The organism is Kitasatospora sp. NPDC088742 (assembly GCF_055584905.1).
Genome location: NZ_JBVJLD010000021.1, coordinates 82,195 through 124,907, shown reverse-complemented (window position 1 = coordinate 124,907; position 42,713 = coordinate 82,195). Strand labels below are relative to the sequence as shown.

Annotated in this window: 38 protein-coding genes; 7 read left to right on the top strand and 31 right to left on the bottom strand. The window is 71.8% G+C overall.

Translation table 11 applies throughout. The features are described 5' to 3' along the window. Nucleotides 1-267: 267 nt before the first annotated feature. From fxsT to pdxH, 6 genes are all read right to left on the bottom strand, one after another. Nucleotides 268-4,284, bottom strand: coding sequence for an FxSxx-COOH system tetratricopeptide repeat protein (gene fxsT, locus ACZ6ZR_RS18640; protein WP_465643595.1), 4,017 nt, complete (start codon nucleotides 4,282-4,284; stop codon nucleotides 268-270). Continuing rightward, nucleotides 4,281-5,663 carry a TIR-like protein FxsC gene (locus tag ACZ6ZR_RS18635; protein ID WP_465643593.1) on the bottom strand — a complete coding sequence of 461 codons (1,383 nt, stop codon included), beginning with the start codon at nucleotides 5,661-5,663 and terminating at the stop codon, nucleotides 4,281-4,283. Before ACZ6ZR_RS18635 ends, fxsT begins: the two co-directional genes overlap by 4 nt. Before the next feature lie 107 nt (nucleotides 5,664-5,770). Beyond that, a complete protein-coding gene (locus ACZ6ZR_RS18630) occupies nucleotides 5,771-6,535 on the bottom strand; it encodes an AAC(3) family N-acetyltransferase (protein ID WP_465643591.1) in 765 nt (254 codons plus the stop codon). Continuing rightward, the gene (locus ACZ6ZR_RS18625; protein ID WP_465643589.1) at nucleotides 6,532-8,901 is read right to left on the bottom strand and encodes an FxsB family cyclophane-forming radical SAM/SPASM peptide maturase; all 2,370 of its coding nucleotides are present in this window, start codon (nucleotides 8,899-8,901) and stop codon (nucleotides 6,532-6,534) included. The genes ACZ6ZR_RS18630 and ACZ6ZR_RS18625 overlap by 4 nt, the downstream gene beginning before the upstream one ends. 27 nt (nucleotides 8,902-8,928) lie before the next feature. After that, nucleotides 8,929-9,111: a hypothetical protein gene (locus ACZ6ZR_RS18620; protein WP_465643587.1), complete on the bottom strand. Its 183-nt coding sequence runs from the start codon at nucleotides 9,109-9,111 to the stop codon at nucleotides 8,929-8,931. A gap of 181 nt (nucleotides 9,112-9,292) precedes the next feature. Then, complete coding sequence (pdxH, locus tag ACZ6ZR_RS18615; RefSeq protein WP_465643605.1) at nucleotides 9,293-9,916, bottom strand: pyridoxamine 5'-phosphate oxidase; 624 nt, start codon at nucleotides 9,914-9,916, stop codon at nucleotides 9,293-9,295. 405 nt (nucleotides 9,917-10,321) lie between these two features. Here pdxH and ACZ6ZR_RS18610 point away from each other — a divergent pair, with 405 nt between their 5' ends. Both ACZ6ZR_RS18610 and serC read left to right on the top strand, forming a co-directional pair. Beyond that, nucleotides 10,322-11,422 (top strand): citrate synthase 2, encoded by a 1,101-nt coding sequence (locus ACZ6ZR_RS18610; RefSeq protein WP_465643585.1) that lies wholly within the window; start codon nucleotides 10,322-10,324, stop codon nucleotides 11,420-11,422. 134 nt (nucleotides 11,423-11,556) lie between these two features. Beyond that, the gene (gene serC, locus ACZ6ZR_RS18605; RefSeq protein ID WP_465643583.1) at nucleotides 11,557-12,675 is read left to right on the top strand and encodes a phosphoserine transaminase; all 1,119 of its coding nucleotides are present in this window, start codon (nucleotides 11,557-11,559) and stop codon (nucleotides 12,673-12,675) included. Nucleotides 12,676-12,845: 170 nt separating this feature from the next. Here the strand turns inward: serC and ACZ6ZR_RS18600 are convergent, their stop codons facing one another. Further along, complete coding sequence (locus ACZ6ZR_RS18600) at nucleotides 12,846-13,778, bottom strand: helix-turn-helix transcriptional regulator (RefSeq protein ID WP_465643603.1); 933 nt, start codon at nucleotides 13,776-13,778, stop codon at nucleotides 12,846-12,848. Nucleotides 13,779-13,896: 118 nt separating this feature from the next. On the opposite strand from ACZ6ZR_RS18600, the gene ACZ6ZR_RS18595 reads away from it, so the two are divergent. Further along, nucleotides 13,897-15,648, top strand: coding sequence for a glycoside hydrolase family 35 protein (locus ACZ6ZR_RS18595; RefSeq protein WP_465643581.1), 1,752 nt, complete (start codon nucleotides 13,897-13,899; stop codon nucleotides 15,646-15,648). 142 nt (nucleotides 15,649-15,790) lie between these two features. Here ACZ6ZR_RS18595 and ACZ6ZR_RS18590 read toward each other — a convergent pair whose 3' ends face one another. Both ACZ6ZR_RS18590 and thpR read right to left on the bottom strand, forming a co-directional pair. Next, complete coding sequence (locus tag ACZ6ZR_RS18590; protein WP_465643579.1) at nucleotides 15,791-16,732, bottom strand: LysR family transcriptional regulator; 942 nt, start codon at nucleotides 16,730-16,732, stop codon at nucleotides 15,791-15,793. Nucleotides 16,733-16,774: 42 nt separating this feature from the next. Continuing rightward, nucleotides 16,775-17,365, bottom strand: coding sequence for an RNA 2',3'-cyclic phosphodiesterase (gene thpR / locus ACZ6ZR_RS18585; protein ID WP_465643577.1), 591 nt, complete (start codon nucleotides 17,363-17,365; stop codon nucleotides 16,775-16,777). 47 nt (nucleotides 17,366-17,412) lie between these two features. Between thpR and ACZ6ZR_RS18580 the strand changes: the two genes are divergently transcribed. Then, nucleotides 17,413-17,931, top strand: coding sequence for a GNAT family N-acetyltransferase (locus ACZ6ZR_RS18580; RefSeq protein WP_465643575.1), 519 nt, complete (start codon nucleotides 17,413-17,415; stop codon nucleotides 17,929-17,931). Nucleotides 17,932-17,949: 18 nt separating this feature from the next. Here ACZ6ZR_RS18580 and ACZ6ZR_RS18575 read toward each other — a convergent pair whose 3' ends face one another. Both ACZ6ZR_RS18575 and ACZ6ZR_RS18570 read right to left on the bottom strand, forming a co-directional pair. Then, entirely contained in the window at nucleotides 17,950-19,458 is a 1,509-nt protein-coding gene (locus tag ACZ6ZR_RS18575; protein ID WP_465643573.1) for an MFS transporter, read from the bottom strand. A 124-nt stretch (nucleotides 19,459-19,582) separates the two neighbouring features. After that, nucleotides 19,583-20,017 (bottom strand): MarR family winged helix-turn-helix transcriptional regulator, encoded by a 435-nt coding sequence (locus ACZ6ZR_RS18570; protein ID WP_465643571.1) that lies wholly within the window; start codon nucleotides 20,015-20,017, stop codon nucleotides 19,583-19,585. Nucleotides 20,018-20,203: 186 nt separating this feature from the next. On the opposite strand from ACZ6ZR_RS18570, the gene ACZ6ZR_RS18565 reads away from it, so the two are divergent. Beyond that, nucleotides 20,204-20,941 (top strand): MHYT domain-containing protein, encoded by a 738-nt coding sequence (locus ACZ6ZR_RS18565; RefSeq protein WP_465643569.1) that lies wholly within the window; start codon nucleotides 20,204-20,206, stop codon nucleotides 20,939-20,941. Nucleotides 20,942-21,098: 157 nt separating this feature from the next. Here the strand turns inward: ACZ6ZR_RS18565 and ACZ6ZR_RS18560 are convergent, their stop codons facing one another. The 18 genes from ACZ6ZR_RS18560 to ACZ6ZR_RS18475 form a co-directional block, all read right to left on the bottom strand. Further along, the gene (locus ACZ6ZR_RS18560) at nucleotides 21,099-22,784 is read right to left on the bottom strand and encodes a hydrogenase maturation protein (RefSeq protein ID WP_465643567.1); all 1,686 of its coding nucleotides are present in this window, start codon (nucleotides 22,782-22,784) and stop codon (nucleotides 21,099-21,101) included. A gap of 114 nt (nucleotides 22,785-22,898) precedes the next feature. Next, nucleotides 22,899-24,230 (bottom strand): cation:proton antiporter, encoded by a 1,332-nt coding sequence (locus tag ACZ6ZR_RS18555; protein WP_465643565.1) that lies wholly within the window; start codon nucleotides 24,228-24,230, stop codon nucleotides 22,899-22,901. A gap of 154 nt (nucleotides 24,231-24,384) precedes the next feature. Beyond that, nucleotides 24,385-25,647: a glycosyltransferase family 4 protein gene (locus tag ACZ6ZR_RS18550; RefSeq protein ID WP_465643563.1), complete on the bottom strand. Its 1,263-nt coding sequence runs from the start codon at nucleotides 25,645-25,647 to the stop codon at nucleotides 24,385-24,387. Then, nucleotides 25,644-26,813, bottom strand: a complete 1,170-nt coding sequence (locus ACZ6ZR_RS18545; RefSeq protein ID WP_465643561.1) for a PP2C family protein-serine/threonine phosphatase — start codon at nucleotides 26,811-26,813, stop codon at nucleotides 25,644-25,646. The genes ACZ6ZR_RS18550 and ACZ6ZR_RS18545 overlap by 4 nt, the downstream gene beginning before the upstream one ends. After that, a complete protein-coding gene (locus tag ACZ6ZR_RS18540; RefSeq protein WP_465643559.1) occupies nucleotides 26,758-27,345 on the bottom strand; it encodes an ATP-binding protein in 588 nt (195 codons plus the stop codon). Before ACZ6ZR_RS18540 ends, ACZ6ZR_RS18545 begins: the two co-directional genes overlap by 56 nt. 7 nt (nucleotides 27,346-27,352) lie before the next feature. Beyond that, nucleotides 27,353-27,673 (bottom strand): STAS domain-containing protein, encoded by a 321-nt coding sequence (locus tag ACZ6ZR_RS18535; protein WP_465643557.1) that lies wholly within the window; start codon nucleotides 27,671-27,673, stop codon nucleotides 27,353-27,355. Further along, the gene (locus tag ACZ6ZR_RS18530) at nucleotides 27,670-28,044 is read right to left on the bottom strand and encodes an STAS domain-containing protein (RefSeq protein ID WP_465643555.1); all 375 of its coding nucleotides are present in this window, start codon (nucleotides 28,042-28,044) and stop codon (nucleotides 27,670-27,672) included. Before ACZ6ZR_RS18530 ends, ACZ6ZR_RS18535 begins: the two co-directional genes overlap by 4 nt. Nucleotides 28,045-28,287: 243 nt before the next feature. Then, on the bottom strand, nucleotides 28,288-29,472 hold the full coding sequence (locus tag ACZ6ZR_RS18525) for a low temperature requirement protein A (RefSeq protein WP_465643553.1): 1,185 nt from the start codon (nucleotides 29,470-29,472) through the stop codon (nucleotides 28,288-28,290). Further along, complete coding sequence (locus tag ACZ6ZR_RS18520; protein WP_465643551.1) at nucleotides 29,469-30,524, bottom strand: aldo/keto reductase; 1,056 nt, start codon at nucleotides 30,522-30,524, stop codon at nucleotides 29,469-29,471. Before ACZ6ZR_RS18520 ends, ACZ6ZR_RS18525 begins: the two co-directional genes overlap by 4 nt. Before the next feature lie 40 nt (nucleotides 30,525-30,564). Further along, on the bottom strand, nucleotides 30,565-31,008 hold the full coding sequence (locus ACZ6ZR_RS18515) for a VOC family protein (RefSeq protein ID WP_465643549.1): 444 nt from the start codon (nucleotides 31,006-31,008) through the stop codon (nucleotides 30,565-30,567). Then, nucleotides 31,005-31,625, bottom strand: coding sequence for a DJ-1/PfpI family protein (locus ACZ6ZR_RS18510; RefSeq protein WP_465643547.1), 621 nt, complete (start codon nucleotides 31,623-31,625; stop codon nucleotides 31,005-31,007). The genes ACZ6ZR_RS18515 and ACZ6ZR_RS18510 overlap by 4 nt, the downstream gene beginning before the upstream one ends. After that, nucleotides 31,618-33,171, bottom strand: coding sequence for a GMC family oxidoreductase (locus ACZ6ZR_RS18505; RefSeq protein ID WP_465643545.1), 1,554 nt, complete (start codon nucleotides 33,169-33,171; stop codon nucleotides 31,618-31,620). Before ACZ6ZR_RS18505 ends, ACZ6ZR_RS18510 begins: the two co-directional genes overlap by 8 nt. Continuing rightward, nucleotides 33,168-33,572 (bottom strand): nuclear transport factor 2 family protein, encoded by a 405-nt coding sequence (locus ACZ6ZR_RS18500; protein ID WP_345283790.1) that lies wholly within the window; start codon nucleotides 33,570-33,572, stop codon nucleotides 33,168-33,170. Before ACZ6ZR_RS18500 ends, ACZ6ZR_RS18505 begins: the two co-directional genes overlap by 4 nt. Before the next feature lie 37 nt (nucleotides 33,573-33,609). Continuing rightward, the gene (locus ACZ6ZR_RS18495; protein ID WP_465643543.1) at nucleotides 33,610-34,062 is read right to left on the bottom strand and encodes a nuclear transport factor 2 family protein; all 453 of its coding nucleotides are present in this window, start codon (nucleotides 34,060-34,062) and stop codon (nucleotides 33,610-33,612) included. Between the two features lie 3 nt (nucleotides 34,063-34,065). Continuing rightward, complete coding sequence (locus tag ACZ6ZR_RS18490) at nucleotides 34,066-34,488, bottom strand: nuclear transport factor 2 family protein (protein WP_465643541.1); 423 nt, start codon at nucleotides 34,486-34,488, stop codon at nucleotides 34,066-34,068. A 52-nt stretch (nucleotides 34,489-34,540) separates the two neighbouring features. Next, a complete protein-coding gene (locus ACZ6ZR_RS18485) occupies nucleotides 34,541-34,972 on the bottom strand; it encodes a nuclear transport factor 2 family protein (RefSeq protein WP_345283784.1) in 432 nt (143 codons plus the stop codon). A 24-nt stretch (nucleotides 34,973-34,996) separates the two neighbouring features. Next, entirely contained in the window at nucleotides 34,997-36,637 is a 1,641-nt protein-coding gene (locus tag ACZ6ZR_RS18480; RefSeq protein WP_465643539.1) for a thiamine pyrophosphate-binding protein, read from the bottom strand. Nucleotides 36,638-36,647: 10 nt separating this feature from the next. Continuing rightward, nucleotides 36,648-37,475, bottom strand: a complete 828-nt coding sequence (locus ACZ6ZR_RS18475) for a type 1 glutamine amidotransferase domain-containing protein (RefSeq protein WP_465643537.1) — start codon at nucleotides 37,473-37,475, stop codon at nucleotides 36,648-36,650. Between the two features lie 232 nt (nucleotides 37,476-37,707). Here ACZ6ZR_RS18475 and glgB point away from each other — a divergent pair, with 232 nt between their 5' ends. Further along, nucleotides 37,708-39,612: a 1,4-alpha-glucan branching protein GlgB gene (gene glgB / locus ACZ6ZR_RS18470; RefSeq protein ID WP_465643535.1), complete on the top strand. Its 1,905-nt coding sequence runs from the start codon at nucleotides 37,708-37,710 to the stop codon at nucleotides 39,610-39,612. A gap of 148 nt (nucleotides 39,613-39,760) precedes the next feature. Beyond that, nucleotides 39,761-40,534 carry an SDR family NAD(P)-dependent oxidoreductase gene (locus tag ACZ6ZR_RS18465; RefSeq protein ID WP_465643533.1) on the top strand — a complete coding sequence of 258 codons (774 nt, stop codon included), beginning with the start codon at nucleotides 39,761-39,763 and terminating at the stop codon, nucleotides 40,532-40,534. A gap of 104 nt (nucleotides 40,535-40,638) precedes the next feature. On the opposite strand, the gene ACZ6ZR_RS18460 is transcribed toward ACZ6ZR_RS18465, so the two are convergent. Next, the gene (locus ACZ6ZR_RS18460) at nucleotides 40,639-40,995 is read right to left on the bottom strand and encodes an STAS domain-containing protein (RefSeq protein WP_465643531.1); all 357 of its coding nucleotides are present in this window, start codon (nucleotides 40,993-40,995) and stop codon (nucleotides 40,639-40,641) included. A gap of 29 nt (nucleotides 40,996-41,024) precedes the next feature. After that, a partial coding sequence (locus tag ACZ6ZR_RS18455; protein WP_465643529.1) for a glycogen debranching protein occupies nucleotides 41,025-42,713 on the bottom strand: 1,689 nt, incomplete at its 5' end.

The window sequence follows — 42,713 nt, the reverse complement described above, 5'->3', positions numbered from 1 at the left end:
GGGCCAGCCGCTCCACCACACCATCGACGAGCCGCCTGGTCACCAGTACCTGATCCATGCGGGGAGCCTATACGCGAGTGGCTGCGCCTCGGGGGCGCGAGGCTCTGCTGATGTGCGGCTCCGCCGCGGGGCGCGCAGGGGAACGGCAGCACGTGCAACTGGCTGACGTGCCCTCAGTTGCAGGTGAGCCGCCTTCCGTACTCGCGCCCACGCGGCGGAGCCGCACATCAGCAGAGCCTCGCGCCCCCAGTGGCGTAGCCACGTGCCTCAGACGGGCTGGGGTTCGAGGTCGCGGTTGATGCGCTTCCAGCCGCGGCAGGCGACGGTGTTGGGGTGCTCCTCGCCGAAGAGGCGCAGGAGTTCGGTGAGGGCGTGTTCGCGGAGTTCCGCGGCCTGGCCGGGGTTGGACTTGCGGAGGGTGACCGCCAGGTTCGACTCGCAGGCGATGGCGTCGGGGTGGCCGGGGCCGTAGCGGTTCACCAGGCCCGTGTAGGCGGCCCGTTCGAGTTCTTCGGCCTTGGCGGGCTGGCCGGCGTCGCCGTAGGCGTTGGCCAGGTTGATCATCGCGTTGAGGGTGTAGTGGTGGTCGGGCCCCAGCACGGCCCGCAGGGCGTCGACGGTGTGGCTGCCGCGGCGGATCGCGGCCTCGACGTCGCCGCTGCCGCGCAGGTAGATGCCGAGGTTGTTCTCGCAGGCCAGGGTGAAGGGGTGCTCGTCGCCGAAGAGCCGCTGGTGGCCCTCGTAGACGGCGGTGGCCAAGTCCCGCGCGGCCTCCTTGTCGCCGGAGGCGCTGTGGTCGGCGGCGAGGTTGAGGGCGCAGGCGAGCGTCTCGGCGGCCTCGGAGCCGTAGCGGTCGAGGTAGCGCTCGTAGGTCTGCATGGTGAGTTGGCGGGCCTCCCGCAGGTGGCCCTCGCGGCGCAGCGAGACCGCCAGCGACTTGGCGTTGCGCAGGTTCTCGGGGAGGTCGGGCTGGAGGACGTCGGCGAGCTCCTCGTTGACCTCCCGCAGGAGTTCGATGGAGCCCTTGTAGTCGCCGATCTCGCGCAGGTCGCGGGCGAGGTTGGACTTGCTGGAGAGGGTGTAGGGGTGGCGGGGGCCGAGGACGGCCTGGCGGCGGTCGAAGGTGTCCTGGTCGAGGTCGCGGGCGGCGGCGGAGTCGCCGACCAGGCGGTAGTCGATGGCGAGGTTGTTGGCGGCCGAGAGGGTGCGGGCGTTCTCCTCGCCGAAGAGTTCGCGGAACTGGCCGTAGGTCTCCAGGTCGAGGTCGAGCGCCTCCTGGAAGCGGCCCAGGGCGCGCAGGTCGGCGCCGAGCGAGCCGGCCGTCATCAGCGTGTAGGGGTTGTGCTCGCCGAGCAGCTGCTGCTGGCCGGCCAGGGTGCGCTCGTCGAGTGCGCGGGCGTCGGCGAAGTTGCCCTGCGAGCGCACCACGTTGGCGAGTTGGAAGTTGAGGCTGAGCACCTGGCGGCGCAGGTGGCGGGCCTCGGCCTCGTTGGCCTCGCCGGCCAGCCGGTTGGTCCAGGTCAGGTCGAGCTGTTCGGCCAGGGCGCGGGCGCGGTCGAGGTCACTGCGCTTCCAGAGGTAGCGGACGCGGTCGATCATCAGCTCGCGGGTCTCGCGCTCGTCGCAGTCCTGGGCCCGGGAGGGGGCCAGGTGCGGCCAGATCTTCTCGAAGCGGGGCCAGTTGGCGGGGTTGTCGGTGTCGCCGAGGACGGGGCGGGCGCCGACCAGGATGCGGTGCACCTCGTGCATCGCGGCCTCCCGGGAGGGGTCGTCCATCTCGGAGCGGACCACCGCCTGCACCAGCCGGTGCACCTGGAAGGAGTTGGAGCCGGCGTCGACCTTGGCCAGCGCGTACCGGCCGACGGCCTGGATCACCTTGCCGAGCATGAAGGTGTCGCTGAGGTCCTCGTCGTAGCGGACCAGGGAGCGGATCATCTGGTCGCTGTAGAAGAGGTCCATGGAGATCGGCTCGGGTGCCATGAAGGCGCAGAGCTGGAGCAGCCGCACCGCCGCGGGGGACTGTTCGCGCAGGCGGGCGATGGAGACGTTCCAGGTGGCGCCGACGGGGGTGGGGTAGTCGGCGGGGCGGCCGACGGCCAGGGCGCGGGTGGCCTCCTGGTGGAGCTGGGCGACGTAGGTGTCGACGGGAGTGCGGGTGGTGTCGAGCCAGGCGGCGGCGACCTCGACGGCCAGCGGGAGGTCGCCGACGGCCTCGGCGACCCGGTCGGCGTCGGCCCTCGACAGGCCGCGGGTGCGGCGGGTGAGGTGTTCGATGGACTCGCCCCGGGTGAAGACGTCGACGCCGAGCACGCCGGCCTGGCCGGACCAGGCCTGGTTGCGCGAGGTGACCAGGACGTGGCCGGAGCCGCCGGGGAAGAAGCGGCGGATCTCCGAGGGTTCGTCGGCGTTGTCGAAGATCAGCAGCCAGCGGGGGGTGGGGGTGCCCTTGCGCAGGGCCTCCCGGGCCGCCTCGGCGGCCTCGTTGACGGAGTCGCCGACCCGCAGGCCGAGGCGGTTGGCGAGTTCGGCCAGGGCGGTGGGGATCAGCTCGGTCTGCTCGGCGTCGATCCACCAGACCAGGTCGTAGTGGGACATGTAGCGGTGGGCGTACTCCAGGGCCAGCTGGGTCTTGCCGACACCGCCGAGGCCGTAGAGGGTCTGCGGGGTGGGCAGCACCACCATCGGGCCGCCGACCAGACTGTCCCTCAGCTCCTCCAGCACCCGGGCCCGGCCGGTGAAGGACGGGTTGCGCTGCGGCACCGACCAGTAGGCGGGCTTGGTGCCGGGGAAGCGCGGGATGACCACCTCGGGGTCGGCCTCGGTCTCGGCCCGGCCGAGGGCGCGGAGCAGGATGGCGGCGGCCTGGGTCTCGTCGCGGCCGACCAGGTCGATCGGGTTGCGGCCGCTGAACGGGGCGGTGAGGCGGACGTCGCCGACCCGGACGGGGACGATCTGACGGCGTGTCCCGGAGGGGTCGAAACCGCCCATCGAGTCCCACAGCGCCCGGGCCTGAGGGGCCCTCAGGTAGCCGGCCGAGAGCACCGCGACGGTGCGGTAGGCGGTGTCGATGCCGCGCTCGGTCTCCAGCCGGGAGTCGGCCCCGGCGCCGATGTCCCGGGGGACCACCCGGAAGCCGGCGCTCTCCAGGACGGCGGCGATCCAGTCGGCCCAGATCCGGTCCTCGGGGACGAAGGAGAGGTAGAGGTCGGCGGGGGCGGTCGGGCGGCGCCGGGTGTAGGCGTCCACCCAGTGCAGCCGGACCTCCTCGTCGATCGGCGGCAGCGAGGTGATCCGGCCCCGGGTGAGCACGGTGGTGAGCCGCTCGCAGGCGGCCAGCATCGAGGTGGGGGTGCCGGGTTGGTCGCCGAAGGTGGCCAGGATCTCCTCGTAGGCGTAGAACGGCCGGTACGGGATCTCCACCGAGCCCCAGTAGTGCGAGAGGTCCTCGTCGGCCAGCCCCTCGGGCAGCCCGGCGAAGCGCAGCCGGGCCAGCGCGCGGCCGGCGTCCGCCTTCTCCTTCTCGCCCTCGTCGATCCGCATCGGCACCGGCAGGATGCGGATGCCGCGCTCCCGGTAGCGGTCGTTGATGTGCTGGGCGATCTTGGAGGCGCCCTCGATGCTCTGGTCGCTGAGGGTGAAGCAGACCACCAGGTCGTCCGGCATCTGCACGGTGCAGATCTCGGCGATGTCGGACAGGCCGGTGCGGCTGTCGATCAGCACGTAGTCGTAGCGGCGGCTCATGTCGCGCTTGAGCGCGTCGAAGAACTGGCCGCCGTCGAAGCGGTCGTAGAAGAGGTCCCAGTCGAGCCGGCCGACCACCTCGGAGTAGTCCCGGTTCAGCTGCCCGGCGGAGAGGAAGTCCAGGCTGCCGCCGGCCGGGAAGCCGGGCCAGGAGAGCGAGAGCACGTGCGGGTGCACCCGGGCGAAGTCCCGGTGCCAGCCCGGCGGGTGCTCGATCTCGCGGAGCGCCTCCTCGCGGTAGTCGGTGATCAGGTCCATCATCCCGGTGGTGCCGGCCAGCGCGCCCTGGTCCAGGAAGGGGCGGAAGAACTTGGCCAGGCCGGGTGCCTCCAGGTCCCAGTCCACGGTGAGCACCCGGAAGCCGTTGGCGGCCAGGATCCAGGCGGTGTTGGCCAGCGCCATGGTGCGGCCGGTGCCGCCCTTGTAGGAGTAGAAGGTCACCACCCGGCCCTGGCGGTCCTCGCCGCCGGCGGGCCGGGCCTCGTCGGCCGGCGCGGCGGCCTGGCCGGGCAGTCGGAGCTTCCTGGTCGGGTTGTCGGTCATCGGTGTCCTCCCCCGAAGCGGCCCGGCAGGGGCCCCTCCTCCTCGTCGTCCGGCGGCTCGTCGTGCGGGTCGTACGAAGGTCTTCCCCGGTCCCTGGGCGGGTCCTGGTCGAAGGCCTCCCTCAGGCGGGGGCGGAAGCGGCCCGAATCCCGTTGCTGCCCGGGCGGGTTGACCTCTGCGGCGGTGCGGTCCTCGAAGGCGTACTTGGCGCGCATCACCGCGCGCGGCAGCGCCTCCTCGAAGTCGGCCAGCGAGCCCAGCTCGCCGGAGCCGTCCCGGAAGCTGGGCTTGGCCTCCCGGCGCTTGTAGCGCAGGGTACGGGCGCTCAGCTCGGTCAGCGGCTGGTCCTCGGCGACGCAGTCCGGGTCATCGGCGTTCCAGGGCTCCAGCACGCTGACCCAGGGCGGGTTGAGCTGGTCGAAGCGGGCGACCGCCTGCCGGCGCTCGTCGTCCTTGAGCGCCCAGCGGTCCAGCAGCACCAGGCCCGGCGCGTTCGGCGGGGCGCCGGAGAGCAGCTCGGCCTCGTCCTCCTCGAACTCGTGCACCGTCGGCTCGAAGCCCAACTGCCGTGCCACCCTTGCCGCGTGCTCGGCCACCGGACGGGAGGAGGCGGGCTGGTACGGGTGCCAGTCCTGCCGCCGGGTGCCGTAGTAGTCCGGATTGCGCCCCTCGGGGAGCTCGGACTGCGCGTAGGAGTAGACCGAGATCCGCAGCTGCTTGGTGCGCGGCATCGGGAAGGCGCTCGGCTGGGCGTTGAAGTCCAGCGCCCGGCCGGGCGGTATGACGGTGTTCTCGGCCACTTCGACGATCCGCCGGGCCAGCCGGAAGACGGCCAGCTCGTAGGCCTTGCGGAAGTACCCGAGCCGCATCAGCGCGTAGAGCCCCTCGTCCTCGTACTCCCGGCCGAACCCCCGGTGGTTGAACTGGAGTTGGCGGGCCACCTCGGGGAGCTGACGGTCGCTCATCGGCACCCAGAGCACCGGCACGATGCCGCTGGTGCGCTCGGAGGTCTGCCGGGCCGGGAAGACCGGGCGCTGGGTGAAGGAGTGCCACTCCTGGCCGCAGGCCAGGCTGGAGAAGTAGCGCGGCGAGTAGAGCGGGACGAAGACCCGGCAGGTGGCCAGCTCCTGGGAGAGCCGCTTGGCCCAGAGCTGGCCCTGGTGCATGGACTGGTCCATGAAGCCGGGCGGGCGGGCGGAGCGGTAGTCGGTCAGGGCCAGCACCGCCTCGCAGAGGTCCTCGTAGAGCTGGCTGACCCACTGGTTCGGATCACCGGCGCCCTTGGTCCTGGCCCGCGGCACGTGGGCGTAGCTCAGGAAGAAGTACGGTCGCTCCCGCTCCGTCCCCTCGTCCCAACCACCAGATTCCTCGTCGTACACACGCGCCTCCCCCGAGACATCCGGTGTGTTCTCTCTCCCAGGTGTGCCGTTCCCCCACAGAGGGACTTCAGTGTAGGAAGGGCTGGTTCTCCAATGGAATAGGGCCGTCAGCCGCGCAGGTGCCGGTCGGCCACCGCCACGCCGTCGGCGATGTCCATCAGGAAGCTGTCCGCCGCGCCCAGCGGGCCCCTGACCAGGCTCGGCATCCGCTCCAACGCGCCGGTCATGCCCGGGAAGTGTTCGTCCCTCAGGTGCACCGCCTCGAAGGAGGTCCAGTTCCCGTCGGGCAGGACGCAGCCGTAGGTCTGCAGCGGGGGGTCGGGTTGGAGGTACTCGGCCAGGTGCAGCGCGGTGCAGCACCAGACCGGGACGCCGATCAGCAGCGCCCTGGCCCGCCAGTCGCGCAGCTTGCCGACCGGGGAGCCCTCGCCCAGGTGGCTGGTCAGGGGGTGATCCGCCGTCAGTTCGACGGCCCGGCGGCCGAGGGCGGCGAAGGAGGTCTGCGGGTGGTGGCTGCGGACGGCGCCGGGGGCCAGCCGGACCACCTCGGAGAAGTGACCCAGGATGCGGGAGGTGGGGGTGGTGTCGGGGTTGAAGGGGGGGCGCGTGCGCCAGTAGGTCTGCTTCTGCTCCTCCGTCATGCCCAGGGTGGGGGCGAGCGCCAGCCGGGAGGTGTTGGAGTTCTCCGGGGTCGCGGTGTAGACGACCAGGGTGCCGCTCTCGCCGAGCACCGCGAGCAGCGCCTTGAGCAGCGCCTCGGGGCCGCCGTCCAGCTCGCCGAGCGAGCGGAGCGAGGACTGCACCAGCAGGGTCTCGCCCTCCTCGACGCCGAGCTCCCGCAGGCCCCGCTCCAGCTCCGCCGCCCCGGTCACCCGACGGCCGCCGCCCGCTCGGCGGCGGCCAGTTCGGCGGCCCGGCCGACCTCCACCGCGAGCCAGGGCTCCACGGTGGCCCGCATCCCGTCCGCGAACCGCAGCCCGAGCGCGGTCAGCGAGCCGGAGCCGGCCAGCGTCTCCACCGCCCGGGCGGTGTGCCCGCGCCAGGTGGCCAGCTGCACCCGGGCGTGGTCGGCCGCCTCGCTGGCCAGGCCGTCGTAGGCGCGCACCCGGGTGCCCCAGTACGCCGTCACCGCGAGGTGGGCGTAGGTGCCCTGGAGCAGGCCCTCCAGCGGGCGCGGGTCGGGCCGCCAGGGGGCGTGGTAGAGCCGGTCGTCGGCCGGGTCGTACAGCTCGTGGAAGTCCAGCACCGCGCCCAGCTTGACGTGCTGGAACTCGTGGGCGAGCAGCAGCGCCAGGGTCGGGGCGGTGGCCGGGCGGGCGATGCCGACCGCGCCGAAGGCCTGCCGGGCGGCCGCGCTGACGTCCCGTCCGTCCGGGCCGGGCCGCAGTGGGGTGACGGTGCGGAGCCCGGCAGCCAGACCGGCCGCGTACTCCGGCAGGTCCCGCCGGAGCAGCTCCCAGGACTCCCGCAACGCGCCCGTCCAGCCCAGCAGTTCGGCCTCGGCCAGCCGCTCGGCCACCGGCCACTGGTGGGCGTCCCGCTGCGGGTCGGTGTCCTCCAGGGCGAGCGCCGGACCGCCGGGCAGCTCCACCCGGCGCACCGGCTGCCAGGCGGCGCCGCCGGGGGCGTCCCAGCCGACCGTCACCCCGCGCACCGTGAAGCCCTCGGCGGTCCCGTGCAGCACCGCCTCACCCGCGCCGTCCACCCGCAGCCGGCCGAGCGTCGGCAGGTGCACCGCGCCGCCGCGCACCGGCACCGGGAGTTCGAACTCCCGCCCGGCCCGCAGCGCGGCCGCCGCCGCCAGCTCGGCCAGGCCGCCGAGGTCGGCGCCGGGCTCGCGCTCCAGGCAGCGCACCGCCCAGGCCCGGGCGTACGGGTGGGCCAGCACCGCGTCCAGCGCCTGCGGTGCGGTGCCGTCCAACTCGGCCAGCAGCGCCCAGGGTTGGGGTGCTCCGGCGGAGAGGGCGGCCAGCATCCTTCTGGTCAGGCCGAGTTGGGCGGCGGCCAGCGCGCGGACGGTGTCGGCGCTGCCGAGGCCCTCCGCCAGCTCGTCCAACTGGGCCTCGGTCAGCGGCCGTTCGGCCGGGCCGGGCTGAGCGGGGACGGTACCCACGGGGGTGATCCGGTCCCGGATGGTGGTGATCAGCTTCATCAGGTCCCCGCAGAAGACGGAGGGGTTGTCGAATCCGTGGCCGGTCCGGTAGCGGTGGGCGTACAGACCACCACCGCAGGAGCGGACCACGGGGCAGGCCCGGCACTGCTCGCTCAGCCCGGCCAGACCGGACTGACGCTCCGCCATGCCCGGGTGCGCGGCCACCTGGTCCAGGGTGTGCGCGAAGACGTCGAACCCGGTCTCGGGGGCGCCGTCGAAGGCGGTCTTCAGGCTGTCGGCCTGCTCCAGCGTGCCGTCGGTCTCCACCACCACCAGGTCGGCCGGGTCCAGGCCGAGCGACTCGGTCAGGCTGGAGCGGCCGCGCAGGGTGCGGTACACCGAGTCGAAGACCCGGACCGGCACCGGGCGGCCGTGCGCCGTCCAGCGCTCGTGGATGGCCAGCAGCCAGTCCGCGTACGGGGTCGGGCCGAGCTCCTCCGGACGCTCCGGCGGCTGGTCCCAGGTGGCGTGCGGGAGCAGGAAGTCGATCCGGGGCGGGGCGAGTTCGACCAGCGCGTCGTAGACCGCGGCCGGGTCGTTGCGCACGTCGACGGTGCAGAGCAGCCCGGCGTAGAGGTGCCGGTAGGCGGGGCGGCGGAGCAGCTCGACGGCGGCCAGCACCTTGGCGTGGCTGCTGCGGCCGTCGGCGAAGCGGCGGTGCCGGTCGTTGGCCGCGCGGTCCCCGTCCAGCGAGACGCCGACCTTGATGCCGAGCTCGTCGAAGAGCTCGCAGAACTCCTCGGTCAGCCGCACCGCGTTGGTGTGGATGCGCAGGTCCAGCACGCACTCCGGCGGCAGCGCGGCGCGCAGCAGTTCGGCCGCCCTGCGCAGCACGGCGGGGCCCGCGAGCAGCGGCTCCCCGCCGTGCAGCACCACGTGGACGGCCGTCAGCCGGTGGGCCCGGGCGTGCTCCCCGATCCGGGCCGCCGCGGCGGCCAGCACGGACTCCGAGACGGTGCGCGGCTTGCCACGCCAGCTGGTGTCGGCGTGCTCGTACACGTAGCAGTGGTCACAGGCCAGGTCACACCGGCTGTGCACCTTGAGGACGAACTGCGTGAACGGGACCTGCGGCGGGGCGGGGAGCATGACCGGGCTCCGGCTGTGCGGTGACCGTCAGATGGAGGAGTTGAAGGCCGCCACGGCGACCTGGCCGCTGTCCGCGCCGGGCAGCGCCCGGTGCAGGTCGGCGGTGAGACGGTCGGTGCCCAGGGCAGCGAGGTCGGAGAGCGAGGCCCGTGGGGCGGTCTCCTCGACCGAGTCGCGGTCAGCAGGCCGGATGGCGAGTGCGGTGACCATTGCAGTCTCGTTTCTGCGCATGAAACGCGGGGGAAGCGGGGAAACCCGCGGGGGCGGGCCCACCCGATTACCGCCAAGTGAAGCAGGAGGATACCCCTGCGCACCGCGCAAATGGCCAGAAATCCATCAGTTCCAGCGAGTTGTGACTACTGCGATTGACGTAGGGTCAGCATGCGCACCATCAGGGGCAGAGCCGCTCCACCCGCCAGCCGCCCGGCTCGGCCACGTAGCGCAGCCGGTCGTGCAGCCGGTTCTCCCGCCCCTGCCAGAACTCGACCGTCTCCGGCACCACCCGGTACCCGCCCCAGAACGGCGGCACCGGCACCCCCTCGCCCTCCGGGTAGCGCCGCTCCAGCTCGGCGTAGCGCCGCTCCAGCACCTCCCGGCTGCTCACCGGACTGGACTGCTCACTGGCCCAGGCGCCCAGCTGCGACCCGTGCGGCCTGGTGCGGAAGTAGGCCGCCGTCTCGTCCCGGCCCACCTTCTCCACCCTTCCGCTGACGATGACCTGACGGGAGATCACGATCCACGGGAAGAGCAGCGAGGCCCACGGGTTGGCGGCCAGCTCGGTGCCCTTGCGGGAGCCGTAGTTGGTGAAGAAGACGAAGCCCCGGCGGTCGTACCCCTTGAGCAGCACCGTGCGCGAGCTCGGCCGCCCCTGCCCGTCGGCGGTGGAGAGCACCATCGCGTTCGGCTCCGGCACACCCGCCTCGTCGGCCTGCTGGAACCACTCGGTGAACTGGTCCACCGGGTCGGCCGCGAGCTGCTTCTCGCCCAGCCCCTCGTGCTGGTAATGCCGGCGCATCACGCTGGGGTCCGGCGCGGGCCGGGGCTCGGCCGGGGCTCCGGCGGTCGGCTTGGTCGGAGGGGTCGGGTGACGATCCGCGGTAGGCACGGCAACATCATCCCGTACGACAAGCGTCGGCCACCGCTACGTCCCGGCAAACCCGGGTGGGAGATAAGGTGTCTCGCCACCGCTCCGCCCCTGGTCGGTCGGAGTAACCTCCGGTTCCGTCCGGAAATGCCCAGAAGGTCCGTCAGCGCCGCCGGACCCGGCAGGAGCGTCCGCTGGGAACATCACCGTGGTGGTGTCTGGCGCAATGCACTCCGTGCCTGACACTCTGACACCGAGTGCCAATCCACCAACGGTCACCGGCGCGGCCGCCCCACCATCGGCGGCCCGTCCAACGGATCACTGAAGGAGCCGTCCATGTCCGACTTCGTACCCGGGCTCGAGGGAGTCGTCGCGTTCGAGAGCGAGATCGCCGAACCCGACCGGGAGGGCGGCGCACTCCGCTACCGCGGTGTGGACATCGACGAACTGGTCGGCAGCGTCTCGTTCGGCCACGTCTGGGGCCTGCTGGTGGACGGCAAGTTCAACCCCGGCCTGCCCGCCGCCGAGCCGTTCCCGATCCCGGTCCACTCCGGTGACATCCGGGTCGACGTGCAGTCCGCGCTCGCCATGCTCGCCCCGGTCTGGGGCCTCAAGCCGCTGCTCGACATCTCCGCCGAGCAGGCCCGCGACGACCTCGCCCGGGCCGCCGTGATGGCGCTCTCCTACGTGGCCCAGTCGGCCCGCGGCCAGGGCCTGCCGATGGTCCCGCAGAGCGAGATCGACAAGGCCGAGACCGTGGTCGAGCGCTTCATGATCCGCTGGCGCGGCGAGCCGGACCCGAAGCACGTCAAGGCGATCGACGCCTACTGGACCTCGGCCGCCGAGCACGGCATGAACGCCTCCACCTTCACCGCCCGGGTGATCGCCTCCACCGGCGCCGACGTGGCGGCCGCGCTCTCCGGCGCGGTCGGCGCGATGTCCGGCCCGCTGCACGGCGGCGCCCCGTCCCGCGTGCTCGGCATGATCGAGGAGATCGAGCGCACCGGCGACGCCAAGGCCTGGGTCAAGAACGCACTGGACAAGGGCGAGCGCCTGATGGGCTTCGGCCACCGCGTCTACCGCGCCGAGGACCCGCGCGCCCGCGTGCTGCGCCGCACCGCCAAGGAGCTCGGCGCCCCGCGCTACGAGATCGCCGAGGCGCTGGAGAAGGCCGCGCTGGAGGAGCTGCACAACCGCCGCCCCGACCGCGTGCTGGCCACCAACGTGGAGTTCTGGGCCGCCATCATGCTGGACTTCGCCGAGGTCCCGGCGCACATGTTCACCTCGATGTTCACCTGCGCCCGCACGGCCGGCTGGTCCGCGCACATCCTGGAGCAGAAGCGCACCGGCCGCCTGGTCCGCCCGGCCGCCCGCTACATCGGCCCCGGCCCGCGCAGCCCGCGCGAGGTCGAGGGCTTCGAGTCGATCGCGCACTGACCCGCAGTCACTCTTTCGAGCGGGTCCGGGGGTTCCCCCCGGGCCCGTTCCGTCCTGCTCCGAGCGCCGAAGATCACATCTCAGGGGGCGGACGACGGTGTCCGGCCGGTGAACACGGGCAGTAGGCTGCGGCCGTGGCTCAGATCCAGATCCCCGCTGACATCAAGCCCGCCGACGGTCGTTTCGGCTGCGGCCCTTCGAAGGTGCGGCCCGAGGCCCTGAAGGCCCTCGCCGACACCGGTACCTCCCTGCTCGGCACCTCCCACCGGCAGGCGCCGGTGAAGAACGTGGTGAAGCGCGTCCGCGAGGGCGTCTCCTCCCTGTTCTCCCTCCCCGAGGGCTACGAGGTCGTGCTGGGCAACGGCGGCTCCACCGCCTTCTGGGACATCGCCGCCTTCGGGCTGGTGCGCGAGAAGTCCCAGCACCTCAACTTCGGTGAGTTCTCCAGCAAGTTCGCGTCCTCCGTCAAGGCCGCGCCCTGGCTGGCCGACCCCTCGGTGATCAAGACCGAGCCGGGTACCCACCCGCTCCCGGTCGCCGAGGCCGGCGTGGACGTCTACGCGCTCACCCACAACGAGACCTCCACCGGCGTGGCGATGCCGATCGCCCGCCCCACGGGCGCGGACGCGGGCTCGCTGGTGCTGGTGGACGCGACCTCGGGCGCCGGCGGCCTGCCGGTGGACATCTCCGAGACCGACGTCTACTACTTCGCGCCGCAGAAGTCCTTCGCCTCCGAAGGCGGCCTCTGGCTGGCCACCTTCTCCCCGGCCGCCCTGGAGCGCGCCGCCGAGATCGCGGCCTCCGGCCGGTACATCCCGCCGTTCTTCGACCTGCCGACCGCGATCGACAACTCCTCGAAGGACCAGACCTACAACACCCCCTCGATCGCCACCCTCTTCCTGCTGGCCGACCAGCTGGAGTGGATCAACGGTCAGGGCGGTCTGGACTGGGCGACGGCCCGCACCGCCGACTCGGCCTCGCGGCTGTACGGCTGGGCCGAGAAGTCCTCCTTCGCCAACCCCTTCGTGGCCAAGGCCGAGGAGCGCTCGCAGGTCGTCGGCACCATCGACTTCGACGAGTCGATCGACGCCGCCGCGATCGCCAAGGTGCTCCGCGCCAACGGCATCGTGGACACCGAGCCGTACCGCAAGCTGGGCCGCAACCAGTTGCGGATCGCGATGTTCCCGGCGGTCGACCCGGCCGACGTCGAGGCGCTCACCGCCTGCGTCGACTACGTGGTCGAGAACCTCTAGCCCGACAGCTGGTACGACACCGCGAAGACCCCCGGGGCCCGGCCTCGGGGGTCTTCGCGTTCTCCTGCCTCAGCGCCGCAGCAGGGCGCTGACGATCACCACGGCCAGCAGCAGCGCCAGCGCGCCGCTCACGATTCGCATTCGGGTCTTGGGGTCCACGGTCATCGAGGTTACCCGGTGGCCGGCCCGGGCCGGCCGGTGGCCCGCCCCGCCTCCGCGCCGCCCCGCTCCGGGCCGTACAGGCCGGAGAGCTCCTCGGCCAGCTCCTCCCGGCCGACCTCGCGCAGCTGCCCGTCGCCCCGGTACTGCTGGGCCCGGAAGGCCGAGGGTGCCATCCCGACCCGGCGGGTGAAGATCCGGGTGAAGTAGGCCGGGTCCTGGTAGCCGACCCGGCGGGCCACCGCCGCGACCGGCAGGCCGCTGGCCGCGAGCAGCTGCTTGGCCTCGTTCAGACGGACCGTCAGCAGGTACTCCTTGGGCCCGACCGCGCCCACCGAGCGCACCGCGCGCCGTAGTTCGGCCACCGTCAGCCCGGCCCGGCGGGCGTGCTGGGCGATCGACAGCGGCAGGCAGGCGTCCCGCCGGAGCACCTCCAGCACCGGCTCCCCGGCCACGTCCACGTCGGCCCGGTGGCGGCGCAGCTCGACCAGCAGCTGGTGCACCCCGGCCGAGCTCTCCACGTCCACCAGCGGGCCGCCCCGGCGGCAGGCTGCGGCGATCCGGGACACCACCCGCTGGGCCGGCTCGGCGGTGGTCAGCGGGGTGATCCGCAGCTGCGGCAGCAGGCCCAGCTCGGCGTAGCCGGCCAGCCCGGCGCCGGTGAAGTCCACGAATGACTCCGACCAGCCCTCGGCGTCCGGCGCGTAGTGGTGCGGCTCACCGGGGCGCAGCCAGAGCACCGCAGGGGCGGTCACCCGGTGACGGGCGCCGTCCGGGCTCTCGTACCACCCCCGGCCACTGGTGATCACCACCGTCACCCAGTGGTCCAGGGTGCGCGGCCCGACGGTGGGCAGCACCCCGCGCTGCATGCCCACCCCGAGGCAGGCCAACCCGGTCGCCACCTGGGCCGGACCGGGCGTCAGGTACCACCACCACCGCTCCACCGTCACCTCCCCGACCGCCGCCGACTCCGACTCCGACTCCGACTCGCCACCGACAGTCCAACACACCCCCGGGGTTTGTCCATGGCCCCGACCTGCCCCTTTCCGGCAGGCTGGGGGCATGCTCACCTACGACTCCACCGGTTTCCGTCTCGACGGCAGTCCGCTCCGCATCCTCTCCGGCGCGGTGCACTACTTCCGCACCCGCCCCGAGCAGTGGCCGGCCCGGCTGGCCGCGCTGCGCGCGATGGGTCTGAACACGGTCGAGACGTACGTCCCGTGGAACCTGCACGAGCCCCGCCCGGGCGAGTACCAGCGCCTGGAGGAACTGCCCGCCTTCCTGGACGAGGCGGCCCGCCAGGGCCTGTGGGCGATCGTCCGCCCCGGCCCGTACATCTGCGCCGAGTGGGACAACGGCGGGCTGCCGGGCTGGCTGACCGCCCGGGTCGGCCGCCGGGCCCGCACCTCGGACCCGGAGTACCTGGCCGCCGTGGACCGCTTCTTCGACGCCCTGCTCCCGGCGGTGGTGGAGCGTCAGACCACCCGGGGCGGGAACGTCCTGATGGTCCAGGTGGAGAACGAGTACGGCTCCTACGGCAGCGACCACGCCTACCTGCGCCACCTCGCCGACGGCCTGCTGGCCCGGGGCTTCGAGGTCCCGCTGTTCACCTCGGACGGCCCCGAGGACCACATGCTCACCGGCGGCACCCTGCCGGGCGTGCTGGCCACGGTGAACTTCGGCTCCGACCCGGAGGGCGCCTTCGAGGTGCTGCACCGGCACCGCCCCGAGGACCCGCCGTTCTGCATGGAGTACTGGAACGGCTGGTTCGACCACTGGGGCAAGCCGCACCACAGCCGGGACGCGGCCGACGCCGCCGACACCCTGCGCCGCATCCTGGCCGCCGGAGGCTCCGTCAACCTCTACATGGCGCACGGCGGCACCAACTTCGGCACCGGCGCCGGCGCCAACCTCGCCGACCCGCCGTTCAACTCCACCGACTGGACCGACTCCCCGTACCAGCCCGTCACCACCTCCTACGACTACGACGCCCCGCTGGACGAGCGCGGCGCCCCCGCCGCCAAGTACGCCCTCTTCGCCGAGGTGCTGGCCGAGTTCGCCGCCGCCCACCCCGAGCAGGCCCGCTTCCTGGGCGAGGCGCGGCCGTACTCGCTGCCGCCGGTCCTGGAGCCGCGCACGGTGCAGCTGACCGGCCGGGCGCCGATCCCGTTCGGCCCGGCCGCCGGGCACCCGGTGCCGCCGAGCTTCGAGGAGCTGGGCCTGGAGCACGGGGTGGTCCGCTACGTCTTCCGGGTACCGGCCGAGCGGCCCGAACTCCCACTCACCGTCGAGGGCTTGCACGACCGCGCGGAGCTGCGGGTGGACGGCAAGCGGGTCGCCGAGCTGCACCGCGGCGCGGCCGGCGAGCCGGTCTCGGTGCCCGGCGGGGTGGAGCTGGAGCTGCTGGTGAGCTCGCTCGGCCGGGTCAACTACGGCCCACAGACCGGGGATTCGAAGGGCATCACGGGCGGCGTGCGGCACGAGCGGCAGTACCTGCACGGCTGCGAGGTCGCAGCCTTCGACCTGCTGGCCCCGCTCCCGGAGCTCTCCTACACCGGCGAGGGCCCCTTCGCCCGGGGCACCCTCACCCTGGACGCCCCCGGCGACACCTGGCTCGCCGTCCCCGACGGCCGCCACGGCTACCTCTGGGTCAACGGCTTCCTCCTCGGCCGCTACGACGCACGCGGCCCGCAGACCGCCCTCTACTGCCCGCAGCCCCTCCTCCGGGCCGGCGCCAACGAGCTGATCCTCCTCGAACTCGGCGACGCCACCCCGGGCTCGATCGACCTCCTGGACACCCCCGCCCTGGGCTGAGACTGGGGTGCCGGCGAAGGTGGCTACACCGGGGGCGCGAGGAACTGCGCGAAGCGGAAGGCGGCACGGCACTAGATCGGGGCATCCGAGCCAGTTGCACGTGTTGCCGTTCCCCCGCGCGCAGCGCCCCTGGCGTAGCCGCTCACGCGCGGCGGGCCCGCCAGGCGGCGTAGGACGGGCTGCGGCCGGCCGCTTCGCCGTGGGCCCGGCGGGCATACGCCGTCACCTCGGCGGCGGCGTCCGCCTCCGGTGACCCCGGGTGCCAGCCGAGCAGATGACGCCAGATCAGCGGATCACCCGTCAGCGGCACGGTCACCACCCCGGCGGTGGGCGGGAAGGTGGCCCGGGCCAGGCCCACCGCCCGGCCGACCTGCACCAGGTGCACGCAGGAGGCGGTGTCGGTCTCGTACATCGCCGCCGGGGTGAAGCCGGCCCGGCTGCAGGCCGCCGCGAAGCAGTCCGCGAAGCAGCCCTCCCCCGGGACCACCGCCCACTGCTCGGCCGCCAGCTCCTCCAGCCCCAACTCCCGCCGCCCGGCCAGCGGATGGGCCTCGCCCAGCATCACGAACACCGGATCGGTACCCACCTCCCGCCAGGCCAGCCGCTCCGCCCCCGCCGGGCGGCTCTGCCCGCACACCCCGACCAGCGCGAAGTCCAGCCGCCCGCTGGCCACCTGGCCGGTCAGCTCCTGGGTCGACCAGGAGGCCGCGGTGTTCACCGCCGCCCCGGGGTGCTCCGCCACCAGCCGGTCCACCAGCGCCCCGAGCAGCGGCCCGTGCGTCGCCCCCACCCGGAACCGGCGGCGGCCACCGTGCGCATTGGCGAACCGGACCGCCTCCTCCTGCAGCTCCCGCGCCGCCGGCAGCAGCACCCTGGCCCGGTCCAGCACCAACTCACCGAGCGGGGTCGGCCGTACCCCACTGCGGCCACGGTCGAACAACGCACCGCCCAACAGGCGCTCAATCCGCTGGAGTTGGGTGCTCAGCGCGGGCTGCGCCAACCCCAGCGAGACCGAGGCCTTGGTCAGACTGCCCGCCTCGGCGATGGCCCGGACGGTCCGCAGGTGACGCAGCTCCAACTCCATCAGACGAACGTAGGGCGCAGACGGTTTCTCCACAAGAGATGGTTACCGGCTCCAGTTGGCCAGATCCCACCGGTGCAGCACCGAGTAGCGGGCCGGGGCGAAGTCCAACTCGCTTCGCATCAGGCAGAGTTCGTTGGCCTCCCAGTCGGAGCCGCGGAAGTCGTCCAGGACAGCGGCGAGGGCCTGGAGGTCGGCGGCGTCGGTGCGGCGGGCCGCCCGGGGACGGCCGTGCGAGGAGCCGGCCCGGGCCAGGGTCAGATGCGGGTGGAACCCGAACTGGTCGCTCTCGCCCGCCAGTTGGCCCACCGCCTCCCTGACCCCCTCGGCCAGCCGCCGCAGCGCCCAGACCTCCCCGTCCACACCCGCCCACAGCACCCGGTCCCCGAAGCAGCCGCCGCCCGCCAACCGGAGCCGGTGGACCCCGTGCTGCTGCGCCACCCGGGCCAGCGCCTCCTCCAGCGGCGGCACCTCGGTGACCGGCACCTCCCCCAGGAACGCGAGGGTCAGGTGCCACCCCTCCTCCCCGCTCCAGCGCAACCGCTCCGCCCCGGCCGCCTCCCGCAACGGGGCTGCCGCATCGACCAGTTCCTGCACCGCGACCACCGGCGGGTTCACCGCCACGAAGAGCCTCATGCCTCCATGATCCCCGCCCCGGCGGGGCCTCTGGTAGAACGGCGGCCATGGAGATACGTACCGGAACCGCCTCCGATGCCCCCGCGATCGTCGCCCTGCTCGACCGGACCATGGCCTGGCTGGTCGGCCAGGGCAGGACCGGGCAGTGGGGGGACCAGCCGTGGAGTGCGCGGCCGGAGCTGGTGGAGCGGATCCACCGGTACCTCACCACCATGCACGCCCGGGTGGCGGTCGCCGAGCACGGCGGACTGCTGGGGATCTGCGTACTGAACGAGGCGGGGCCGGAGTACGCGCAGCCCGCCCCCGGGCCGGAGCTGTACCTGCGGTTCCTGGCGACCGAGCGGGCTGCGAGCGGCCGCGGCGTCGGTGCCGCACTGGTCGCGGACGCCCTCGCCGAGACCGGGCGGCGCGGGCTGCCGACCCTGCGGGTGGACTGCTTCGGCGGCGACGACCGGCAGTTGGTGGGCCAGTACCTCAAGCTCGGGTTCACCCCGTGCGGGACCTTCGAGGTCGACCGCCCCGACGGCAGCACGTGGCCCGGCCAGTTCCTGGAGATCAGGCTCTGACCGGGCCACCCGGAGGGATCAGCAGGCCGTGGCCAGCTCGCGCCCGCGCAGCGGAGTGCGCGGCACCAGGGCGACCACCCGGCTCCCCCGGTGCAGGTCCACCCGGACCTTGAGGTCGGCGACCCGGGCCAGCACCAGGCCGACCACCACGGCCGCCAGCGCGGAGACCGCTCCGCAGGCCAGCAGCCCGAACCGGGGCCCGTACTCGCCGGTGACCCAGCCGACCACCGGGGCGCCGATCGGCGTGCCGCCGGTGAAGACCAGCACCAGCAGGCCCGACACCCGTCCCCGCAGTGCGGGGTCGGTGGCCAGCTGGATCGCCGAGTTGACCGAGGTGTTGAAGGTCAGACCGAACATCCCGATCACCGTCAGCAGCGCGGCGAAGGTCCAGTAGCCGGGCGCGAAGGCGGCCAGGATCTGGAACGCGCCGAAGGCCAGCGCGGCGCCGACCAGCCGCCGCAGCCGCGGCGCCCCGCGCCGGGCGGCGAGCAGTGCGCCGGCCAGCGAGCCGACCGCCATCGCGGTGTTGAGCAGACCGTACTGACCGGCCCCGACGTGGAAGGTGTCGTGGGCGAAACCCGCCAGCAGGGTCGGGAAGTTGAACCCGAAGGTGCCGATGAACCCGGCCAGCACCATCGGCCAGAGCAGCTCCGGACGCTCCTTCACGTACCGCAGCCCCTCCCGGAGTTGGCCCTTCTCCCGGGCCACCCGTTCGATCGGGCGCAGCTCGCTCTCGCGCATGGCGAGCAGACCGCCGATCACCGCCACGAAGGAGAGCGCGTTGACCGCGAAGGCCCAGCCACTGCCCACCGCGGCGATCAGCAGACCGGCGACGGCCGGGCCGACCAGCCGGGCGGTCTGGAAGTTGGCCGCGTTCAGGCTGACCGCGTTGGCCAGGTCCTTGGTGGGGACCATCTCGCTGACGAAGGCCTGCCGGGCCGGGTTGTCGACCACGGTGACCAGGCCGAGCAGCAGGGCGAAGACGTACACGAAACCGGCGGTGGCGGCCCCGGTGATGGTGAGCACCGCGAGGCCGGCGGCCAGCAGGCCCATCGCGCCCTGGGTGGCGATCAGCAGCCGCCGCTTGGGCAGCCGGTCGGCGAGCACGCCGCCCCAGAGACCGAGCAGCAGCATCGGGAGGAACTGCATCGCGGTGGTGATGCCGACCGCGAGCGGGCTGCCGGTGAGGCTGAGCACCAGCCAGTCCTGGGCGATCCGCTGCATCCAGGTGCCGGTGTTGCTGACGACCTGTCCGGCGAAGTAGTAGCGGTAGTTGCGGATCAGCAGCGAGGAGAACATCCCGCCGGGCCGGGTGAAGCGGGCCCCGGTGGGGCCGTCCCCGCGGAGCGGGGTGGATGCGGCGGGGATCTCCGCCGCGGTGCGTTCGTCGGGGTCGTCGTCGCCGGTGCCCGGCAGGCCCACGGGGGTGGGCTCGGGGCTCTCGACGGCGGCGGCGCCTGGCGCCGCGGGCTGGCTGGTGGAGTCGTCGGTACGGATGGCGGCGCTGACGGCGGCCGGCGGTGTCAAGGTGGGCTCCCCTCCTGGCGCGACCGCGGTGTGGGACCCGGTCGCGCTGCTGGTGTCTCGTATCGGTCCTGAGGTGATGCGGTGCTCCTTCTGTCGATGCCTCGATGCGCTGACGGGTCGTCGGCTACAGGTGGGCCAGCTTGTAGAGGACCGGTGCGGCCTCCTTGAGCTGCGCCCACTCCTCCTCGGTCAGTCCTTCGGCCAGTTCGGCCAGCCAGACGTTCCGACGGCGGCGGCTCTCCTCGAGGATGGCCTCGGCCTCCTCCGTGGAGCTCACCATCACCTGCCGGCGGTCCTCGGGGTGCGGCTCGCGCCGCACCAACCCCTTCTCCTCCAGCATCGCGATGATCCTGGTCATCGACGGCGGCTGGACGTGTTCCTTCCTGGCGAGCTCACCAGGCGTCGCCTTGCCACACCGGGCGAGGGTGCCGAGCACCCCGATCTCGGTGGGGCTCAGCGATTCCTCGACCCGCTGGTGTCGCAACCGGCGGGCAAGGCGCATCGCGGCCGACCGGAGCTGACTGACGGCAGCGAGGTCGGCCTCGGACATCTCGGGCATGTTCTTAGCCTATCTCATTACTCTCCCTAACAAAAATGAGTATCGGTGGGATTGGTGAGCGTGTCTTGCACTGCCCGTGAAGGACCCGCTCTGGCCTGGGACTTCACCGAAACCACCATGGTTGCCCACGTTCGGTCAGGATGATTGGGTCTTGTTGTCAGGAACACAGCATGCCTAGGAGTCCTCTTGGGTCACATCGACCACGCGGTGCACGGCTGGGTCACCCCGGCGATCTCGTACCTGGCCGCGTGCCTGGGTGCCCTGCTCGCGCTGCGCTCCACCCGCTGGGCCCTGCTCACCGAGGGCCGCACCCGGCGCAACTGGCTGATCTTCGCGTCGATCTCGCTCGGGGTCGGCATCTGGAGCATGCACTTCATCGCCATGCTCGGCTTCGCGGTCCAGGACGCGGAGATCCGGTACAACGTGCCGCTCACCGTGCTCAGCCTGCTGGTCGCCATCACGGTGGTCGGCATCGGGATCTTCACCGTCGGGTACAGCCGCCACCCACGGGCCTCGCTGCTGGCCGGCGGGGTGGCAACCGGGCTCGGGGTGGCGGCCATGCACTACATGGGCATGGCCGCGATGCAGATCAACGGGACGCTGGTCTACGACCGGACGACCGTGGCCGCCTCGGTCGGCATCGCGGTCTTCGCGGCCACCGCCGCGCTCTGGGCCGCGCTCAACATCCGGGCCACCGGGGCGGTGCTGGCCGCCGCACCGGTGATGGGGGTGGCGGTCTGCGCGATGCACTACACCGGCATGGCCGCCGTCCAGGTCTCGCTCTCCGGTGTCCGCACCACCCCGCCGGGGGTGGTGGCCCTCCAGTTCGTCTTCCCCCTCGCGGTCGGCCTCGGCTGCTACATCTTCTCCAGCGCCCTCGCCTTCGCCGTAGCCCCCGACAAGGTCACCGTCCGCCCGGCCTGATCAGGAGCGCGAGGCTCTGCTGGTGTGCGGCTCCGCCGCAGGGCGCGCAGGGGAACGGCAACACCTGCAACTGGCTGACGTGCCCTCAGTCGCAGGTGAGCCGCCTCCCGACTCGCGCAGTTCCTCGCGCCCCTGGTGGCGCAGCCACGTCCGTCGGCTACCCGCGGATGTGGGCCGGGGTCTCGGTGGGGCAGGTCTTGTGGACGAAGGCGCGGCGGAGGGCGTGGTAAGGCTCGTCGGGGGCGAGGAAGTTGTGCCGCATATGGGTCAACTCCTCCGCGCGGTAGGCCGCCAGCGGCTTGGCCGCCTCGTCGGCGGCGCGGCGGCGCTTCTTCGCCACCAGCCAGTCACCCAACTCCCCGGAGCGGGCCAGCTGTTCGGCCTCCGCGGCGGCCCAGCGGCGGAACTCCCCGGAGTCGCCCCCGGCGACCCGGTCGACCAGGCCGAGGGTCAGGGCCTCGCGGGCGCCGATCGGCAGGGCGGCCGAGGTGAGCCTCCCGGCCTGTTCGACGCCGACCCGGCGGGGCAGGGTGTAGGTCCAGTACTCGGAGCCGTGGAGGCCCATCAGCCGGTAGTGCGGGTTGAGCACCGCCGAGGCCCGGCACCAGACCTCGTCCGCCGCGAGGGCCAGCATCAGGCCGCCCGCCGCCGCGTTCCCGGACAGCGCCGAGATCACGTAGGTGTCGGTGGTGGTGAGGATCGCCTCGACCAGGTCGTCCATCGCGTTGATGTTGGCCCAGGACTCGGCGGCCGGGTCGGCGGCGGCCTCGATGACGTTGAGGTGGATGCCGTTGGAGAAGAAGTCCCGGGCCGGTCCGAGCACCAGCACGGAGACCGGCCGGGCCGCCGCCGCGCGGTAGGCGCGGAGCAGGCGGCGGCACTGGGCGGTGCTCATCGCCCCGCCGGGGAAGGCGAATTCGAGGTAGCCGACCTCGCCGTACTCCCGGTAGCGGATCTCCGACCAGGTCTCCCGCCCGGCCGCCTCCTCCGGCGAGACCGGCACCTCGGGCACCCCGGCCAGGGTCAGCTGCGGCCCGAGCACGGTGGCGGCGGGCAGCTTGTAGGTGGCCGGGCCGCCGGGCGTCCGACGCGGCCTCAACTGCGGTATCCAGACCGCCCCGTCCACCGTCGCGCGGCAGACCGCGCCGTCCCGGCTGGCGATCAGATCGCCGGCGCGCCCGCGCAGCCGGTCCTCGCCGCAACCACCGTGCAGGTAGTACTCCCGGCCGTACAGCTCGTCCAGCACACCGGGCTGGCTGTCCGCCGCGCGTAGCTTGCGCAGCACCGTCGCGGTGGAGTCGACCGTCCAGTCGATCCGGCGGAACTCCTGGGCGTGGTACGGGCGTTCGCGCCCGATCCGGCCGACCGCCAGGTCCGGGGCGTACCAGCCGCCGGCGAACCGTTCGACCGCCTGGAGCACCGCCTCGACGGCGGCGTCCGCCACCTCGTTGCGGTAGACCTCGCTCTTGGCCCCGGCCCGCAGCGGGAACGGCACGCTGGCCCAGACCGGGCCGGCGTCCATCTCGGCCACCGCCTGGAGCACCGTGACGCCCCATTCGGCGGCGCCGTCGTGGATCGCCCAGTCCAGCGAGGACGGGCCCCGGTCGCCGGCCGGGCCGGGGTGCACGATGAAGACCGGGTAGGCCCGCCAGACGTCCTCCGGTACCTTCCGGGTGAGCATCGGCGCCACGATCAGGTCGGGCCGGAACCGGGCCGCCCCGGCCCGCAGGGCCTCGTCGCCCAGGGCGAGTTCGACCCCGACGTGGTGGCCGCGCTCACGCAGCTCCACGTGGACCCGCTGGGTCAGACTGTTGAAAGCGCTGGCGACCAGCAGTACGCGCAAGGTGCCCTCCGGCGGCATGTCGGTGCGGTGACCCCCGTGAATCCGAGCCATCCAAACACGGGCATGCACACGACAGGCAAATCACCGCACGACCCTCACCTAGCCCACCCGTGATCACCTCGCCGAGCGGCGCTCCAGCAGCCGGTACGCCGGAGCGGTGGCCGCCGTGGTGAGCACCGCCACCAGCACCAGCACGGTGGCTCCGAGGTCGTTCACCAGCCCGGCCTGGTGGCCGATGGTGATCACCACCAGCTCGGTGACGCCCCGGCAGTTCATCAGCACCCCCAGCCGCAGCCCCTCGGCCGGCCGCAGCCCCGCCACCGAGGTGCCCAGCACCGCGCCGAGCAGCTTGCCGCCGACCGCGACGGCCAGCACCGCGAGCAGCGTCAGCCAGCCGGCCGGATCGCCGAGCACCGCCCCGGCGGAGGTCCGGAGCCCGATGCCGACGAAGAACAGCGGCAGCAGCACCGCCGAGGTGAAGCCCTCCAACTGCCGGCAGATCCGCTGCACCGCCGGATGGCCGCCCGGGGTGGCCGCGCCGAACAGCAGCGCGCCGACCACCGGGTGCAGCCCCAGCCACTGGGTGAGCGCGGCCAGCCCGAGCAGTCCGGCCAGCAGCGCGGAGAGCAACTGGCCACCGCGCGCCGCCGGTTGGCGCTCGGACCAGTCCACCAGGGCGGCCAGCGCGGGCCGCAGCCCGTACCAGACGGCGGGCAGCAGCACCACCAGGGCGGCCACCGTGAGCGGTGCGGCGCCGGCCTGGCCGCCGCCGGTCACGGCGAGCAGCACGGTCAGCGCCGCCCAGCCGACGCCGTCGCCCAACGCCGCCGCACCGAGCGCGAGTTGGCCGTGCGGACGGTCGGTGAGACGGAGCTCGGCGAGGATCCGGGCCAGCACCGGGAGCGCGGTGACGGAGAGCGCCAGACCGAGGAAGAGGGTCTCGGCGGCGGGCCGGGAGCCGTCCGCCAGCCGGCCACCGAGCAGCAGGGCCAGGCCCAGGCCGCCCAGGAACGGCGTCAGCAGACTGCCCACGCCGAGGCCGAGCAGCGCACCGCCGCGGACCCTGAGCTCCTCGGGGCGGATCCGGCAGCCGACCAGGAACATGAAGACGGCCAGGCCGAGGTCGGCGGCGGAGCCGAGGCCCTGCCGGACCGGCGCGGTGAACAGCCACTGCTGGCCGGCCGGCCAGAGCAGGCCGAGGGCGGACGGGCCGAGCAGCAACCCTCCGACCACCTCGCCGACCACCTGGGGCTGGCCGAAGCGCTGGAACAGCGCGCCCAGCAGATGCGCCGTCAGCACCACCACCGCCGCCGCCACCAGGAACCGCGCCAGCGGATCCCCCACCCCGCCCCGCGCCCACGCCGCCGCAGCCAGCGCCACCGCCGAGACGCCCCCGACCACCCCACGCCACCGCGGCCCGGCGGCACCGATCTCGCTGACAGCCACCGCCGACTCCTTCGCGAACGTGGTGATGCTTCAGGGGCGCGGGGAACCGCGCGAGTACGGAAGGCGGCCCAGTGCTAGATCGGGGCACGCGAGCCAGTTGCACGCGCTGCCGTTCCCCAGCGCGCAGTTCCCCGCGCCCCTGAACCCCCATGGTTCAGAGCAGGTTGCCCTCGGGGACGACGATGCGGGGGCGGCCCTGGCTGAGGACCTTCGCGGCTTGGCGTTCGGCGAAGACCGGGCCCTCGATGGTGGCGATGCGGTAGTTCTCGGCGGTCTGCTGGGCGATGGCCTTCCAGCTGTAGTCGCGGATCACCATCTCCCGGGCCCGCTCGGCCATCTCCAGGGCGTTCTGACGGTCGCTCAGCAGGCCGGAGACGGCCTCGGCGAGCGAGCGCGGGTCGCCGGCGTTGAAGGTGGCGCCGGTGCGGCCCGGGCGGATGATCTCCATCATGCCGCCGGTGGAGGCCACCGCGACGGGAGTGCCCGCCGCCGCCACCTCCAGGGCGATCATGCCGAAGGGCTCGTACCGGGAGGGCAGCGCCATCACGTCGCAGGCGGCGATCATCGTGGAGAGCTCGCGGTCCAGGAAGCCGGTGAACTCGACCCGGTCGGTGACCCCCAAGTCCCGGGTGAGCGCCTCAAGTTCCTGCCGGTACGGGCCGTCGCCGGCGATCATGACCTTGGTCCCGGGGTGCCGCGCGGAGAGCTCCGGCACCGACATGATCAGGTCCTGCACGCCCTTCTCGTAGACCAAGCGCCCGGCGAAGCCGACCAGCGGACCGTCGGCGTGGTGGCGGCGGCGGAAGTTCTGCACCTGCTCCGGGTCGGTCTCCCAGCGGTGCGGCTCCACGCCGTTGGCCACCACCTCCATGCGCCGGTAGGGCACGCTCATCAGGCGGTTGACCTCCCAGGCCATGTACTGGGAGCAGACCACCAGGCGGCAGGCCTCGTGCGCGAGCCACCACTCGACCGAGTGGATGGACTTGTTCATGTTCTCGGGCAGCCAGCCCTGGTGGCGGCCGGCCTCGGTGGCGTGGATGGTGGCGATCAGCGGGACGTTGAGCTGCTCCTTGAGCGTGACCGCGGCGTGCGCCACCAGCCAGTCGTGGGCGTGCACCACGTCGAAGTCGTGGCCGATCGAGGCCCGCAGGGCGGCCCTGGTGAGGGTGTGGTTGAAGGCCATCGTCCAGGCCAGGAAGCTGTCCTGGGACTCGGCGAAGAGCGGCGGGTCCTCCATGGCGTGCACCACCCGGACGCCCTCCTGCCACTCCTCCAGCGGGTGGCCGGGCGCATACCTGGTGACCACGGTGATCTCGTGGCCCTCCTTGACCAGCGAGGTCGCCAGGGCGTGCACGTGCCGCCCCAAGCCGCCGACCAGCACCGGCGGATACTCCCAGGACAGCATCAGGATCTTCATGGACCGTCTCCCCCGTCGTCTCTCGGTTCAGTGGTGCGTTGGTACTCGCCGGGACCGGCGGGGTGCCGGAGCAGACCGAGCATCGTGATGTCGTCGAACTGCTCACCCACACCGGCGTGTTCGGCCACCGCCTTGCGCATCCGCTCGATCACGGTGGCCGCCCGTCCGGGGTCGGCCAGCATGGTCAGCATCCGGTCCTCACCGAGGAACTCCCCTGCCGGATTACGCGCTTCCGGCACTCCGTCGGTGTACAGGTAGAGCAGGTCACCCCGCTCCAAGGTGGCGAAGCCGAGGTCGAAGTGGGCGTCCCGCATCAGCCCGAGGGCCGGGCCGGTGGGCAGCAGTGACAGCTGCTCACCCGTCGCGCGCTGGACGACCGGTGCGTTGTGGCCGCAGTTGATGTAGATCAGCTCACCGGTCCTGGTGTCCACCACCCCGAAGAACAGGGTGGCGAAGTACGCCTGGTGCAGGTGATTGGTGGTCAGGTAGTCGTTGGTGGTGCGGACGGCGCGCAGCGCCAGGGCCGCGCCGGGAAGCGGCCGCCCGGCCGAGCCGACCGGCTCGGGGACGATGTTCAGGCCCTCGTCGGCCACCGCCGCCTGCCGGAGCAGGCTGCGGATCAGGGCCATGAACAGGGCGGCTCCGATGCCCTTGTCGCAGACGTCCGCGATCGCGAAGGCGAGGAAGTCGCCGTTGATCACGTCGTACGCGTCGTAGAAGTCGCCGCTGACCTCGCGGGCCGGCTCGAAGTAGGCCGCGATGTCCCACTCCTCCAGCTCCGGCAGGTTCTCCGGCAGGAAGCCGCGCTGGATCTCGCGGCCGATCTGGAGCTCCCGCTCGAAGCGGCTCTCGTCCACGGCCGAGTGCATCTCGTCGAGCACGTAGGCGAGGTCGCGGTTCTGCCGGCACATGTCCAGCCGCTTGCGGACCAGGTAGGGCAGGAAGGGTTCGGCCAGGTAGTCCAGCCCCTCCTTCAGGTGCGGCTCGATCCTGCTCACGTCGCCGCTGCTGAAGGCGACCACCGCGGGCGGCCGGCCGGTCTTGCGGCTCAGCTCGCGGATAAGCCGGCGGACCGTCTCGACGTCGAGCGCGGCGTCCACCAGCAGCAGGTCACACCCGGGGGCGTCCGGCCAGCGCGCCGCCAGTACCGAGGAGGGGTAGGACACCGTCGCCGGGATCCCGACCTCCGCCAGTGTCTGCCACAGCTCCAACGCGGCCGCGCTGGGGCTGGGTTGACTGACGATCAGTGCTTTCTCGGACACTATCGACCCGCCCATCGTATTCCGGTGCGATCCGCCGCATGGCGATCGTGGTGTGGTTCGCACCGTGCACGTACTCGTGAAACGACCTGTCCACCGCGTGGTTGACCAGATAGAGCCCCAGCGAGCCGGGCTCGCGCTGGTGCAGGGGCAGGTCGAGACCACGCGGTGGCCGGGCCGTGAACGGGTTGAACGGTGGTGCGGTGTCCGTCAGGCGGATCGAGACCTCCGTGTCGGTGACCACTCCTTCGAGCCCTATCCGGCCCCGTCCGGAGCCGGAGTACCCGTGCACCACGATGTTGACGACCAGCTCCTCGGTCGCCAAGCGGAGCAGGTGGGACCGGGCCGGAGTGAGACCGGCCTCGGTCGCGAGGTCCTCCACCAGGGAGTTGACCAGCTCCAGGGAGCTGACGTCCGCCGACACGTCGATCTTCTTCATGGCATGCCTACGCGGGGATCGAGTCTGCGAAGGTGACGCTCTGGTCGAAGCCGACGAGCCGGATGGTCTGCTCCACGGCGCTGTTGACGCCCACCAGGACGACACGGACGTCGTCGTCCATCTTCTGGCGGGTGTAGACGATCTGGCGCAGGCCGGCCGAGGAGATGTAGTCGACCTTGCTCATCTCCAGGACGAGCTCCTTCGGGCGGGCCTCGATGACCGACTCCGCGGCCTTCTGGAAGATCGGCGCGCCGGTCGCGTCGAGGTCACCGCCGATGGTCACGACCGCCGTGGTGCCGCGGAAATCCACTGAGACGTCAAAACTCATTTGGTCCACTCCTGGTCAGTTGCCTCGGCGACGCGTTGCCGAATGAGCATTGCGACACCATCGGAACAACTCTCGACAATATGGAAGAGGCGGAGGAAGCCGGTCACCCGGAGCGCATTCCGAAGATGCGACGAAAGACCGGACAGAGCCACCTCGACCTCGGCGCCCTGAGCCCGCCGGTGCACCATGAGCAGCACCCGCAGACCGGCGCTGGAGATGAACGGGACCCCTGAGAGGTCCAGCAGCAGCGGCGTTCCCTGCGGCATGACGTCCACGATCCCGCTGAACACGCCCTGCGCCGATCTGGCGTCCAGGTCACCGGTCAGCTCGACACAGGTGACGCCGTCGGCCATGCGCGTGACGACCTCCATTGCCGGACCCCTTGGTCGAAATTGCTCCAGATTCCCTTTGCTCTGCTATTCTCCGCAGGATTGTGAGGGAGCGTCAATCAACTGTCCGCCCAGGGGAATCCACGTTCGAGTCGCGGAGCGGAGTCCGTCAAGTCCCTGTGTCAGGTCGGGAGAACGACGCGAAAAGGACGCGAAAAGGACGCGGAAATGGCCGACGGCCGGCCCCGGGGAAGGGGACCGGCCGTCGGCACGGAGGAGCGGCGGCTACTCCGCCGGCTGGGCACGCCTGAGTCGCTGCGGGACCCGCACCAGCGGCAGCGAGCGGTGGGTCTCCACAATGAAGGCCTCCAGCCCGTTGACGGCCGCCAGCACCAGCACCACCACGACGGCGGTGACCAGTTGGGGCAGCAGCGAGGCCACGCCGGACAGCACGGCCAGCGCCACGGCTCCGGAGAACCGGGGCACCGCGGCCGCGCCGAACATCCGCCAGCGGGCGTAGCAGAACCCGAGCAGGTAGAGGCCGGCTCCGGGAGCGAGCATCAACTGCGGGAGTTCGTGCGGCACTTGCGACGGATGGGCGATCAGCTCCTCCAGGCCGACCGCCATCAGGATGATGGCGACGGCGTACAGCAGGTGCGCGTAGCTGAACACGTCGCGGACGATCCTGGCCTGCACCGGATCGCTGCCCAGGCTGTGCCGGGCCGCCGGCGCCCCGTAGTGGAAGTACGCCCACCAGAGCAGCACGATCAGCACGAAGGCCAGGCCCAGCGTGCTCAGGGTGAGCGCGTCCATCACGTGGCCGCCGGTGACGTGGCTGCCGGCCGCGATGACCGTCTCACCCAGCGCCATGATGACGAACAGGCCGAAGCGCTCCGGGAGGTGGGAGGTCTCGAAGCGGGCCTGGTCGAGCTTCTTGCCCAGCACCGCGGTGCCCAGCACCTCGATCACCGCGCCGACCGCCCACAGGATGTGGCGCGGCTCGCTGCCCAGGAAGCTGCCGACCAGGAAGAGCGGGCCGCTGGCCAGCAGGCTGACCGAGAACGGCTCGATCCGCAGCCCGCCGAAGCTGGGCCAGCGCCGCATCCGCTGCCACAGGATCAGCCGCAGCAGCACGTAGCAGACGCCGTACAGCGGCCCGCTGGACCCGAAGGCGTCCGGCACGGCCACCGCCATGCCCAGGCCGCAGGCGGCCAGGGCGAAGACCAGCAGACGGCCGTGGACACCGTCGAGGTTGGAGCCGCTGGTGTTGCCGAGCAGCGCCGCGCCGACCCAGCCCATCCAGAGCGGCAGGAAGAGCAGGATCGCGGCGCCGGCGTCCACCAGCGAATGCGAGTGGGCCAGCAGGACCGAGATCTGGGTGATGGCGAACACCCAGACCAGGTCGAAGAACAACTCGGCCCAGGTGACCCGCTGTTCCTGGGTCTCCGCGGACTCCACCTCCGCGGTCATGCCCCGTCCCCGCCCTCGATGTGGCGGTGGGCGCGCACGTCGAGGCCGTCCGTCAGCCGGCCGGCCTCGCCGTAGACGAAGCCCTGCATGGACTTGATGAAGTCGGCCGGGAAGCCGAGCGGCACCTCGCTGGCCCGGTTGAGCCGGGCGACCGCCTCGTCCGGCAGCCGGACGTCGACGGCGGCCAGGTTGTCCTCCAGCTGCTCCAGCTTCCGGGCGCCGACCACCGGGTGGACGTGGCTGCCGTGCTGCATGACCCAGGCCAGCGCCACCTGGGAGGAGGAGACGCCGAGTTCGTCCGCGACGGCGTCCACCTCCTTGGCCACCGCGAGGTCGCGGGCCGAGATGTCGTGCTGGCTCACCCGGGTCTGGCCGGTGGCCCGGCCGCGGCTGAACTTGCCGGAGAGCAGGCCCCCGGAGAGCGGCGACCAGGCCGCCACCGAGAGGCCCATCGCCTCGACCATCGGCATGATCTCCCGGTCGGCGTCCCGCTTGACCAGGCTGAACGGCACCTGGACGCCCACGAAGGGGGTCCAACCGCGCCACTCGGCAAGGGTGTTGGCCCGTGCGACCACCCAGCCCGGGGAGTCCGAGATGCCGATGTACTGCACCTTGCCGGCCCGGACCTGGTCGTCCAGGGCCCGCATGGTCTCCTCGATCGGCGTGCCCGGGTCCCAGATGTGCACCCAGAGCAGGTCGATCCGGTCGGTGTTCAGCCGCTTGAGGCTCTGGTCCAGCGAACGGACCAGGTTCTTGCGGTGGTTGCCCGAGGCGTTCGGGTCGGTGCCGTCATCGGTCAGGGTGTACTTGGTGGCCAGCACGAAGCGGTCGCGGTCCGCCCCGAGCAGCTCGCCGAGGATCTTCTCGCTGGTGCCCTCGGTGTAGCGGTTGGCGGTGTCGATCACGTTCCCGCCGGCCTCGGCGTACGCCTCGAAGAGCTTGCGGCTCTCCTCGACCGAGGCGCCGAAGCCCCAGTCCTCGCCGAAGGTCATGGTGCCGAGGAACAGCTCGGAGACCCTCAGACCACTGCGTCCCAGAAGTCGGTAACGCACCTTGTAATCCCTCCCCTGATGATGGCCCGTCGCGGCCGGGTCAGTGCGCGTGCGTGTGCGCGTGGGCCGACGGATCGTCCCGGTACCCCTCGCTGACCTCGACCACCACACCGTCCGGGTCGGTCAGCCAGATGCTGCGCCACCCGGGGATGAAGTCGTCGAAGGAGAGCGGGCCCAGGGAGACCGGCACGTCCTCGTCCAGCCCGGACAGGAACTCTGTCAGGTTCTCGGTCTGGAAAGCGAGGTGTCTCACCGTTCCGGGGGTGGAAGGGCCGTCCTTCGTTACGTCGAGCGGCTCGCCGGCTCCCGCCGCGAACAGCTCCAGGTAGACCTGCCCCTGCTTCACGAAGACGATCTGCTGGTCGCCCAGGTCCACCGTGCGGGCCCGCTCGAAGCCGAACCAGCGGTGGTAGAACTCCTCGGTCACCTTCTGGTCGGCGCAGTTGAGCGCGGCGTGCGACCAGCGCAGCTCCAGCCCGCTCACGCGGCGGCTCCCTGCGACGCCCGGCGGCTGATCAGGATGTCGATGATCTGACGGGCGAACAGGTGGGCGTGCTGCCCGGTCCGTCCGGTCACCAGGTCGTCGCCGTCCAGCACCACGTCGGAGTCCACGTACTCGGCGCCCATGTTCCGGACGTCGCCCACCAGGTTGTTGTGGCAGACCACCTTCCGGCCCCGGATGGTCTCCGGGATGGTGGCCAGCAGCCAGAAGCCGTGGCAGATGACGCCCTTGAGCACCGAGGGCTCGTCGAAGGCGCGCCGGACGAAGTCGGCCGCCGGGGCCAGCACGTCCACGTCCTCGGTGTAGCGCAGCCGGTCGGAGACCATGCCGGAGGGCACGATCACCGCGGCGTAGGAGCGCAGCTCCTCGTCGCTCAGGCCCTCGAACGACTCGGTCGCGGTGAACGGCACCCGCCACTCGTGGCCGGTGAAGGTGATCGCGTCCTGGCCCCACATCCGGGTGAGGAAGTGGACCTCGGCGCCCTCCTCGGCGAAGCGGCGCTGGTAGTAGTGGATCTCGGGCTCGAAGTAGTCGCTCTCGATCAGCACGGCGATCTTCGTGCCGGTCAGCGGGCCCTCACGGAGCACCAGGTCACCCACGGCGCGCCTCCTTGATCAGGTCGGACGCGCGCTCGGCGATGGCGACGATCGCGCTGTGGCAGTTGCCGGACGGGACGGCCGGCATCACGCTGGCGTCCACCACCCGGACACCCTCGACGCCGCGCACCCGCAGCTGCGGGTCGACCACGGCCAGGTCGTCGATGCCCATCCGGCAGGAGCCGGCCTGGTGGTGGTAGCAGTCCGCGCGGTCGCGGACGAACTGCTCGATCTCCTTGTCGGTGCGCACGTCCGGGCCGGGCAGCAGCTCGCCCTTGAGGTGGCCCTTGAACTCCGGCGCGGCGAAGATGTCGCGGGCCAGCTTGAAGCCCTGGACCATCCGGTCCACGTCCGACCGGTCCCCCAGGTAGTTGGGGTCGACCAGCGGCTTGGCGAACGGGTCGTCGCTGGCGAGCCGGATCGAGCCGCGCGAGGTCGGGCGGACCACGCCGGGCAGGATGGAGACCGCGTTCGGGTGGCCGGCGCCGACGATGATGTCGAACGACACGTGCACGAAGGCGAGTTGCAGGTCCGGCGCGATCATGCCGGGCTGCGAGACCGCGAACAGCGCGGCTTCGGAGAGGTTCTGGTGGCCCTCCCGGGGCGGATCGACGGTCTCCGCGATCAGGCCGGTGAGGACGTGGTTGTGGAAGTTCTCGCCCACGCCGGGCAGGTCGGCGACCACCGGGATGCCGTGCTCGGCCAGCAGCTTGGCCGGGCCGAGCCCGGAGAGCTGGAGCAGCTTGGGCGACTCGATGGCGCCCTGACAGACGATCACCTCGCGGGTGGCCCGCACGGTGTGCACGCCGGGCTCCGCCTGGGTGGCGGCGGAGAGCAGCCGGCCGTCGCCCTCGGGGATCGTCTCGGCCTCCTGACGGTACGTCACGCCGACGCAGCGGGTGCCCTCGAAGACCAGGTTCATCGCCGTGGCCGAGGTGCGCAGGGTCAGGTTGGGGCGCGGCAGGGCCGGCTCCAGGAAGGACTGGAGGGCGCCCTTGCGGCGGCCGTTCTCCACGTCGATGTGGTGCCAGCCGGTGCCGATCATCTCGGGGCCGTTGAAGTCGTCCACCTCGCGGTGGCCGAGCCCCTTGGCGGCGTCGATGAAGGTCCGCGACAGCGGGTGCGGGTCGCCGTCCGCCGCGGAGGTGACGGTCTGGAGCTCCTTGAGCTTGGCGAAGTACGGCTTGAGGTCCGCGTAGGACCAGCCGGCCGCGCCCTGGTAGGCCCAGTTGTCGAAGTCCGAGGGGTGACCCTCGATGTGCATCATGATGTAGAGGTTGCTGGAGCCGCCGGGCAGCTTGCCGCGCGGCTCGTAGACCGTCCGGCCGTTCAACCCGGCCTGTGGCACGGTCTGGTAGCCCCAGTCCACCGAGGACCCGAGCAGTGTGTACCACAGTGGTGCGGCGTCCACGTTGGCCGGGACGAACGCACCGCCGGCCTCCAGCACCAGGACCTTGACGTCCGGGTCCTCGGACAGCCGGTTGGCGACCACCGACCCGGCGGTGCCACCGCCGACGACGATGTAGTCGTACTCCACCGGGGCGCTCATGACGCGCCGTCCGGGGAGCCGAGGACGGCGCGGAAGGGCACCGTGTCGTGGAAGTTGGCCATGTAGGTGATCAGGCCGTCCACCACCTGGAAGTAGTTGACGACGTTCGCCTCGACCCGGCCGCCGGCCGGCGTCTCGGCGGTGATCTTCGAGACCACGGCCGCCTGCTCGCCGTCCACCACGAAGTGGGCGGGAACGTTCTGGAACGAGGCGTACATCTCCGGGAAGCCCTTCATCATCTCCCGGAGCGTCTCCCGCCCCTCGACGTGCCCTGCGAGCTGCTCGTCCATCACCTGGTCGACCGCGAACAGGTCGCACCAGGCGTCCCAGTTCCCGGCGTTCGCAAGCTGGTAGTACGAGGTCACAACTTCCCTGGTGTCCACCACGGTGCCCTTCCGCATCTGTGTGAGCCCGAACCGGGCCTGTAGTACCCGGCGCTCAGACGCGCACGGCGTTGGTCGCGAGCTGCGACCAGAACTGGTTGAACTGCGTGGTGCCGTCGCCGAAGATGGCGCCGCGGCCCTCGACGACCTTGCCGTTCTCCCACTTGAGGACGTGGACGACGTCGATCTCCAGGCGGTCGTACGGGGAGATGCTCCCCTCCTCCGCGGTGACCCGGGTGCCCAGGTTGTAGGAGACGTCCGCCGACCAGCCGGGCGCGGTGCAGATGGCACTGCGGGTCATGATGAAGCTGCCGCCGGAGAGCTCGCCGACCCGGGTCATGAAGTCGAAGAAGCCGTCCAGGCCCTCCCACCAGCCGGCCAGCTGGTGGTTGCCGGGGACCAGCCAGCGCATGGACTCGTCCCAGTACTTCTCGATCTGGCCGCGGTCGCCGGTGGCGAGTGCCTCGTAGGCCGCGTTGACCAGCTCGGGGGTCACGTCGTCCGCCATGGTTCAGCCCGCCAGACGGGCGGCGATGCCCTTGAGCTCGAAGCGGCTCCACATGTAGCGGTCCACGCCGTGCTGGTCGGCGGTGTGCACCTGGACCTCGCGGATCTTGCCGTCCTCGATGCCGTAGGTGGTGCAGGTCGGGAAGAGGTACTGGACGCCCTCGGACTCGCCGTGGCCGCTGTGCTTCTCCACGACGGTGCCGTTGTCCAGCTCACCGAAGTGCACGTTGTCGACCGAGATGCCGGCCTGGAAGAGGTCCGCGAAGAAGGCGATGACCTCGTCCGCGCCCTTCATCGCGCCGGACAGCGGGTGGTGGCCCGGCATGTTCCAGACGATCTCCTCGTGGAAGAGCTCGGTCTTGATCTTGTCCATGTCGCCGGTGCCGAAGTACTCGTACATCTTCAGGATGATGTCGGTGTTGGACATGTGACTGCCTCTCAGTTCGGTACTGCGGTGGGTGAGTTGGAGCGGGGGACTGTCAGAGCGAGGCCGAGCCCGGCATCGGGTCGAGGGAGTCCACGATGTAGATCTTGATCTGCGGGGCGCCGTCCGGGCCGGCCGAGACCACCCAGGTCTGGTAGGCGTCGAAGCCGAGCCAGGCGCTCTTCGGGCCCGGCGCGTCCCAGATCTTGGCCTGCCAGTTGACGACCACCTTGACGTCGGCGGAGGTCTCGGTCAGGTTGCTCACCTCGGTCGAGGTGACGGTGTGCACCTCGTCGAAGAAGCGGTTGGTGACGGCCTTGTACCAGTCGGCGAAGCCGGCGTGGCCCCGGGAGGTGGTCTCCGGGAAGCGCATCTCCAGGCCCTCGTCGACCAGGTAGGTCAGCGCGGTCTCCAGCGGCACGTGCTGGTCCAGCGCGCGGTACCAGTCGGCGACCATGGTCTTGATCGCCGTCTCGGTCAGTGCCATTTCTTCTCCTGCTGCGAAGGTCGGTCAGCGGGTGTCGTCGGTGAGCAGCTCGACCAGCAGCGGCCGACGGGTCGTCAGCATCCGCTCCACCACGTCGTCGATCTGGTCCGGCTTGTCCAGCCGGACGGCGTCGGCGCCGAGCGAACGGGCCAGGCCGACGAAGTCGATCTCCGGGTGGGAGAGGTCGAAGGAGTGCGGGAACTCGTGCTTCTCGATGTCCCGCTCGACCCAGTACTGGTCGATGTTCTTGTTCAGCAGCTCGTACCGGTGGTTGTTGCAGACCACGAAGACGGCCGGCACGTCGTGCCGGGCGGCGGTCCACAGCGCCTGGTAGGTGTACATCGAGCCGCCGTCGCCGGTGAAGCCGACGACCGTCTTCTCCGGGTGGGCGATCTTCATGCCCACCGCGCCCGGGATGCCGACGCCCAGCGAACCGCCGCGGGTGGCGAAGTAGTGCCCGGGCAGGCGCGGGTTGAGGTACCGGGTGATGTACGGCGAGGCGGTCAGCGCCTCGTCGAAGACCATCAGGTCCTCCGGGGCCCGCTCGCCCAGCTTCGCCAGGAAGGCACCGATCAGGGTGTCGTCCGGAGCCTCCGCCTTGGCGGCCTGCTCGACCCGCCGCCGCTCGATGAACGTAACGGCCGCAGCGTCCTGTTCGGGCGTGCGAAGCCCGTCCAGCGCGGTGGCCAGCGCGTCCAGGGTGAGCTTCGGGTCGGCGACCAGGCCCAGCGTGACGGGGTGGTTCTTGGCGATCTCGTAGTCGTCGAGGTCGACGTGCACGACGGCCGCACCCTCGGCGAACGGGGTGACCAGGTCCGGGAAGACCTCGGGGAACACGTAGGTCCCCACGATCAGCACCGCGTCCGCCTCGCGCACCGCCGCCCGGCTGACCATGCCGAACATGTGCCCGATGGCGCCGCGCGCCAGCGGGTGGTCGGCCGGAAGGTGCGCCTCGGACGAGTCCACGAACCACACGTCGGCGCCCAACTTCTCGGCGACGCGCAGCAGTTCGGGCTCCGCCCCGGAGACGGAGATCCCGTCACCGACCAGCAGCAGCGGACGCTTGGCCGGCGCCAGCAGCGCCGCCGCCTCGGCCACCAGGGCCGGGGCCGGCAGCGTCCGACGGTCGGGGATGACCGTCGGGACGACCGGCTCGTCGTTCGGGGCGTCCAGGATGTCCATCGGCAGCGCGACGAAGACCGGGCCGCGCGGCTCGGTCATCGCCGTCTTGATGGCGCGACGGAGCACCCGCAGCAGGGACCGCGGATCGACCACCCTGGTCGCCCACTTGGTCACCGGCCTGGCCATCGCGACCAGGTCGGCGGCCATCTGGGCGTCCATCGAGTCGTACTCGATGCCCGACTCGCCGGCGATGACCACCAGCGGCGCGTGACCGCGCTTGGACTGGTACATCATGCCGATGCCGTTGCCGAGACCGACCCCGCTGTGCAGCTGAAGCAGCGCCGGGCCGCCGGTCGCCCGGGCGAACCCGTCGGCGATGCCGGCCGCGACCGTCTCCTGCAGCGTCAGGATGTACTGGAAGTCGGGGTACTCCTCCAGGGCGTCCAGAAAGCCCTGCTCCACGGTGCCCGGATTGCCGAACATGTGGGTGATGCCGTCGGCGAGCAGCTGCTCGATGATGGCGTTCTTGCCGAGCCTGGTCACAGGAACTCCCTTACCAGCCGTAGCGGGTCAGGCCGTCTTCCAGGACCTCGACCATCTTCTCGCCGGTGCGGTAGGAGTCCGGGGTCGAACGGCCCGTGATGAACGGGTAGTCGACGATCACCGAGATCTCCTTGCCGAAGTTGCCGTGGTAACGGCCCTCGGGCGCGGTGGCGTCGCGGAGGATGTACTCCAGCGGGTACGGCGGCGGGCCCATCACGAAGTCGGTGCCGAGGAAGCCGGTGCCGTCCTTGTAGTCGTACTCCTTGCAGTGCCCGGTGACGTGCTTGCCGGAGATGATGCTCTTCCGGTCCTCCCAGTCACGGGCGAACGCGAGGCAGGCCACGCCGTAGCACTCGGCGCCGATCGGCTTGTCCGCGCGCAGGAAGCTCAGGATCACGTCGTGCACCCGGCCGTTGTTGGCGAGGTCCACGATCGGGCCGCTGCCACCGACGATGAGCAGCGCGTCGTACTCGGCCAGACGCTCCGTCAGCCCGTCGCCGACCGCGTTGTTGTAGGCCTCCAGCTTGCGGAGGTAGTCCTCGTCGCTGGTGTAGGGACGGGTCGGGATCCAGGAGGAGATGTCCTCCGGGCTGTCCAGACGGTCCGAGGCCTCCAGCTCGACGACCACCTTGGCGACCTCGGCGGAGACCACACTGCGGCCGAGCGGCGGGTCGACGAAACCCGGGTCCATGCTCGGCGGCAGGGCGTTCGCCCGCTTGCCGTTGGGGGTCGCGAAGGTCACCTGGTAACCCTGCTTGTCGAATGCGTACAGCGGGCCGACGAGTTCCTCGCCCCAATAGCCGTACTCCGACAGGAGTACGAGAACTTTCTTCGTCATGGCTACTCCGTTTTCGAGGCTTGTCACTGCCTGCCCCACAGATCCTGTGGCAGCCCGGGGGCCGGGTCAACGGCCCGGCGGGCCGGTCGGCACTCCCCCCGGAATGGCCCGGCACATTACGTCAAGTCCCCTGCGCCGCATTGTCGGAGTGCACTTTTTACGCCTGGAAAACTCCCCAAGGAATGCCCTGGGCTGCGACAATTCCGGAGTGTCGCCGACCAAAGGAATTGCCGTGCTTCAGTCAATCGCCGCGTCCGCGGAGACGACCGCGGGGGCGCCCGAGGAGCTGCCGGCTTCCGGGCCCGGCCCGCTCGACCTGCACCTGCTCGCCGAGGGGAAGCACCAGCGCCTCTGGGAGGTGCTCGGCGCCCACCCCGGCACCGACCCGTCCGGCCGCCCCGGGGTCACCTTCACCCTCTGGGCCCCGCGCGCCCACCAGGTCGCGGTGGCCGGCCAGGTGACCGGCGGCCGGGCCCCCGTCCCGCTGCACCGGATCGGCACCACCGACTACTGGACCGCCTTCGTCCCCGGCGCCGAGGCCGGCCAGCGCTACCGCTTCGAACTCCTCGGCGCCGACGGCGTCCGCCGCGCCAAGGCCGACCCGTGCGCCCGCTCCGCCCCGCTGCCGCCCGGCCCGGAGAGCGTGGTGTACGCCTCGGAGTACCGCTGGGGCGACCGCGAGTGGATGATCCGCCGCGCAGCGGCCGACCCGCGCCGCCGCCCGCTCAGCGTCTACGAGGTCCACCTCGGCTCCTGGCGACCAGGCCTGAGCTACCGTCAGCTCGCCACCCAGCTCACCGCCTACGTGCGCGAGCAGGGCTTCACCCACGTCGAGCTGCTGCCGGTCATGGAGCACCCCTACGGCGGCTCCTGGGGCTACCAGGTCACCGGCTTCTACGCCCCCAGCTCACGCTTCGGCTCCCCCGACGACTTCCGCTACCTGGTCGACTCGCTGCACCGCGCCGGGATCGGCGTCATCCTCGACTGGGTGCCGGCCCACTTCCCCCGCGACGACTTCGCGCTCGGCCGGTTCGACGGCCACCCGCTCTACGAGCACCCCGACCCGCGCCGCGGCGAGCACCCCGACTGGGGCACCCTGGTCTTCGACTACGGCCGCCCCGAGGTCGCCAACTTCCTGATCGCCAACGCCCTCTACTGGTGCGAGGAGTTCCACGTCGACGGCCTGCGGGTGGACGCGGTCGCCTCCATGCTCTACCTCGACTACTCCCGGCCGCACGGCGAGTGGGAGCCCAACCAGGAGGGCGGCCGGGAGAACCTCGAAGCGGTCGCCTTCCTGCGCTCCCTCAACGAGACCGTGCACGGCCGCTTCCCCGGCGTCCTCACCATCGCCGAGGAGTCCACCACCTGGCCCGGCGTCACCGCCCCGCTGCGCGACGGCGGCCTGGGCTTCGACTTCAAGTGGAACCTCGGCTGGATGCACGACACCCTCGACTACTTCCAGCAGGACCCGCTCTACCGCGAGCACCACCACCACGGGATCACCTTCTCCACCACCTACGCCTGGACGGAGAACTTCGTCCTGCCGCTCAGCCACGACGAGGTGGTGCACGGCAAGGGCTCACTGCGGAGCCGGATGCCCGGTGACGAGGCCGCCCAACTCGCCAACGTGCGGGCCATGTTCGGCCTGATGTGGGCCCTCCCCGGGAAGAACCTGCTCTTCATGGGCGGCGAGAACGGCGACCAGGGCGAGTGGAGCGAGCCCTACGGCCTGAGCTGGCCCGGCCCCGAGGAGACCGGCCGGCTCGGCGTCCGGAAGCTGGTCTCCGCCCTCAACCGCGCCTACCGCGACACCCCCGCCCTCTGGGCCCAGGACCCGCTCCCCGAGGGCTTCCAGTGGCTCGACGCCGACGACGCCGCCCACAACGTCTACGCCTTCCTCCGCCGCGCCCCCGACGGCGCCCCCCTGGTCTGCGTCGCCAACCTCTCCGGCGCCACCTGGGACGCCCACCGCATCGGCCTCCCCCGCCCCGGCCGCTGGCGCGTCCTCCTCGACACCGCCCCCACCCCCACCCGCCCCCAGACCGTCCGCGCCACCCCCACCCCCCACCACGCCCAACCCTGGTCCACAGACCTCCACTTGCCCGCCCTCAGCACCTGCTGGCTCGTCCCCGCCTAGTGGCTACGCCTTCGGGGGCGCGAGGAACTGCGCGCAGGGGAACGGCAACACCTGCAACTGGCTCACATGCCCCGGTCCAACACTGGTCCGCCTTCCGATTCGCGCAGTTCCTCGCGCCCCCGGAATCACCAATTAGGAGTTGTCCTCCATGAAGCGAATCCTCGTCACCGGCTCGGCCGACGGCATCGGCCGTCAGACCGCCACCATGCTCGTCGCCCAGGGCCACGCAGTGGTGCTGCACGCCCGCAACGCCCAGCGCGCCGAGGACGCCCGCCGGGCCGTGCCCGGGGCCGCGGACGTGGTGGTCGGCGACCTCGCCTCGCTCTCCCAGACCGCCGAACTCGCCAAGCAGGCAACGGCCCTGGGCGCGTACGACGCCATCGTCCACAACGCCGGGATCTCCCGCACCGGCAGCCCTCGGCAGGCCTCCGAGGACGGCCTGGAGACCACCTTCCAGGTGAACGTCCTCGCCCCGTACGTGCTCACCGCACTCATCCCGCTGCCACAGCGCCTGGTCTACCTCTCCTCCGGGATGTCCGACGGCGGCACCATCGACCTGTCCGACCTCCAGCGCACCCGCCGCCGCTGGGACGGCACCTCCGCCTACTGCGACTCCAAGCTGGCCGACCTCGCGCTGGCCTTCGCGGTGGCCCGCCGCCACCCCGAGGTCCACAGCAACGCGGTCTGCCCCGGCTGGGTGCGCTCCCGGATGGGCGGCAGCTCGGCGCCGACCGACCTGGCGACCGGCGCCGCCACCCAGGTCTGGCTGGCCGGCTCGGACGACCCGGCGGCCCAGGTCTCCGGCAGCTACCTGCGGCACATGAGGTTCCTCGACGAGGCGAAGCCGGAGACCGAGGACCCCGAGGTCCAGGAGGCCCTGCTCGCCGCCTGCGCCGAACTGAGCGGCATTCGGTTCTCCTGAAGGACACGCGGAAGGGCCCCGGTACCCAAGAACAGGTACCGGGGCCCTTCCCGTATGACGAAGCCTCAGGTCGGAGCCTCAGGTCGAAACCTCAGGACGGAGCCTCAGGCGGCCGCCCGCCCGTCGTCCCCGCCGTCGAGGTCGGTCAGCTCCAGGCCGCGCTGGAAGCCGGCCAGCCGGAGCGTGCGCCCGACCGGCTCCTGGACGCCCGCGAGTGCGATGGACACCGGCTCCGGGAAGCGCTGGCGCAGGTAGAGCAGCGAGCGCAGCCCCGCCGAGGAGAGGTAGCGGACGGTGCTGAGGTCGACCACCAGCCGTCCGATCTCGCGGCGTTGGGCCAGGGTGTCGAGCTGGCGGCGGAAGCCGGGCGTGCCGAGCGCGTCCAGTTCGCCGCCGACCCTGATCCTCACCGTGCTGCCGCCGTGCCGTCTCGGACCGGCGTCACCGTTCATGGTCGTCATGGTCATCCCCCTTGTCCCCCCTACCGCTCTCAGCCGTCGTTCCGGCGGCCGACCAGGACCACCGAGGAACGCGGGCCGATCGGGTAGCGCAGCTGGTCCTCCAGGACGGGCTCGGCGCCCGGTGCGCTGATGTCCTCGGGCTCCTCGGCCGAGGTGTCGGCCGCCCGGTGCCAGCGCATGTCCCCCGGCAGGTCCGGGAGTTCGAGCTCCAGGCCCTCCCAGTGGGAGTTGGCCGCGACGTAGACGAAGTCGGCCGAGCCGTCCTCGTGCTCGCCGCAGCGCATCACGGCCAGCACCCGGTCGCCCTCGGACCAGTCCGGCTGCCAGGCCCGGGTGCCGTGCCAACTCACGTCCGGGTAGCCGGGTATGGCGTCGGCTCCGGTCGGGTGGGTGGCCCGGCGGAGCACGTCGTGCTCCTGCCGGAAGCGGATCAACTGGGTGGTGAAGCGCCGGAGTTCGTCGGCCTCGTCGGTCTTCGGCCAGGTCAGCCAGGAGATCTCGCTGTCCTGGCAGTAGGCGTTGTTGTTGCCGCCCTGGGTGTTCCCGAACTCGTCGCCGGACAGGATCATCGGGATGCCCTGGCTGGTGAGCAGCAGCACCATCGCGTTCTTGGCCTGCCGCCGCCGCAGCGCCAGCACCTCGGGGTCGTCGGTCGGCCCCTCGGCCCCGGAGTTCCAGGAGTCGTTGTCGCTGTTGCCGTCCCGGTTGTACTCGCCGTTGGCCTCGTTGTGCCGCTCGTTGTACGAGAACAGGTCGTTGAGGGTGAAGCCGTCGTGGCAGGTGACGAAGTTGACCGAGGCGGTGGTGCCGCGGCTGCCGTACAGGTCGGGCGAGCCGACCAGACGGGTCGCCAGCTCGCCGACGGTGCCGGGCTCGCCCTTGAGGAAGCGCCGCAGCACGTCCCGGTAGCGCCCGTTCCACTCGGCCCAGCGGCCGTAGTTGGGGAAGGAGCCGACCTGGTAGAGGCCGCCGGCGTCCCAGGCCTCGGCGATCAGCACGCAGTCCTTGAGCAGCGGGTCGTAGGAGAGCGCCTCCAGCAGCGGCGGGTTCTCCAGCGGTGCGCCGTCCTCGCCGCGGTCCAGGATGGAGGCCAGGTCGAAGCGGAAGCCGTCGACGTGGTACTCGCTGGCCCAGTACCGCAGGGCGGACAGGATGTAGTCGCGGACCACCGGGTTGTTGCAGTTGAAGGTGTTCCCGGTGCCGCTGAAGTTCTGGTAGTAGCCCTCGGGGGTGAGCTGGTAGTAGGTGCTGTTGTCCAGCCCCCGGAAGTGGATGGTCGGGCCGTGCTCGTTGCCCTCGGCGGTGTGGTTGAAGACCACGTCCAGGATCACCTGGATGCCGTTGGCGTGCAGGTCCCGGACCAGCTCCTTGAACTCCTCGCGCTGGCGCCCGGCGGCGCCGCCGGCCGCGAAGCCGGCCTTGGGGGCGAAGAAGCCCACCGTGGAGTAGCCCCAGTAGTTGAGCAGCAGGTCGCCGGTGGTCGGGCTGGTCCGGCTGTTCTCGAACTCGTCGAACTCGAAGACCGGCATCAACTCGACGCAGTTGACGCCGAGTTCCTTGAGGTAGGGGATCTTCTCGCGCAGGCCTGCGAAGGTGCCGGGCGCGGCCACCCCGGCCGACTCGTGCCGGGTGAAGCCGCGCACGTGCAGCTCGTAGACCACCAGGTCCTTGGTGGGCAGCCGGAGCGGGTGGTCGCCCTGCCAGTCGAAGTGGTCGGC

Bases quoted from the DNA above. Each gene is read 5' to 3' on its own strand.
- fxsT (WP_465643595.1), bottom strand. From the start codon at position 4,284: ATGACCGACAACCCGACCAGGAAGCTCCGACTGCCCGGCCAGGCCGCC.
- ACZ6ZR_RS18595 (WP_465643581.1), top strand. From the start codon at position 13,897: ATGCTCACCTACGACTCCACCGGTTTCCGTCTCGACGGCAGTCCGCTC.
- ACZ6ZR_RS18550 (WP_465643563.1), bottom strand. From the start codon at position 25,647: ATGAAGATCCTGATGCTGTCCTGGGAGTATCCGCCGGTGCTGGTCGGC.
- ACZ6ZR_RS18590 (WP_465643579.1), bottom strand. From the start codon at position 16,732: ATGGAGTTGGAGCTGCGTCACCTGCGGACCGTCCGGGCCATCGCCGAG.
- ACZ6ZR_RS18620 (WP_465643587.1), bottom strand. From the start codon at position 9,111: ATGGTCACCGCACTCGCCATCCGGCCTGCTGACCGCGACTCGGTCGAG.
- ACZ6ZR_RS18530 (WP_465643555.1), bottom strand. From the start codon at position 28,044: ATGGAGGTCGTCACGCGCATGGCCGACGGCGTCACCTGTGTCGAGCTG.
- ACZ6ZR_RS18490 (WP_465643541.1), bottom strand. From the start codon at position 34,488: ATGTCCAACACCGACATCATCCTGAAGATGTACGAGTACTTCGGCACC.
- ACZ6ZR_RS18540 (WP_465643559.1), bottom strand. From the start codon at position 27,345: ATGAAGAAGATCGACGTGTCGGCGGACGTCAGCTCCCTGGAGCTGGTC.
- ACZ6ZR_RS18625 (WP_465643589.1), bottom strand. From the start codon at position 8,901: ATGCTCCCCGCCCCGCCGCAGGTCCCGTTCACGCAGTTCGTCCTCAAG.
- thpR (WP_465643577.1), bottom strand. From the start codon at position 17,365: ATGAGGCTCTTCGTGGCGGTGAACCCGCCGGTGGTCGCGGTGCAGGAA.
- ACZ6ZR_RS18485 (WP_345283784.1), bottom strand. From the start codon at position 34,972: ATGGCACTGACCGAGACGGCGATCAAGACCATGGTCGCCGACTGGTAC.
- ACZ6ZR_RS18535 (WP_465643557.1), bottom strand. From the start codon at position 27,673: ATGAGTTTTGACGTCTCAGTGGATTTCCGCGGCACCACGGCGGTCGTG.
- ACZ6ZR_RS18500 (WP_345283790.1), bottom strand. From the start codon at position 33,572: ATGCGGAAGGGCACCGTGGTGGACACCAGGGAAGTTGTGACCTCGTAC.
- ACZ6ZR_RS18460 (WP_465643531.1), bottom strand. From the start codon at position 40,995: ATGACGACCATGAACGGTGACGCCGGTCCGAGACGGCACGGCGGCAGC.
- ACZ6ZR_RS18570 (WP_465643571.1), bottom strand. From the start codon at position 20,017: ATGCCCGAGATGTCCGAGGCCGACCTCGCTGCCGTCAGTCAGCTCCGG.
- ACZ6ZR_RS18525 (WP_465643553.1), bottom strand. From the start codon at position 29,472: ATGACCGCGGAGGTGGAGTCCGCGGAGACCCAGGAACAGCGGGTCACC.
- pdxH (WP_465643605.1), bottom strand. From the start codon at position 9,916: ATGCGCCGGCATTACCAGCACGAGGGGCTGGGCGAGAAGCAGCTCGCG.
- ACZ6ZR_RS18505 (WP_465643545.1), bottom strand. From the start codon at position 33,171: ATGAGCGCCCCGGTGGAGTACGACTACATCGTCGTCGGCGGTGGCACC.
- ACZ6ZR_RS18610 (WP_465643585.1), top strand. From the start codon at position 10,322: ATGTCCGACTTCGTACCCGGGCTCGAGGGAGTCGTCGCGTTCGAGAGC.
- ACZ6ZR_RS18495 (WP_465643543.1), bottom strand. From the start codon at position 34,062: ATGGCGGACGACGTGACCCCCGAGCTGGTCAACGCGGCCTACGAGGCA.
- ACZ6ZR_RS18580 (WP_465643575.1), top strand. From the start codon at position 17,413: ATGGAGATACGTACCGGAACCGCCTCCGATGCCCCCGCGATCGTCGCC.
- ACZ6ZR_RS18465 (WP_465643533.1), top strand. From the start codon at position 39,761: ATGAAGCGAATCCTCGTCACCGGCTCGGCCGACGGCATCGGCCGTCAG.
- ACZ6ZR_RS18475 (WP_465643537.1), bottom strand. From the start codon at position 37,475: ATGACGAAGAAAGTTCTCGTACTCCTGTCGGAGTACGGCTATTGGGGC.